General features: G+C 65.6%; 48 protein-coding genes and 2 pseudogenes (2 of these 50 running past the window's edge). 24 read left to right on the forward strand and 26 right to left on the reverse strand.

What is annotated here, in order from left to right; all coding sequences use genetic code 11:
• The 3 genes in view from bcsZ to WNM05_RS11120 are tightly spaced (at most 16 nt apart) and all read left to right on the forward strand, a layout consistent with a single transcriptional unit that may run on beyond the window.
• Positions 1–452: the 3' portion of a cellulose synthase complex periplasmic endoglucanase BcsZ gene (gene bcsZ / locus WNM05_RS11110; protein ID WP_434635050.1), read on the forward strand. 679 nt of this gene lie to the left of the window's left edge; 452 of the gene's 1,131 nt are visible here — the last part of the coding sequence; its start codon lies beyond the left edge, outside the window; the stop codon is at positions 450–452.
• Positions 434–4,267, forward strand: a complete 3,834-nt coding sequence (locus WNM05_RS11115; protein ID WP_434635051.1) for a cellulose synthase subunit BcsC-related outer membrane protein — start codon at positions 434–436, stop codon at positions 4,265–4,267. The genes bcsZ and WNM05_RS11115 overlap by 19 nt, the downstream gene beginning before the upstream one ends.
• 16 nt (positions 4,268–4,283) lie before the next feature.
• Positions 4,284–4,667, forward strand: a complete 384-nt coding sequence (locus WNM05_RS11120) for a hypothetical protein (protein ID WP_434635052.1) — start codon at positions 4,284–4,286, stop codon at positions 4,665–4,667.
• Between the two features lie 82 nt (positions 4,668–4,749).
• Here the strand turns inward: WNM05_RS11120 and bcsG are convergent, their stop codons facing one another.
• The 4 genes from bcsG to WNM05_RS11140 all read right to left on the reverse strand — a co-directional run bounded on the left by bcsG (position 4,750) and on the right by WNM05_RS11140 (position 9,353).
• The gene (bcsG, locus tag WNM05_RS11125) at positions 4,750–6,366 is read right to left on the reverse strand and encodes a cellulose biosynthesis protein BcsG (RefSeq protein ID WP_434635053.1); all 1,617 of its coding nucleotides are present in this window, start codon (positions 6,364–6,366) and stop codon (positions 4,750–4,752) included.
• Positions 6,363–6,587, reverse strand: coding sequence for a hypothetical protein (locus WNM05_RS11130; RefSeq protein WP_434635055.1), 225 nt, complete (start codon positions 6,585–6,587; stop codon positions 6,363–6,365). Before WNM05_RS11130 ends, bcsG begins: the two co-directional genes overlap by 4 nt.
• 9 nt (positions 6,588–6,596) lie before the next feature.
• The gene (gene bcsE / locus WNM05_RS11135; RefSeq protein WP_434635056.1) at positions 6,597–8,201 is read right to left on the reverse strand and encodes a cellulose biosynthesis protein BcsE; all 1,605 of its coding nucleotides are present in this window, start codon (positions 8,199–8,201) and stop codon (positions 6,597–6,599) included.
• Positions 8,202–8,333: 132 nt separating this feature from the next.
• On the reverse strand, positions 8,334–9,353 hold the full coding sequence (locus WNM05_RS11140; RefSeq protein ID WP_434635057.1) for a substrate-binding domain-containing protein: 1,020 nt from the start codon (positions 9,351–9,353) through the stop codon (positions 8,334–8,336).
• 231 nt (positions 9,354–9,584) lie between these two features.
• Between WNM05_RS11140 and WNM05_RS11145 the strand changes: the two genes are divergently transcribed.
• The 4 genes from WNM05_RS11145 to WNM05_RS11160 all read left to right on the forward strand — a co-directional run bounded on the left by WNM05_RS11145 (position 9,585) and on the right by WNM05_RS11160 (position 16,299).
• On the forward strand, positions 9,585–12,419 hold the full coding sequence (locus tag WNM05_RS11145; protein ID WP_434635058.1) for a valine--tRNA ligase: 2,835 nt from the start codon (positions 9,585–9,587) through the stop codon (positions 12,417–12,419).
• 65 nt (positions 12,420–12,484) lie between these two features.
• The gene (locus WNM05_RS11150; protein WP_434635059.1) at positions 12,485–14,182 is read left to right on the forward strand and encodes an AAA family ATPase; all 1,698 of its coding nucleotides are present in this window, start codon (positions 12,485–12,487) and stop codon (positions 14,180–14,182) included.
• A 701-nt stretch (positions 14,183–14,883) separates the two neighbouring features.
• Positions 14,884–15,558, forward strand: coding sequence for a BRO-N domain-containing protein (locus WNM05_RS11155; protein WP_434635060.1), 675 nt, complete (start codon positions 14,884–14,886; stop codon positions 15,556–15,558).
• A gap of 273 nt (positions 15,559–15,831) precedes the next feature.
• Positions 15,832–16,299 carry a GNAT family N-acetyltransferase gene (locus WNM05_RS11160; RefSeq protein WP_434635061.1) on the forward strand — a complete coding sequence of 156 codons (468 nt, stop codon included), beginning with the start codon at positions 15,832–15,834 and terminating at the stop codon, positions 16,297–16,299.
• Between the two features lie 190 nt (positions 16,300–16,489).
• On the opposite strand, the gene WNM05_RS11165 is transcribed toward WNM05_RS11160, so the two are convergent.
• Positions 16,490–17,323, reverse strand: coding sequence for a PhzF family phenazine biosynthesis protein (locus tag WNM05_RS11165; protein ID WP_434635062.1), 834 nt, complete (start codon positions 17,321–17,323; stop codon positions 16,490–16,492).
• Positions 17,324–17,887: 564 nt separating this feature from the next.
• On the opposite strand from WNM05_RS11165, the gene WNM05_RS11170 reads away from it, so the two are divergent.
• Positions 17,888–18,967 carry a calcium:proton antiporter gene (locus tag WNM05_RS11170; RefSeq protein ID WP_434635064.1) on the forward strand — a complete coding sequence of 360 codons (1,080 nt, stop codon included), beginning with the start codon at positions 17,888–17,890 and terminating at the stop codon, positions 18,965–18,967.
• 173 nt (positions 18,968–19,140) lie between these two features.
• Here the strand turns inward: WNM05_RS11170 and WNM05_RS11175 are convergent, their stop codons facing one another.
• From WNM05_RS11175 to WNM05_RS11185, 3 genes and pseudogenes are all read right to left on the reverse strand, one after another.
• The gene (locus WNM05_RS11175; RefSeq protein ID WP_434635065.1) at positions 19,141–19,320 is read right to left on the reverse strand and encodes a hypothetical protein; all 180 of its coding nucleotides are present in this window, start codon (positions 19,318–19,320) and stop codon (positions 19,141–19,143) included.
• A gap of 507 nt (positions 19,321–19,827) precedes the next feature.
• A pseudogene (locus tag WNM05_RS11180) lies at positions 19,828–19,995 on the reverse strand (methyl-accepting chemotaxis protein); the annotation flags it as partial.
• Positions 19,996–20,085: 90 nt separating this feature from the next.
• Positions 20,086–21,534 (reverse strand): annotated as a pseudogene (locus WNM05_RS11185) (PAS domain S-box protein); the annotation flags it as partial.
• A gap of 332 nt (positions 21,535–21,866) precedes the next feature.
• On the opposite strand from WNM05_RS11185, the gene WNM05_RS11190 reads away from it, so the two are divergent.
• The 7 genes from WNM05_RS11190 to WNM05_RS11220 all read left to right on the forward strand — a co-directional run bounded on the left by WNM05_RS11190 (position 21,867) and on the right by WNM05_RS11220 (position 27,517).
• Positions 21,867–22,103, forward strand: coding sequence for a hypothetical protein (locus WNM05_RS11190; RefSeq protein WP_434635067.1), 237 nt, complete (start codon positions 21,867–21,869; stop codon positions 22,101–22,103).
• Between the two features lie 93 nt (positions 22,104–22,196).
• On the forward strand, positions 22,197–22,592 hold the full coding sequence (locus WNM05_RS11195; protein ID WP_434635068.1) for a GFA family protein: 396 nt from the start codon (positions 22,197–22,199) through the stop codon (positions 22,590–22,592).
• Between the two features lie 101 nt (positions 22,593–22,693).
• Positions 22,694–23,392 carry an AraC family transcriptional regulator gene (locus WNM05_RS11200; RefSeq protein ID WP_434635069.1) on the forward strand — a complete coding sequence of 233 codons (699 nt, stop codon included), beginning with the start codon at positions 22,694–22,696 and terminating at the stop codon, positions 23,390–23,392.
• A gap of 75 nt (positions 23,393–23,467) precedes the next feature.
• Entirely contained in the window at positions 23,468–23,803 is a 336-nt protein-coding gene (locus WNM05_RS11205; RefSeq protein WP_434635070.1) for a tRNA-binding protein, read from the forward strand.
• 146 nt (positions 23,804–23,949) lie between these two features.
• On the forward strand, positions 23,950–24,390 hold the full coding sequence (locus tag WNM05_RS11210) for a PaaI family thioesterase (RefSeq protein ID WP_434635071.1): 441 nt from the start codon (positions 23,950–23,952) through the stop codon (positions 24,388–24,390).
• Positions 24,391–24,640: 250 nt separating this feature from the next.
• Complete coding sequence (locus WNM05_RS11215) at positions 24,641–24,991, forward strand: DOPA 4,5-dioxygenase family protein (RefSeq protein ID WP_434635073.1); 351 nt, start codon at positions 24,641–24,643, stop codon at positions 24,989–24,991.
• 120 nt (positions 24,992–25,111) lie between these two features.
• On the forward strand, positions 25,112–27,517 hold the full coding sequence (locus WNM05_RS11220; protein WP_434635074.1) for a hypothetical protein: 2,406 nt from the start codon (positions 25,112–25,114) through the stop codon (positions 27,515–27,517).
• Positions 27,518–27,584: 67 nt separating this feature from the next.
• Here the strand turns inward: WNM05_RS11220 and WNM05_RS11225 are convergent, their stop codons facing one another.
• The 5 genes from WNM05_RS11225 to WNM05_RS11245 form a co-directional block, all read right to left on the reverse strand.
• Positions 27,585–28,997 (reverse strand): hypothetical protein, encoded by a 1,413-nt coding sequence (locus WNM05_RS11225; protein ID WP_434635076.1) that lies wholly within the window; start codon positions 28,995–28,997, stop codon positions 27,585–27,587.
• Positions 28,998–29,198: 201 nt separating this feature from the next.
• Positions 29,199–30,062 (reverse strand): hypothetical protein, encoded by an 864-nt coding sequence (locus tag WNM05_RS11230; RefSeq protein WP_434635077.1) that lies wholly within the window; start codon positions 30,060–30,062, stop codon positions 29,199–29,201.
• 106 nt (positions 30,063–30,168) lie between these two features.
• A complete protein-coding gene (gene dsdC / locus WNM05_RS11235) occupies positions 30,169–31,086 on the reverse strand; it encodes a DNA-binding transcriptional regulator DsdC (protein ID WP_434635078.1) in 918 nt (305 codons plus the stop codon).
• 10 nt (positions 31,087–31,096) lie between these two features.
• Complete coding sequence (gene dsdA / locus WNM05_RS11240) at positions 31,097–32,443, reverse strand: D-serine ammonia-lyase (protein ID WP_434635079.1); 1,347 nt, start codon at positions 32,441–32,443, stop codon at positions 31,097–31,099.
• A gap of 111 nt (positions 32,444–32,554) precedes the next feature.
• Positions 32,555–32,932, reverse strand: coding sequence for a winged helix-turn-helix transcriptional regulator (locus WNM05_RS11245; protein ID WP_434635080.1), 378 nt, complete (start codon positions 32,930–32,932; stop codon positions 32,555–32,557).
• Positions 32,933–33,025: 93 nt separating this feature from the next.
• Here WNM05_RS11245 and WNM05_RS11250 point away from each other — a divergent pair, with 93 nt between their 5' ends.
• Both WNM05_RS11250 and WNM05_RS11255 read left to right on the forward strand, forming a co-directional pair.
• Entirely contained in the window at positions 33,026–33,778 is a 753-nt protein-coding gene (locus tag WNM05_RS11250) for an SDR family oxidoreductase (RefSeq protein ID WP_434635081.1), read from the forward strand.
• A gap of 76 nt (positions 33,779–33,854) precedes the next feature.
• Positions 33,855–35,057 (forward strand): MFS transporter, encoded by a 1,203-nt coding sequence (locus tag WNM05_RS11255; protein ID WP_434635082.1) that lies wholly within the window; start codon positions 33,855–33,857, stop codon positions 35,055–35,057.
• 47 nt (positions 35,058–35,104) lie between these two features.
• On the opposite strand, the gene trpE is transcribed toward WNM05_RS11255, so the two are convergent.
• The 4 genes from trpE to rpe all read right to left on the reverse strand — a co-directional run bounded on the left by trpE (position 35,105) and on the right by rpe (position 38,889).
• On the reverse strand, positions 35,105–36,571 hold the full coding sequence (trpE, locus tag WNM05_RS11260) for an anthranilate synthase component I (RefSeq protein ID WP_434635083.1): 1,467 nt from the start codon (positions 36,569–36,571) through the stop codon (positions 35,105–35,107).
• A gap of 129 nt (positions 36,572–36,700) precedes the next feature.
• The gene (locus WNM05_RS11265; RefSeq protein ID WP_434635084.1) at positions 36,701–37,369 is read right to left on the reverse strand and encodes a phosphoglycolate phosphatase; all 669 of its coding nucleotides are present in this window, start codon (positions 37,367–37,369) and stop codon (positions 36,701–36,703) included.
• A 58-nt stretch (positions 37,370–37,427) separates the two neighbouring features.
• On the reverse strand, positions 37,428–38,180 hold the full coding sequence (locus WNM05_RS11270) for an SDR family oxidoreductase (RefSeq protein ID WP_434635085.1): 753 nt from the start codon (positions 38,178–38,180) through the stop codon (positions 37,428–37,430).
• 25 nt (positions 38,181–38,205) lie between these two features.
• Entirely contained in the window at positions 38,206–38,889 is a 684-nt protein-coding gene (gene rpe, locus WNM05_RS11275; protein ID WP_434635086.1) for a ribulose-phosphate 3-epimerase, read from the reverse strand.
• 106 nt (positions 38,890–38,995) lie between these two features.
• On the opposite strand from rpe, the gene apaG reads away from it, so the two are divergent.
• Positions 38,996–39,376: a Co2+/Mg2+ efflux protein ApaG gene (gene apaG / locus WNM05_RS11280; protein ID WP_434635087.1), complete on the forward strand. Its 381-nt coding sequence runs from the start codon at positions 38,996–38,998 to the stop codon at positions 39,374–39,376.
• 174 nt (positions 39,377–39,550) lie between these two features.
• Positions 39,551–41,338: an ABCB family ABC transporter ATP-binding protein/permease gene (locus WNM05_RS11285; RefSeq protein ID WP_434635088.1), complete on the forward strand. Its 1,788-nt coding sequence runs from the start codon at positions 39,551–39,553 to the stop codon at positions 41,336–41,338.
• A gap of 43 nt (positions 41,339–41,381) precedes the next feature.
• On the opposite strand, the gene WNM05_RS11290 is transcribed toward WNM05_RS11285, so the two are convergent.
• The 8 genes from WNM05_RS11290 to rluD all read right to left on the reverse strand — a co-directional run bounded on the left by WNM05_RS11290 (position 41,382) and on the right by rluD (position 47,791).
• Complete coding sequence (locus WNM05_RS11290) at positions 41,382–42,143, reverse strand: class I SAM-dependent methyltransferase (protein ID WP_434635090.1); 762 nt, start codon at positions 42,141–42,143, stop codon at positions 41,382–41,384.
• Positions 42,144–42,534: 391 nt separating this feature from the next.
• Complete coding sequence (locus WNM05_RS11295; RefSeq protein ID WP_434635091.1) at positions 42,535–42,933, reverse strand: VOC family protein; 399 nt, start codon at positions 42,931–42,933, stop codon at positions 42,535–42,537.
• Positions 42,934–42,986: 53 nt separating this feature from the next.
• Positions 42,987–43,418, reverse strand: a complete 432-nt coding sequence (locus tag WNM05_RS11300; protein ID WP_434635092.1) for a hypothetical protein — start codon at positions 43,416–43,418, stop codon at positions 42,987–42,989.
• Positions 43,419–43,442: 24 nt separating this feature from the next.
• Positions 43,443–44,165: a metallophosphoesterase gene (locus WNM05_RS11305; RefSeq protein ID WP_434635093.1), complete on the reverse strand. Its 723-nt coding sequence runs from the start codon at positions 44,163–44,165 to the stop codon at positions 43,443–43,445.
• A 37-nt stretch (positions 44,166–44,202) separates the two neighbouring features.
• Positions 44,203–44,856, reverse strand: a complete 654-nt coding sequence (locus tag WNM05_RS11310; protein ID WP_434635094.1) for an HD domain-containing protein — start codon at positions 44,854–44,856, stop codon at positions 44,203–44,205.
• A 92-nt stretch (positions 44,857–44,948) separates the two neighbouring features.
• A complete protein-coding gene (locus WNM05_RS11315) occupies positions 44,949–45,821 on the reverse strand; it encodes a GNAT family N-acetyltransferase (protein WP_434635095.1) in 873 nt (290 codons plus the stop codon).
• A gap of 145 nt (positions 45,822–45,966) precedes the next feature.
• A complete protein-coding gene (gene pgeF, locus WNM05_RS11320) occupies positions 45,967–46,704 on the reverse strand; it encodes a peptidoglycan editing factor PgeF (RefSeq protein WP_434635097.1) in 738 nt (245 codons plus the stop codon).
• The gene (gene rluD / locus WNM05_RS11325; RefSeq protein WP_434635099.1) at positions 46,694–47,791 is read right to left on the reverse strand and encodes a 23S rRNA pseudouridine(1911/1915/1917) synthase RluD; all 1,098 of its coding nucleotides are present in this window, start codon (positions 47,789–47,791) and stop codon (positions 46,694–46,696) included. The genes pgeF and rluD overlap by 11 nt, the downstream gene beginning before the upstream one ends.
• Between rluD and WNM05_RS11330 the strand changes: the two genes are divergently transcribed.
• Entirely contained in the window at positions 47,790–48,584 is a 795-nt protein-coding gene (locus WNM05_RS11330; protein ID WP_434635101.1) for an outer membrane protein assembly factor BamD, read from the forward strand. The two genes, rluD and WNM05_RS11330, sit on opposite strands and share 2 nt — an antisense overlap.
• 64 nt (positions 48,585–48,648) lie before the next feature.
• Here the strand turns inward: WNM05_RS11330 and WNM05_RS11335 are convergent, their stop codons facing one another.
• Positions 48,649–48,987 carry a P-II family nitrogen regulator gene (locus WNM05_RS11335; protein ID WP_101708527.1) on the reverse strand — a complete coding sequence of 113 codons (339 nt, stop codon included), beginning with the start codon at positions 48,985–48,987 and terminating at the stop codon, positions 48,649–48,651.
• A gap of 146 nt (positions 48,988–49,133) precedes the next feature.
• On the opposite strand from WNM05_RS11335, the gene purL reads away from it, so the two are divergent.
• The 4 genes from purL to WNM05_RS11355 all read left to right on the forward strand — a co-directional run.
• A complete protein-coding gene (gene purL / locus WNM05_RS11340; RefSeq protein ID WP_434635103.1) occupies positions 49,134–53,093 on the forward strand; it encodes a phosphoribosylformylglycinamidine synthase in 3,960 nt (1,319 codons plus the stop codon).
• Positions 53,094–53,343: 250 nt separating this feature from the next.
• Entirely contained in the window at positions 53,344–54,330 is a 987-nt protein-coding gene (locus WNM05_RS11345; RefSeq protein WP_434635105.1) for a DUF2860 family protein, read from the forward strand.
• A gap of 275 nt (positions 54,331–54,605) precedes the next feature.
• Positions 54,606–55,886, forward strand: coding sequence for a diaminobutyrate--2-oxoglutarate transaminase (ectB, locus tag WNM05_RS11350; RefSeq protein ID WP_434635106.1), 1,281 nt, complete (start codon positions 54,606–54,608; stop codon positions 55,884–55,886).
• A gap of 104 nt (positions 55,887–55,990) precedes the next feature.
• Positions 55,991–57,141, forward strand: partial view of an amino acid adenylation domain-containing protein gene (locus WNM05_RS11355; RefSeq protein WP_434635108.1) — the start only. It continues 5,296 nt past the right edge of the window; 1,151 of the gene's 6,447 nt are visible here — the first part of the coding sequence; the start codon lies at positions 55,991–55,993; its stop codon lies off the right edge, out of view.

Below are 57,141 nucleotides of genomic sequence, written 5' to 3' on the forward strand. Positions count from 1 at the left end.
TCGCCTACCGCAACGGTTTCGTCGCCGACGAGGCCAGCCAGGCGTCCGGCAGCTACAACGCCATCCGCGTCTACCTGTGGGCCGGCATGCTGGCGCCGGAAGCGCCGGGACGCGCCGAGCTGCTGGGCAAGCTGAAGCCGATGGCGCAATGGGTCGCCAGGACCGGCCTGCCGCCGGAAACGGTGGACACCCGCAACGGCAAGGCCCAGGGGACGGGACCGATAGGCTTCTCGACGGCGCTGCTGCCCTTCCTGCAGGCCCAGGGCGACGGCGCGGCGCTGCAGACGCAGCTGCTGCGGGTCGAGGCGATGCCGCTGTCCGAGCGGCCCGACGCCTACTACGATCACGTGCTGACGCTGTTTGGCCAGGGCTGGCAGCAGGGCCGTTACCAGTTCAAGGCCGGCGGCGAAGTCCGTCCGGCCTGGGAGGGAGCATGCGCCGCCGCGTCCTGAGCGCCTTGCTGGCGCTGGGCCTGAGCGGAGCCTTGCACGCCGCGCCGGCGGCGGTGGACCCGGCACAGGCGCTGCTGGAGCAGGCCAGGCTGTGGCAATCGCTGGGCCGGCCGCTGGAGGCGCAGCAGGCGCTGGACAAATTGCAGCGCATCCACGCCGCGACGCCGCAGGACAGGGCGGAGGCGCTGACCTTGCAGGCGCTGGTGCAGGTGCAGCAGCGGCAGGACAGGGAAGTGCAGAAGACGCTGGCGCAATTGCGCAAGCTGTATCCGGGCTATGCCGGCATCGCCCGCGTCGAGCAATTGCGCCGCGTGATGGGGCCGGACCGCAACAAGCTGCTGACCGCGCGTTCGCTGTTCAACAGCGGCAAGTACGAGCAGGCCTACGCCGCCTTCAACGAACTCTATCAAGGGCCGCCGCCGTCGGGCGCGCTGGAGCTGGAATACTGGCAACTGGTGTCCAGGCTGCCCAACGGCGGCTGGGCGCGCAGTCAGGCCGAACTGAGAAAACTGATCCGGCAGAGCCCGTCCAATCACAGGAACCGGCTGGCCCTGGTCGGCGTGCAGCTGCAGCGTCCGCCGGCCTCGGCCCAGACGCTGGCCGAACTGCGGGCGCTGAGCCAGTTCGCCGACAGCCGCAACGAGGCGCTGAGCCTGTGGCGCAAGGCCTTGCAGCAGGCGGACCTGCCGGCGGACGCGTACCAGACCTATCTGCAGGCGGCGCCGGACGACGAGTTGATCCGCGCGCGGCTGGCCTCGCTGCAGGAGGGGCGGCGCAAGCAGCGCGAACTGCTGGCCGACCCGGCCTACCGCGCGTTGCTGGCGGCCGACAAGCAGTTGGACGCCAAGCAGCTGGCCGCGGCGGAGAAGAGCCTGCAACTGGCCGCCGGCCGCTACGGCAATCAGCCGCTGTATCTGAAGAGCCTGGGGCGGCTGCGCGAGAAGCAGGGCCGTTACGCCGACGCGGTGGCCAGCTACCGGCAGGCCGGGCAGGCCGGCGACGACGGCTGGAAACGCCGCGTCGCCGACGCGCAATTGGCCGACACGCTGGCGCAGGCGCGGACCGCGATGGACGCGGGGCAGTGGCAGGCGGCGCGGGCGCTGCTGGACAAGGCCGGCAAGCTGCAGCCGGCCGGCGTCGACGTGTTGCTGGCCGACGCCGAATGGCAGACGAGGCAAAACCGCGCCGAGCGGGCGCGCCAGCTGTACCGCCAGGCGCTGGACAGGAAGCCGGACAGCGGCCAGGCGCTGGCCGGCCTGCTGCGCGGCTATCTGGATGCCGGCCGCTACGCCGACGCGGACCGGATGCTGCAGGACCTGCCGCAGAAACAGCGGCGCGCGCTGGGGGCCTCCTACCTGTCCGCCCGCGCCGAAGTCGAGCGCGAGCTGGGCGACCGCCTGCTGGCCCAGGGCCTGACGCGGCAGGCCTTGCCGCATCTGCAGCGCGCGGTGGAGCTGCAGCCGCAGAATGTCTGGAACCGCTTCGCGCTGGCCAATGCCTGGCTGGCGGCGGGCGACGCCGGCAACGGCGGCGCCGTCTTGCGCCAGTTGGCCGATGCGCCGGCCGCCAGTCCGGAGAGCCTGTACGCCTACGCGCTGTTCCAGTCCAGGCTGGACAACGACGGCGCGGTGCTGGCCACGCTGCAGCGCGTCCCGGCGGCGGCGCGCAGCGACGGCATGACGGCCTTGCAGCGCCGTGTCTGGCTGCGCGAGACGATGCGCCTGGCCGACGCGCAGCTGGCCCTGGGACGGTTCGATGCGGCCCGGCAACGGCTGCGGAGCGCCGAGCGCCAGATGCGGGGCGACCCGGCGCGCTTGTCCGAGCTGGCGCGGGCCTGGTTGCGTGCCGGCGACGCCGACCATGCGCGCCAGCTGCTGCTGACGCAGTATCTGGAGCAGCCGTCCACCGACAACGAGCTGGCCTATGCCGACCTGCTGCTGGACCTGGACGACGCGACGGGAGCCGGGCCGCTGCTGGAGGCGGCGGCCAAGACGCGGCAGGACATGAACGACGAGCAGCAGCGTAAGCTGGCCGAGCTGCAGGCGACGCTGGCCGTGGTCCGGGCCGACGGCGCGCGGCAGGCCGGCGACGACGCCCGCGCCCAGGCCATCCTGGCCCAGGCCGCCAAGGACGCGCCGCAGGACGCGCGCCTGCAGCGCCGGCTGGCCGCTTACGATATGGACGCCGGACGGTGGGATGCCGCCCGCGCCCGGCTGCAGCGTGCATTGGACGCGCGGCCGGACGACGACGAAGCCCAGCTGCAACTGGTGGACCTGTACATCAAGACCGGCGACCGGACGCTGGCCGGCAACGGCATAGACCGGCTGCTGGAGGACAAGCCCGGACGCAGCCTGGACTTCCGGCTGCGGGCGATGAGCCGGCTGGGCGAGATCGGCGACACCGACAGGCTGGATCGCGAAATCGCCGCCCTGCTGGCCGGCGGCGTCAAAAGTCCCGGCCTGATGGGGCAGGCCGCCCGGCGCGCGCGGCAGATGCACAGGCCGGAGCAGGCGCTGGCATGGTATCGCGCCGGCTTCGCGCCGGCCTCGCCGGCGCCGGTCGACGCCGGCCTGCCGCCGGGCCGCCAGCCGTTGCGGCCGGTGCCGGCGGAGTCGGCGCAGCAGGAGAGCCTGCACGAGGACTACGCCGAATTGCTGGACGCGCGCAGCGTCAAGATCTGGCAGGGCGTGGACCTCAGCTACCGCAGCGCCGACAACGGCACGCCGGGCCAGTCGCAGTTGATGATGTGGCAGGCCCCGCTGCTGGTGGAGCTGCCGGCGCCGCGGGACGGGCGCTATTTCCTGCGCGCCGACGCCGTCAGCATCAAGGCCGGATCGCTGGACAACAATGCGGACAACGATTACGCGTTGCGGCGTTTCGGCTCCATCGCCGCCTGCGCCGCCGGCGCCGACGTGCAGAGCTGCGCCGGGCGCTACGGCGCGCAGACGGCGCAGGGCGCGGCGCTGGGCCTCGGCTACGAGAACGAGCAGTGGCGGGTCGACGTCGGCACCACGCCGCAAAGCTTCCCGGTGTCCAATGTGATAGGCGGCGTCCGCTATTCGGACAGCGTCGCGATGCTGAACTACAAGCTGGAAGCCTCGCGCCGCCCGGTGACCAGCTCGCTGCTCAGCTATGCCGGCGTGCGCGACCCCTACACCGGCCAGACCTGGGGCGGGGTGGTGGCCACCGGCGTCGGCGGCAGCCTGGGCTACGACAAGGGCGGGCGCTTCGGCGTCTGGTCCAACTTCGCCTACCAGCAGCTCAGCGGCGAGAACGTCGCCGACAACCGCAAGCTGACGGCGATGGGCGGCATCTACTGGAGACTGCTGAAGGCACCGACCCGGCAGCTGACGGTGGGCGTCAACAGCATCAACTTCTGGTACCGGAAGAATCTGGGCGAGTTCACCTTCGGCCAGGGCGGCTACTACAGCCCGCAACGCTACAACTCGCTGTCGGTGCCGCTCAGCTATGCGGCGCGCAACGAGCGCTGGAGCTGGCTGGCGCGGGTCTCGGCGTCGATTTCCAGCGCGCGCGAATCGGCGGCCCCGTTCTACCCGACCCGGCCTGACCTGCAGGCCCAGGCCGGCGATCCGTATACCAGCGCGAGCTCCGGCCCGGGCTGGGGGACCTCGCTGAGCGGGGCCTTCGAATACCAGCTGACGCCGCGGCTGGCGCTGGGCGGCCTGCTGGAATACCAGCACTCGCAGTATTACCAGCCGGGCCGGGCGCTGTTCTATCTGCGTTACCAGCCGGACGGCGCGTCGCTGACGCTGCCGTTCCCGGTCGAGCCGCTGCAGCCGTATTCGAGCTTCTGATGAGGAGGGTGTGGATATGAAGTCGATTTGCCTGGCCGCCGCGCTGGCGCTGCCGGCGGGCGTCGTCGCGGCGGCCCCGCTTCCGTCGGAGCTGGAGGCGGCGCGCGCCTGGTACTGGCAGCATCCTTACCAGCCGGAGGCGATCAACCGCCTGGCGCTGCAGCTGGTCCAGGCCGGCGACGCCGGCGGCGCCATCGTCTTGCTGGAGCGCGCGGCGCGCATCGCGCCGGACCGTCAGGATATCCGCGCCAATCTGCAGCGGCTGAAATCCGGCTCGCGCCGGGTGGCGGACGCCGGGGAACCGCAAGCCGAGCCGGTTGCCGGTCAGCCCGAGGCGTCGGCCGATGCTTCCCAGCCGGCCCTGCCGGCGCCGTGGCCCTTGCCCGCGGCCGGTCCATAGCGGACGCCCGCGCCGCCGCGGATGCGAAAAAGCCGGTCACGAATGATGTCGTGACCGGCTTTTTCATCGGGCGCCGGAGGCGCTACTGCACCGGATACTCGGTCCAGTCGCCGCCGTCCTGCTGCAGCAGGAAGCGCTTGCCGCTCTGCATCACGATGGAGCTGGCGCTTTCCGACACATACGGCGTGGACGGCAGCCCGCGGGCGAAGTCGGCCGGCTGGTAGTCGGCGCCGAACGGGCTCTTGCTCATCATCCGCGACAAGATGGTGGACACCGCCAGATAGCTGCTGGGCTGGTCTATCCGGACCTGGCTGGGGTGGCCCTGGCCGCCTATCACCTTGACCGCCGCCGGCACGATGGTGATGTGCGGCGTCGGGATTTCGCGCAGGCCGCTGAACTGCTGCTTGTCGCCGCGCAGCGCCGCGCCGTGCTCGGGCACCATCACCAGGATCAGCTTGCGGTGGCTCTTTTCCAGCTGGTCGATGAACTGGGACAGGTCGGCGAACAGACGGTTGGCGCGGTATTTGTAGCTGTCCGTCGTGTTCAGCCCCGGCGCCGACGGGATGCGGTTGCCGTCGTGCAGGCTGATGGTGTTGTAATAGGCCGCCACATGGGCGCTGCCGTCCTGCTGGCGCTGCTCCAGCCAGCGGTTCAGTACCGCGTAGTCGCTGTAGATCGGGCTGTTGTCGAAGGAGCGCAGGCCCACCGGCAGGCCCTGCTGCGACATCAGCGGCTGATTCAGCCTGCCGTCGGTGCGGATCTGCTTCAGGAAGTCGTCGAAGCTGCCGTCGTGGTTCATCGTCAGCTCGGTCTTGAAGCCCAGCGCCGCCAGGTCCTGGAACAGATAGCAGTTGTCCGGCGCGCTCCGGTACAGGTCGGCGTGCTTGGGCTGGCCGCAGCCGGCGCGCAGCACGCGCAGCGCGGCCGGACCGCTGTAAGGCGTCGCGGAATTGAAGTTGCTGAACAGGAAGTCGAAGCGCCCCAGCAACGGGTGCTTGTCCAGGCCTATCGTGCGCAGGTCGTCCCAGGACAGCGAGCAGATGTGCAAGAGCAGCACGTCGAAGCCGGGGTCGGCCAGCGGCCCCTGGAACTTCACCGAGCGCCGGCCCTCGCTGTCGAAGAAGGCGGCCAGCTGCTGGTCCGGCGTCTGCGCGGCGGCTTGCGCGCCGACGGTCGGCGCCGCGGCGCCGCTGTCGGCCACCGCCGCGACCGGCGCTTGCGGCCTGTCCTGCCATAGCTGGCGTCCACTCAGGCCCAGCAGCGAAATCACCACGATGGTGCCCAGCCGCAGATAGCGCGACAGCAGCCAGTAGCCGCACAGCAGGATGACGGCGCCGGTCAGCAGCGACAGCGACAGCAGCCGTCCGGCCAGGTCCAGCAGATAGTGCAGGCTGAAGCCCTTCAGCGTGGACAGCTGTTTCAGCGCGATCTCCGGCGACGGCAGCCAGCTGTCGTGGTAGAGCAGGGCGGCGCCGGCGATCAGCGCCAGCGCGGCGCGGATGCGCAGCCGCGGCTTGCCGGAGACCGGGATCAGCAGCAAGAGCGCGAAGGCGAGGTTGGGCAACGGGTGCAGGTTCAGCGTGCCCTGCCAGGACAGCAGCAGCTTGGCGATGAAGTAGACGCTCCAGGCGCCCAGGCCCAGCGACAGGGGGGCGGCCGGAGGCGGCGCTTCTTGGGTGGCGGTATGGCTGGATTTCATTTGTGGTCCGGCTCGGCGCGCCGGCGCTTGGCCAGCGGCGCGTCATCCTGCTGTTGCAGGCGTTGCAGATAGGGGTGGGGCTGGAAATGGCGCATGCGGCGCAGCAGCAGCCGGCGTATCCACGGCAGCAGCCGCGCGCGCACCTGATAGCCGGCGATGCCGGCCGCCAGCGCGGTCAGCAGCACCATGAATTGCAGCTCGCTCAATTCGGGATTGAACATGGTTTTCCTTCACTTGTCGCCGCGGCGGCGCAAGGGCGTGCGCTGCAGCGACGGGGCGGTGTGGGCCTGGCGGCGGTCGCGCGGGCGCGGCGCCTGCGACAACTGGACGCTCAGGTCCGGCAACTGATCGAAACCGGGCTGCCTGGCCAGCTGGGACAGCGCCAGCAGAATGCTGTCGCTGTCGGCGCTGCGCACCTCCATCTGCGCCACTTCGCCTATCGGCATGCGGAACAGATTGCCCAGCGCGGCGTCGGCGTCGTTTTCGCGACAGGCGAACAGGAATAGATAGGCATGGTCGCGGTCGGCGGTGCACAGGTCGCCGGCGCGCTGGAAGCGGCCCAGCGCCAGCAATTCGGCCGGAGTGGCGCCGATGGCGGGCTGCAGCTGGATCAGCATATTGCTGACGTCGATGGCGCGGCTGCGCTGTACGGCCGCGTCCACCATCTCGACGAAGCGCGCCGGCGGCAGGTAGCCGCGGTCGGCCTCCGGACGGCTGGCGGCGTGCAAGGCGTCGGCCTCGATCTCGCCGCTGCCGTGGTAGACGGCCTGGCGCAGCGCGTGGACGATGCCGGCCAGGCTGGTGAAGCGCAGCTCCGCCGGCAGCACGACATTGGCGCCTAGGCGCAGCAGCAATTGCTCCTCGTTCTGGCGCAGCCGGCGGTTGCCGACCTCGCGCACGATGATTTTCAGCCGCTTGCCGCTTTGCTTGCGCAATTGCGAGACGGCCTGGCCCAGCGCCTCCTTCGTGCTGCCGGCGGAATCCAGCAGCACGGTGGCGGCCACCGCGTCGTGCGCGGCTTCCAGCAATTGCGGCAGGTCGTCGAACAGCCGCCAGTGCGGCGTCGGCGGCGTATTGCCGCTGAGGGCGGCGACGGTGGCCAGCACCTGCAGGGTGTCGGTGGCGAGGCGGGCGGCGCTATTCGCCGCGTCGTCCGGCGCGTCGATGTCCAACTGGGCGCGCAGCACGTGGCGGGGGCTCAGCTCCAGCGTGCGCAGCCTGGCGGTTTCGCCGGGCGCGGCGCCCAACCAGTGCGCGGTCTGCCAGCCGTACAGCCCGTCGCCCAGCGGCTCGGCGTAAGCCATGCCGGCGCAGTCCCGGCCCAGCTGGCTCAAGGCCGCCAGCGCCTCGGCATCCAGCCGGGAGTGGTCCAGCAGCAGCAACAGCGCATGGCCGTGGCGGGCCGCCCAGTGGCTGCAGGCCTGCAATACCCGGCGCGCCAGCGCCGGCTGCTGCAAGGGCAGATAGTCCTCGGCATGATCCAGCACCACCGTCATGCCGCCGGCGGCCGGCTGCAGCGCGTCGCGGCAGCGGGCCAGCTCGTCCAGGCAGGCGGTGATCCGCTGGGCGGAGGGCTTGCTCGGCTGGCGCGGCGACCATAACTGAAGATTGCCGGCGTGGATGCGGCGATCGAGCCAGACGGTGTCCTGCTGCGGCGCCGGCTCCTGCCTGCTGGCGCAGACCAGCGGCTGGCTGCCGGCGGACGGCAGGTTGGAGAACAGCAGCGCCTGGGCCAGGCGCGCTCCGGGCGAAGCGATCAGATAGAGCGCACCGCCGTTCAGGGCGGAGGCCGATGGCGGGATGCCCTCTATGCCCAGGCTTTGGGATATGTCCATTGCGGTATTTTTGTTTTCAGATCATTTAAATAGTATCAGTCACATGATTTGCAATCAAACCACGGGCCTTGCATCCGGCCTGCTGGAGGGGCTGCGCGGCTCGGAAAAAGATCGTGGACAGGCTCTTAAAGATCAGGGCTTTTTGAACCAGATGTCGAGATAGGCCTGGCGATAGGCCTGGTCGTCGTCGATATCGCCGTCTCTTGAATGGGCCAGCAGCTTTTCCCGCGTCACCAGTATCGGCCGGCTGACGAAGCCGCTGGGCGGCTGGCGGGCGAAGCCGCGGTTCAACTCGTCCGCCAGCTGCCAGCCCTGCTGATTGCACGGCTCGGCCACCGTGGCCTTTTGCTGGGAAATGCCCTCCCGGATGCGGTTCATCGCCGAATTGGAACCGTCGCCGGCCGAGATGTTGACGATGTCGGACCGGCCCGCCTGATGCATCGGGAAATTGGTGTTGTCGAAGTACAGATCGTTGATGGCCAGCGTGTGGGTCCAACTGTGGCCGTAGCGGCGCGCCAGCGCCGGCACCAGGGCGGGGATCGCTTGCGCGGCCTTGCTCAGGTCCACATCTTCCACCGACAGCACCTTGCAACGTTTGCAGGCCAGTAGCGCGGCCTTCATCGCGGCGGACTTGCGCATGGCGATGGTGAAGTGCGAGTCGGTCAGGATCACCGCGCCGATGGCACCGGCGCTGCTGCTGATCGCGTAGTCCACCGCGGTCTGCGCGACGGCCAGCGGATCGGTGGTGACATTGGCGAACAGCTCCGCGTTCGGGCCGGGATTGCCGCCGGCGTGCCAGCCGACCGCGGTCTTGCCCATCTGCCGGAGCATCGTCAGTTCCAGATGGAAGCCGGCGCTGTCGGCGCCGATCAGCGCGACGCCGGCGACGTCCTTGTCGGTGGCCTGCAGCAGCAATTGCTCGCGCACCGCTTCGTTGCTGCTCCTGGCGTCGGCCACCTTCACCTGCCAGCGCAGGCGGCCGGCGGCGTTCAGGAAGCTGCGGGTGATCTTGGAGATGCCGCCGTTGCGCAGATCGTAGGCGATCAGCAGCACATGGCGGCCGCCCTGGGCCGGCGGTCCGGCCGCGGGGGCGGCGTAGCCGGTCGTCGACCCCGCGCGGGAGGCCACCGGGGCGGTGGTCAGAATCAGCATCAAAAACCGCAGGAGGATGCGACGTGTCGGCATATTGCTCATGGGCGCTCCGGCAGAGAGTGTGCGCGCAATCGGTTCTCCTGCTGCGGCGTTGATTCTTCTCCTCAAATATAGCAAGCGGCCTGTCCATGATCGGGACGATGCGCCGCCGAGGCGGAAGGGGTCGGTCTGACGGTTAAAACCGGGTATAATCGACCCATTTTTCCATCCAGAAAATCAAGATTCAGCACCATGGAACAACTTGCCAAGAGCTATGAACCGGGCGACCTCGAGCGCCGCTGGTACCAACACTGGGAACAGGCCGGCTACTTCAAGCCGAGCATGGACACCTCCAAGCCGTCCTTCGCCATCCAGCTGCCGCCGCCCAACGTCACCGGCACGTTGCACATGGGCCATGCCTTCAACCAGACCATCATGGATGGCCTGACCCGCTTCTACCGGATGAAGGGCCACAACACCGTATGGGTGCCGGGCACCGACCACGCCGGCATCGCCACCCAGATCGTCGTCGAGCGCCAACTGGCCGACCAGGGCCTGAACCGCCACGACATGGGCCGCGAAGCGTTCACCGGCAAGATCTGGGAGTGGAAGGAAAAGTCCGGCGGCACCATCACCAGCCAGATGCGCCGCGTCGGCTGCTCGGTCGATTGGGACCGCGAATACTTCACGATGGACGACGTCCGCGCCGAAGTGGTGACCGAAGTCTTCGTCCGCCTGTACGAACAAGGCCTGATCTACCGCGGCAAGCGCCTGTCCAACTGGGACGCCAAGCTGGGCACCGCCATCTCCGACCTCGAAGTGGTCTCCGAGGAAGAAGACGGCCACATGTGGCACATCAAGTACCCGGTAGTGGGCCCAGAAGGCAATAGAACAGACGAGTTCGTCACCGTCGCCACCACCCGTCCGGAAACGCTGCTGGGCGACGTGGCCGTGGCCATCGCCCCGGACGACGAGCGCTACCTGCACCTGGTCGGCAAGCAGCTTGAGCTGCCGCTGACCGGCCGCACCATCCCGGTGATCGCCGACAGCTACGTCGACAAGGAATTCGGCACCGGCTTCGTCAAGATCACCCCGGCGCACGACTTCAACGACTACGAAGTGGGCAAGCGCCACAACACCCAGCTGATCAATGTGATGAGCCTGGAAGCCAAGATCCTGGCCAAGGCGCAGATCTTCGGCTTCGACGGCGCCGCCCAGGGCACCATCGAGCTGCCGGCCGCCTACGCCGGCCTCACCGCCCAGGAGGCCCGCAAGGCCATGCTGGCCGATCTGCAAGCCCAGGGCCTGCTGCTGGAAACCAAGCCGCACAAGCTGATGGTGCCGCGCGGCGACCGCACCGGCACCGTGATCGAGCCGCTGCTGACCGACCAATGGTTCGTCGCGATGAACAAGGTGGGCGAAGGCGACCCCACCGGCCAATCGATCGCCGCCAAGGCCATCGAGGCGGTGGAATCCGGCGAAGTGCGCTTCGTGCCGGAAAACTGGGTCAATACCTACAACCAGTGGATGAAGAACATCCAGGACTGGTGCATCTCGCGCCAGCTGTGGTGGGGCCACCAGATCCCGGCCTGGTACGACGAAGACGGCAACATCTACGTCGGCCGCACCGAAGCGGAAGCCCAGGCCAAGGCGCCGGGCAAGACGCTGCGCCGCGAGCAGGACGTGCTGGACACCTGGTTCTCGTCCGCCCTGGTGCCGTTCTCGACGCTGGGCTGGCCGGAAGAAACGCCTGAGCTGAAGGCCTTCCTGACCTCCAACGTGCTGGTGACCGGCTACGAAATCATCTTCTTCTGGGTCGCCCGGATGATCATGATGACCAAGCACTTCACCGGCAAGGTCCCGTTCAAGGACGTCTACATCCACGGCATGGTGCGCGACCACGAAGGCAAGAAGATGTCGAAGTCCGAGGGCAACGTCATCGACCCGGTGGACCTGATCGACGGCATCGCGCTGGAGCCTCTGGTGGAAAAACGCACCACCGGCCTGCGCCGCCCGGAAAAGGCCCCGCAGATCGCCAAGGCCACCGAGAAGCTGTTCCCGGAAGGCATCCCGGCCTACGGCACCGATGCGCTGCGTTTCACCATGGCCAGCTACGCCACGCTGGGCCGCTCGGTCAACTTCGACTTCAAGCGCGCCGAAGGCTACCGCAACTTCTGCAACAAGCTGTGGAACGCCACCCGCTTCGTGATGATGAACGTGGACGGCAAGGACTGCGGCCAGGACGAAAGCCTGCCGCTGGAATACAGCTTCGTCGACCAATGGATCATCGGCCGCCTGCAACAGGCGGAGATCGACGTCACCAACGCGCTGGAAACCTACCGCTTCGACATCGCCGCCCAGGTGATCTACGAATTCATCTGGAACGAGTACTGCGACTGGTACGTGGAACTGGCCAAGGTGCAGATCCAGGGCGGCAACGAAGCCCAGCAGCGCGCCACCCGTCGCACCCTGGTGCGCGTGCTGGAAGTGGCGCTGCGCCTGAACCACCCGCTGATGCCCTTCATCACCGAAGAGCTGTGGCAGACCGTGGCCCCGCTGGCCAACGCGAAGAAGACCGAATCGCTGATGCTGGCCCCGTGGCCGGTGGCGGACGAATCCAAGATCAGCGCCGAAGCCAACGCCCGCATGGACGCGTTCAAGGACATGGTCAACGCGGTGCGCAATCTGCGCGGCGAAATGGGCATAGGCCCGGCCGTCAAGGCGCCGCTGTTCATCGAAACCGCCGACGCTTCGATCGCCGACTTCGTGCCCTACCTGAAGCTGCTGGCCCGTCTGACCGAAGGCACGCTGGTGGCCAAGCTGCCGGAAGACGACGCCCCGGTGGCCATCTCCGGCGAAGCGCGCCTGATGCTGAAGGTGGAAGTGGACAAAGCCGCCGAAACCGCGCGCCTGACCAAGGAGCAGGGCAAGGTGGAAGCCGAGCTGGCCAAGCTGACGGCCAAGCTGGAGAAGCCGGGCTATGTCGACAAGGCGCCGGCGCATTTGGTTGAGCGCGACAAGGCTCAGTTGGCTGAGCTGAATGATAAGTTGGAGAAGATTAGGGCGCAGCTTGTTAAGCTAGCCTGATTTATCTAATCTAAAAGCACGCTTCGGCGTGCTTTTTTATTGTCTACTATTTAGAGGGCGTTTGTATGCTGGAGCGCGTGGTAATAGAAAGATTTAAAAGTATTGAGCGGTTGGACTTGACTCTTGGTAAGGTGAATATTGTTATTGGGTCAAATAATGCCGGTAAAAGTAGCATTCAGCAGGCTATTCAGTTCGCTATTTCAATTGCGCAAACGTCGTCAACCCAAAATGCTTATTGGAACGGAGGGGGGCGGTTCTCGACATCTTTATCGTCGCAAGCACTAATTTACACCCCTATGCGGGATGTTGAGGCTCTTGCCCCTGGTGGAATTCTTCGTGAGGATATTGATAGTGCAATCAAAGTTGAGTTTTACCGTGAAGGTGGGGATTGTTGTGTTGTTTCTATAAGAAAAGGGAGGAATAAAAATATTGCTACCCTGTTGGATGGGCGTGAGTTTGGAGAGGTCTTGCAGGATATATATCACCCTTATTCTATCATAGTTCCTGGCTTGGCTGGAATTCCTGCTTTTGAAGAGTATAAGCCACCTTCTGTGGTTAGAAAAGCTGCAGCTAAAGGTGATTCTAATAATGTGTTTAGAAATATTTTACTTTTGTTGTCTGAAGACGCGGATGCATGGGTGGATTTTCAAGGAATGCTGGGGGAGATATTCCCTGATGTTGAAGTGAATGTGAGCTTTGATCCAGATGTGGATGAACATATTGATGTTAAGATTCAGGTTGCAGACGCCTTGTTGCCTATAGATTCTTGCGGTACAGGTATATTGCAGGTAATTCAAATAATTTCTTACTATTGCTTGTACAAGCCTAGTCTTTTGATATTGGATGAGCCTGATTCGCACCTGCATCCTAATAATCAGAGAGTTTTGGCCAAGTTATTGATGGAGTTGGCTTATTTTGATGATTGTCAGATAATAATATCGACACATTCTAGGCATTTGTTTGATGCATTGAAAGACCATTCTGAGGTTTTTTGGATCAGGAATTCTGAACTTGTCGAAAGTCGTGGTGAAGTGGCAAGAGATGTTTTGTTGGAGCTTGGGGCGCTTGATCGAGGAGAATTGCTCGGAGCTGGACAAATTGATTGTATTGTTCTTACAGAGGATGCAGATGTAAAATACCTTGAAGCTCTTCTTGCTTCTAGTGGGTTTAATATGGATAGGACGCAGGTATGGTCTTATAGTGGTTGTTCAAAAGTTGACTCTGCACTGGCGCTCAATGTATTTATTACTAGACATGCACCGGCTACGCGAGTGATCTTGCATAGGGATCGAGATTTTTTGGATGAGGAACAGGTAAATGATTTTCTGAGAAGGATAGGTGATGGATTGGGAGTTTTTATTACTCGCGGGAATGATATTGAAGCGTACTTTGTAAACTCATCTCATATAAATTCATTGTATCCAGATGTTCCGGTTGCGCGCATAGATGAATTAATTGATGAAGTTTTGCGAGAGCAGGGCGAGAAAATCAAAGAGAAGTTGGTAAATATCAGGTATGATAAAGCGCTTTTAGCTGGGGGAAGGGGAGTGAGGCCTAACCCAGGTTCAATTTCTCGAGATGTTAATCAAGAGTACCGTCACAATCCGAGGCAGTTTTTATTCGGAAAGATTGTTGAGAGAAATCTGCGCAATAAGATTCAGCAAGAAAATGGAGGGGCGGTAGATTTTTGTAGGGCATCTAATTTTTTAGAAGTTCAAGAGCTTTTGGAATTCTCTAGAACTATATGGCCAGCAGCGATGTAGGGAGTGTGCCGCTTATGCTAGGTCCGTAGGTCGGGCTGAATGAAATGAAGCCCAACGTTTACCTAGTTGGTTGGTTAGAATTTTTGTACCCGCTCTGCGGGCGGATGTTTGGGTGCCGGTTCCGCCCGGCTTGACGGGTCCATTTCTTTTGCTCCGCCAAAAGAAATAGACGAAAGAAAAGGCGGCCCAGCAGCACTGCGAAACCCCGTCTTCAAAGCCATTTTCAAGGAGTCGCCGGAACTAGCGGCGCGCTACCGTCGCGCCGCGTCGAACAGCCGGCGACTTAAAACCTTGAAAATGGCTTCGAAGCCGGCTTACGCTGATGGGAGTGGGGCGCGATGGTTCGGTCTTATGCTCTCGAATTTGGTCAGTTTCCCTGTAACCGTTACATTCGTTTTCTACCCTTCTTGTCAGTCTTCCCGTTGTAATTTACTCTTGACCCTTTTTCGTTTGGGTTTTAATCTGGCCAAGTCGTGTTCAATAGCACGGCTGGGTTTGGCGACCCAGACTACACGGCAGGCATGGCATTACCGCATGCTTGCTGTCCTCGTGCGCGCTCATGCACTCCATGGCGGGCCGGGTGGGGAGACCTCCGGGTCTGCCGGGTCCGTGTAGCCGGTTCGCCAACCCCGCTTTGGCCTGCCGCCCCCGTTTGGCGATGTGGGTGGTGGAGTTGGTGAAACTGCACGGAGGTTCACTTCATGGAACATTCCATTTCATCACCCGCGTCCCTGTCTCTGCGGGAATTCACTTTTCTCGATAGTCCCTTTCGTCTTCTCCGCCGCCACAACGGCCTGTGGTTCTTTGCCGACGACGTCGCGGCGGCTATCCAGTGCCGGAGCACCGCCGCACTGCTCGGCAAGCTGAACGAGGAAGAGGTCCGCGCCTTGCTGGTGGGTGAGCAGGAAGTGGTTTGTCTGTCCGAAACCGGCGTTGCCACGGCGATACGGCGCTATCGCAAGCCGGCGGCGCGGCGCTTTCGACGCTGGCTGGAGGACGATTTGCTGCCAGCCTTGCGCGGGGAGGGCGAGGCGATGTTGGCGGCGGACCAACTGGAATGGGCGCTGGCGCTGGCGGCGGAGGCGGCGCGCCAGGTCAGCCGAGCGGTGCTGGATGCGGTATTGGAGAACGGCGAGGCCTGCTGGCAGCATAGCCGCTGGCTGGTGACGCTTGACTATGAGCGGCACAACCGTCAGAAGCATCCGCTGGGACGGATGACAGGCCTGAACAGCGCTGTCTCGACGCTGGACGGCCTGGCCGAGCTGATCGCCGTGCCGGACGGCATGCCGGCCAGCGATACCGAATTGGTGAAATTGGCTGCGGCCTGCCATTTGCGCCTGGCCGAGCGGATGAGCCAACGGGTGGCCGATGAGTGACTCGTAGGGTGCGTCACCCCCAAAGGGGCGACGCACCGTTTGTTTTCCATCTTCTTCAATACGGATCCGGCGAGATGGGTCGGCGGTGCCTTGCTCCTATTTCTCTCCTGAAAAATGCAGTCGGCGCCACTGGCAAAAATTGGCAGAACAAATTCGAAGCAAGCCTTGTCAGATGGGAATAACTTGTGGCGTTGTTCAAATCTGTGCGTGCCATTTTATTAACAGCGAGAATAGCTTGATATCGGTGGTCTTATGTCCTGTCGCTTGGATTGTTTGAATAAGTTTGACCATGCTTCTCTTGTACGGCTCTATACCGATCCGCAAATCCGTGCCTGCCTTGGTGGTCCGGTTGAGATTGGCATTGCAGAAGAGCGCGCTGGCGCTCTTTACCTGAATCAACGTGAGTTACCCGCCTGGGCTATCCGTCGATCAGATATGTCGGACTCTCGTTTGCTTGGCATGATATCGCTTGACCCACACCATGATGGTTTGGATATCGAGGTGTCTTATGAGCTTTTGCCAGAATATTGGGGGCAAGGTTATGCCGATGCCGCCTTGAAAATGGTATTGCGCCATGCACGTGAGACCCTCCATATGCGCCGGCTGGTTGCTGAAACGCAAGCTCGGAATCATGCATCCATCCGTTTGCTAAGACGTAATGGTTTCCGCTTGGAAAAGACTTTGATGCGATTTGATGCTATTCAATATTTTTATTCGATTGAGCTGAGCGCTCATGGATAGTTTCGCAAGGTAGGTCAATTTTATGAATTCATTGCACGGAGAGTAGGGGGCGTCACCCCCTTCTTGGCGGCGCGACGCACCCTAGCTGGCGGAACAAGGAGGAGGTCCGCGCCATGCCGCTGGGCAGTGGGGAGGTGGTGTGCCGGCTGGAAACCGGCGTGGCCACTCAAACCATTACGAACTTGGGTGGTTATAGCGTCAGACGGCCTTCAATGCAGCTTACGGCATTGCCGCCTATCCACACATCGTCGCCCACCTGTTCTACCTCGATGCGCCCGGCGCGCCCCATGCTCAAGCCCTGGCTGACGCGATAGCGCGCTGGCGTCATTCCGGTCCCCAGCAACCACTGGGCAATGCCGGCGTTCAGGCTGCCCGTGGCTGGGTCCTCGGGCATGCCATCGCCGGCGATAAAGGCCCTCACCTCGAACTGCGCATCGCTATCGTCATGCTGCGGATCGCAAGGCGCAATCACCCCCACCGCCAGCCCGCTCAACGCCGGATAGTCGGGTTTGAGGTCCAGTACCTGCTGACGTTTGGCGAGCATCACGGCCAGCCAACCGGCGCCGTTGTCGACCCACTGGGCATCAACAATCTCCCCAGGCGCCAAGCGCAGTCCCAGGCGAACCCGCTCCAGAAGCTCGGCAGCCACTGGCCCGGAGCGCAGCAAGGGCGGCGCAAGAAACGCCAGCTGCCCCTTCTGGCGGCGAATCCGAACCAGTCCCACCTCGCATTCCTGGATGACATCCTCGCCCTGCGGTATCCCGCCGGACTCCAACCAGGCGTGGCAGCTGCCCAGGGTCGGATGGCCAGCGAACGGCAGTTCCTCCAGCGTTGTGAAGATCCTCAGGCGGTAGTCGGCGCGCGGGTCCCTGGGCTGGAGGATGAAGGTGGTTTCGCTGAGATTGGTCCAGTTGGCAAAGAGCGCCATCTGCCGGTCATCGAGCCCATCAGCATCGAACACTACGGCCACCGGGTTGCCCTTAAGAGGGGTTGAACTGAAGACATCGACCTGCTTGAAGTTCATGGAGTGTTCTGTTCGTGCACGGGTAGGAGCGCTAGTCTACGCGCAATTTCCGATGTGCCGCTGTAAATGGAAATCATATTTGTCTTCGATTTCCCATTTCAGAAAGATTTCTTGCCAGCCAGTCTCGCGATTTGACCTGTTAGCCCATGCTCGCGATCTTTTTTGCCGGACTTTTCGTCAACCTTAACCTGGTTCCAGGGGATGTCTGATCTTCTTCTGTTCAACGGACTCACAGTTTGCCTATGCGCCGATGGACTCTGACCAACCCGCGCTACATGGCAGGCCGTGGCTTGCCAGCTGCGATTGGCGGAGTGGGTGACCTTGCGGGGCGGGAGTAAGTGAGAGCGGGGTGCGTCACCCCAATGGCGCGATGCACCGTTTGTTTACAAAGCCCGAACCCATTGGCGGTGTCGTGGTCTATTTACTTAATGCTGCTATGCTGTGGCTAAAGCAGCCTCCATGCTGGTTTCTCGATCGCTCTCCCAGAACGGTTGTCCGCCTTGTCCCGGCCAAGCCTTTGCCCGGCGAGGCAGGCGGCTGTTCTTCAACAATAAGGAAAATCCATTGATTCACAACACGATTCCGCGCTGGACCATTGTCACCCCTGTCCTGGCCTGGGCCGCCATCGCCGCGTCTTCGGCGGCGGGCGGGCACGCACTCTATCTGACGCTGCTGGCGGTGTTGCTGGCGGGAACGGTATTCGCCGCCGTGCACCACGCCGAGGTGGTGGCGCATAAGGTGGGCGAGCCCTTCGGCACGCTGATCCTGGCGCTGGCGGTGACGGTGATCGAGGTGGCGCTGATCATCTCCTTCATGCTGGGCGGCGGCGAGGAGAAGCTGGCGCTGGCGCGGGACACCATTTTTTCCGCCATCATGATCACCTGCAACGGCATTCTGGGCATCTGCCTGCTGTTGGGCGGCCTGCGCCATCGCGAGCAGAATTTCCAGCTCAGCGGCGCCAAGGCGGCCCTGACCGTGCTAGCGGCGATTTCGGTGCTGGCGCTGGTGCTCCCCAATTACGGCACCAGCCAGCCGGGCCCTTTACTGTCGTCGTCGCAGCTGGCGTTCACCGGCGTGGTGTCGCTGGTGCTGTACGGCGCTTTCGTGTTTGTGCAAACCATACGCCACCGCGATTATTTCCTGGTGGAAGGCAGCCATGACGAGGACGAGCACGCGCCGCCGCCGTCCAACGGGGTGGCCTTGCTCAGCGTGGCGATACTGCTGGTTTGCCTGGTCGCGGTGGTGACGCTGGCCAAGCTGCTGTCGCCGTCGATCGAGAGTTTCGTGGCGGCCGCCGGCGCGCCGGCGGCGGTCGTGGGCATCATCATCGCGTCCCTGGTGCTGCTGCCGGAGGGGCTGGCCGCCGCCAACGCGGCGCGAGCGGACCGGGTGCAGACCAGCCTGAATCTGGCCCTGGGTTCGGCGCTGGCTTCCATAGGCCTGACCATTCCGACGGTGGCGCTGATTTTCGTGTTCATGGGCGATCCGTTGATCCTCGGTCTGGAGATCAAGGAAACCATCTTCCTGCTGCTGACGCTGGTGGCATGCTCATTGTCGCTGTCGGTAGGACGCACGACGATTCTGCAGGGCATCGTTCACCTGGTGATCTTCGCGTCTTTCGTGTTCTTCGCGATCAGCCCCTGAGCGGGTCTTTCCGAGACAAGGCAAAAGCCGCCGGCATCTGTGCCGGCGGCTTTTCTGTTTATCGGCGGTGTTCTTGACGATGGAGTGTTGTTGGCGGCGCATCGCCAACGGTGCGTCGCCCAGCAGTGCGTCGCCCCTTGGGGCGGCGCACCACCGGTGGGCGGCGTATTCGCTCAGACCGAGGTGAGCAGGGCGTCGGCCTGGTAGCTGGCGGTCTCGACGCCGGAGGCCGAGCTGAACGTCACCTGGAAGCGGCGGCCTATCTGTTTGATGGCCAAGACTTTGAACGAGACGATCAGATTGTCGATTTGCTGGGTGATCAGGTCACCCTGTTTCAGTTCCTGAATTTTCATGGTTTATATTCCGATGGCCATGCCTTCGGCATGGCGTGCGATTGTTAAAGCGCGTCCGTTCGGCAAGGACGGCTTGCGATATTTTCATGAGTTCTGCCCGGATGTCTGTAGGCTGCGAGACAAGGAATGCAATCGGTCGCCGTATTCGGCGCGTTCGCGCTCGGCGGCTTGCAATGGCTGCTGGCTAGGCTTGTGACAACTACCTTCGGGGGCCAACGACTGATGATTTGAGGAAGACTTGGCTTGGGAAGAGGAGCTTGACGGCTCTTTGAGCTGGACAACATGAAGCGATTTCTGAGGATTCTGCCGTTAATTTTCTGATTTGTCAATATTTTTCAAATGTCAATGGCGCCGCCTCGATAAAGTGCGGCCGGAGGAGGGGGAGGGCCGGGCGCGTCGCTTCGGCGGCGCTGGACGACGTTCGCGCCGCCGCGGCCATCACTTGGCGTTGGTTTTCAGATTGTTCAGCGAGGCTTCCAGCGTCTTGATCCGGCCTATCGATTCGTCGACCAGATCGGCGATTTCCTTCGACGACTTCGTCGATTCGACCGACAGCTTTCTGACCTCGTCGGCCACCACCGCGAAGCCGCGGCCCATCTCGCCGGCGCGCGCGGCCTCGATGGCGGCGTTCAGCGCCAGCAGATTGGTCTGAGCGGCGATGTCGTTGATGGTACCGATGATGGACGAGATTTTCTCGCTGGACGAAATGACCTGGCGCATTTCCTGATCGGTCACGCGTTCCGCCTCCATCTTGGCGGTGACGTCTACGCCGTAGGTGACGATATTCTTGACCACGCCCTGCTGGGAGGTCAGCGGGCAGACGGTGACGTTCATCAGCACCATTGATCCGTCCTTCTTCCGCATCTTGAACTCTTCGGTCAGCATCTCGCCGTTCAGCGCGCGGCTGAAATTCTCCGACCCTATGATTTCCGACAGCGGGCGGGCGTGTTGCTGCAGTTCCTCATTGTCCTTCAGTTCGAGATGGGAAACCATGTAGTCATTGGCTTGCAGCACCTTGCCCTCGGTGTTCCACTCGCAGATGGCGTTGGACATGCCTATCGCGGCGAATTTCTTGCTGTATTCCTCTTCCCGCTCCTTGGTTTCGGTGATGTCGGCCTGGATGGAGATGTAGTTCGCCAGATGCCCGGTCTCGTCGAACACCGGGTTGATGGCCAGCGAAACCCAATACGGTTTGCCGGCCTTGGTGTAGTTGAGGATTTCGCCGTGGAACGGGCGTTGCTCGCGCAGGCAGGCGCCGATTCTCTTGACGGTGTCCGGATGGGTTTCCTCGCCTTGCAGGACATGGCCCGGTTTCTTGCCTATGATCTCGTCCGCCGCGTAGCCGCTCATTTTCGTGAACCCGTCGTTGGCGAAGATGATCACGCCGTTCCGGTCCGCCACCAGCGCCGCATTGTCGGTCTGGTTGATGATCAGCGACATCAGCTTGCTGGAGTTTCTCGCCTTGACGGCCTCGGTGACGTCGGTCGCGTATTTGACGATTTTGATGACTTTGCCGTCGGGGTCGAAGATGGGGTTGTAGGTCGCCTGGATCCAGACCTTGCGGCCGTGCTTCGCCACGCGGCAGAACTCGCCCTCGTGGAACGCGCCGCTTCTCAGGCTGCTCCAGAATGCCTGGTATGCCTCGCCTTGGCTTTCCTCCGCTAGCACGAACATTCTGTGGTGCTTGCCTATGATTTCCTGCTCGTCGTAATCCAGCGCGCGGCAGAAATTCTGGTTGGCGCGCAGTACGAAGCCGTCGGTGCTGAATTCGATCACCGCCTGCGAACGGTTGATGGCCTCGATCTGGCCCTTGCGGTCGGCGGCGATCATCACCTCGCCGGTGATGTCGGTGGCGAACTTGATGACGCTGACGACTCTGCCGCCTTTGCGGATCGGGATGTAGGAGGCCTGTATCCACACGTCCTGCCGGTTCTTGGCCACGCGCCGGAATTGCGCCGTCTGGGGTTTGCCATGGCGCAGATCGGTCCAGAACTGCTGATAGGCGGGATTGTTCCTGTCGCCATCCGACAAGAACATGCTGTGATGCCTGCCGACCACCTCGTCCAGCGAATAGCCCAGCAAGTCGAGGAAGATGGCGTTGGCACCGATGATGGTGCCGTCGGGCTTGAACTGTATGACCGCCTGCGCGTTGTCGATCGCTTGGACGATGTCCCGATAACTGCCGGTTCTTGAGAAATATTTGGAGAGTTCCATTTTTCTTTTCCCGTATCTTGGCTGGCGAGCGTTGGCGCCGTCTGTCGACAAGCCGTTGGCATGTCCTGCTCACCCTATCGTTCTAGATCAGCCGCTTTTTATTTTCTTGGCATTTTTCAGGCGTAATGATGGTATTTGAATGGTTTGTCGTGCCGGTCATGCTTGGCTTTCGTCCCGGCCTGGCCGCTTGCCGCGGACTATGATGAAGACACGCGGGGCTTCCTGCGCGACGAGTCCGGCAGCAAGCCACCGTACGGCGATGCCCGATGAAGCGATCACGCGACACCGACCTTGGATACGGGACTTCGTGCCGAAGCCATGGGTGAATGATCATGAAGAAAGCGATGATGGTTTCCCTGCTGGCCCTCTCCGGCGTGTGCCATGCCGGAGGCGGGGGCGGGTATGGCGGCGTGCCGTCCTTGGCGGAGCCGTTCATGCATGTGAACGAGTGCCTGGACAAGCATGGCAGGGAGATCGGCGGCACGGTGGAGCAGAAGAAGGCGGGGCGGTGCGAGATCGTCGGGGTCGAGGCGATCGACAAGAAGAATGCCGAATTCGTCAAACGATGACGGCATGATGGGGATGGCGCCGCTGTCGGCCGCTTCCGTCCCCGTCGTTCATTGCGCCGGCATCGGGCCGGCCATTCGCGTCGGAGGCTTGCAATGCTGAGGGGAAGCTGCTTGTGCGGCAGCGTGCGCTACGCGGTGCCGGACGCGTTTCTGTACGCGCTCAACTGCCATTGCGGCGATTGCCGCCGGGCCACCGGCGCCGCCTGCAAGCCTTTTGCCGGCATAGAGCGGAGCAAGCTCGACCTGCTGCAGGGGCGGGATGAGGCCTTGGTCTACGGCGACGACAAGGCGCACGACGTCCGTTGCCGGCGCTGCGGCTCGCTGCTGTATTCGGTGGTGCGCGACGGCGAATTCGTCCACGTCGCCCTCGGCACCTTGCTGGACGCGCCCGGCATAAGGCCGTCCGCGCACATCTTCGTGGCCTCCAAGGCCCCTTGGCACACGATCACCGACGATTTGCCGCAGTACCCGGAATTTCCTCCGGATTGAGCGGCCCGTCCGTGACGATGACGGCAGCCGGAGCCGGCTGCGCTTGCTTGTCGCGGCCGCTCTGCTTATCGTGTCGGTTTTGCTCGGTCTGCGTCCACGCCATGTCCCGTCCTCAAGTCGAATTGCTGCATTACGGCAGCGACAGCGTCCGCCATGCCCATGACGATCACCAGCAATGGGTGATAGGCCTGGAGGGGGCGCTGGAGCTGGAGTTGGACGGCGTGTCCTACCGCAACGCCGCCGGCGAGGCGGTGTGCATTCCGGCCGGTGTGGCCCATTGCTATGCCGGCGCCGCCGGCAATCGGCAGCTGGTGTTGAATCTGCCCGCTTGCGGCGGCGCGGCGCGCCAGCTGACGCTGCCGCCGGCCGCGCGGGAGCTGGCGCAATGGGCGGCGCGGCATCCGCCGGCCGAGGCCGGCCAGTCGGCGCTGGCCGGATTGTTGCTGGGCTGGCTGGCGCCGTCCGAACCGACCGCCTTTCTGCTGGCGCCGCGGCTGGACCGTTTCCTGGCAAGCCGGCTGGCGCGGCCGCTGACGGTGGCGGACATGGCGGCGGCCTGCCACCTCTCGGCCAGCCACTTGCATGCGCGGCTGAAGGCGGAGACCGGACTGACGCCGATGGCCTACCTGTGCCGGATGCGGATGGAGCGGGCGCGCCGCCTGCTGCGGACCGGGTCCGGCAGCGTGCTGGATGTGGCGCTGCAGGTCGGCTATCAGTCGGCGTCGGCGTTCGGCGCCGCCTACCGGCTGCATTTCGGTGAGCCGCCCAGCGCCGGGCGCGGCAGAGTCCGGCGCGTCTAGAGCGTAGTCCGGCGAGCGCGCCGCGGGCCGCGTCTTGCCATACTCTCCGGCTGTTTCAAGGCAAGGAGAGGCGAAATGAACGAGATAGGCTGGGACGATTTTCTGAAGGTGGATCTGAGGGTGGGCACCATTGTCGGCGCCGCGCCCAATGTCCGGGCCCGCAAGCCGGCCTATGTGCTGACGGTGGATCTGGGCGAACTGGGCGTCAAGACCTCCAGCGCGCAGATCACCCATCACTATTCGCCGGACAGCCTGATAGGCCGGCGGGTGCTGTGCGTCTGCAATTTCCCGCCCAAGCGCGTAGCCGGCGTGTGTTCCGAGGTGCTGGTCACCGGCGCCTACGACGAAGCCGGCAATGTGGTGCTGGCGGAGTTCGCGCTGCCGGCGCCGAACGGCGGCCGACTGGTTTGACGCGGGGCCATCGCCGATGGCGGCCGCCCGTTTTCCGGCGCGCCCGGTCCGACGGGCGGCCGGGATCCGTTTTGCGGTAAGGCGCTTGTCATGAAATTTGGGCGCATATACGCTATGCGCTGGACAACGCAGGCCCGGAGGACGCGATGGAGAAGCCGCCGTTATTGCTGGAGACCGTTGAGCAGGCAGAGGGGATTCTGTCGAACGCCCCGTTCGCGGCCATCTGGAACTACCAGGTAAGGCATGTGCAGACCGGGAAAGTGGAGCTGGCTCTGCCGGCGCAGCCGCAGTTCTACCGCCCCGGCGGCATCGTGCAGGGAGGCTGCCTGATGTCGTTGGCGGACACCGCCTTCTGGCTGGCCGCGATGACCGAGCTGGGCATCGATGCGCCCATCGTCACGCTGGAAATGAAAACCCATTTCCTGCGCGGGGCGCGCGGCGACGTCTACTGTCGCGCCGAGGTGATGAAAAGCGGCAGGCGCGTCACTTACGGGACCGCCACCATCAGCGACGGCGAGGGCCGGACGCTGTCGCACCATACCTTGACCTATATCGGCGCCGAGGCCGTCGCCGCACTGCCGATCTGAGCCGGCTCATGGCCGGGGCGCGCCGTGCGGCGTCCGATTCCCGTTCCCGCTTGCTGACGCTTTTCCCTCTTGCCGGCGCTATCCTGTCGCGCGGCATTCGCATGTCTCTTGCATAGCCTGGATTTATATCTTAAGATATGTTTTAAGATATATTTGCCGCGCCATGCTGCGCCCGCAGGGCGCCGGTGCGGCGGACGGCGTGTCCGAGCCGGCGATGGTCGCTGATGGCCGGACGCGCGGGAGAGAGGAAATGACAGGATCAGATACGAAAATCGAGGCGTTTCACGCCCATGTGTATTTCGAGGCCGAGCAGCAGCCGCAGGCTCGGCGCCTGCGCGAGCTGATACCGTCGCGTTTCGACGTCAACTTGGGCCGATGGCGCGAGACCGCCTACGGTCCGCACCCGACCGGGGCCTACCAGGTGGAGTTTGCCGGCGAGTTGTTCGGCGAATTGGTGCCCTGGCTGATGCTGCACCGGGAAGGGCTGGACATCCTGGTGCATCCGCTGACCGGCGACGATGTGGTGGACCACACCGAGTACGCGATGTGGCTGGGCAAGCCGCTGGCGCTGAACATCGATTTCCTGCGCCGGGACGCTTAGCGGCGCGCAAGGCCCCGCCGGTCTGGGACAGTTCCGAATAAGCGCCGCCGGCGGCCCTTGGGCGCGCGGCCCCGCTAATATCGCCCCATCCGATCGACATGCCACGGCATGGGAGGCGATATGGTTTTCCGGGATTTGTTCCCGGCCTCATCCTCGCAGGCTCCGGCAAGCCTGGAGCGGCAGCGCGAGGGGATAAGGCTGGGGTTCGACGCGCAGGCGCTGCTGCAGGCGTTCGAGCAGGCCCGCGACGGCACGGAGGCCGGCGGCCTCGGGCTGACGTTGTTTCCCGGCGTCGGCGGCGCCTGCCTCAGCCACCGGACGGCGTCGCCCCGGCCCGGCCTCCATTTCTGGCACGGCCTGGGCGTCGGCGGCCGGGACCTGTCGGCCAGCCTGGCCTTTTCCGTGCGGCAGGAGCAGGGCACGGCGACGGTGACGCTGGCCGGCCATGTCGCCGTCGACGGCCGGCGCTACCTGATCCATCCGGCCGGCGACGGGCAGGTCCGGGTGGCCTTGTCGCCGCCGGCGGGGCCGCTTGCCTGCGCTGCCGTCGCGCATCGTTCCGGCAGGCCCGGGGCGGCAAGCGCGCCGACCGCCGGCGAGGTCTACGCGGCGGAAGCGCCGGCGCTGATCTCGGTGTGCGCGTTCTATCCGGCGGCCGCGGCGAAAGCGCACTTGAAGATGGGCCGCGCGGAGATCGAGCTGGCGATGCTGCTGGTGCAGGAGGATACCAACAGCGTCTTCGCCAACAGCCGGATTCCGGCGCGCGTCCGCATCGAGGCGCGGCCGTTGGCCGGCGAGCCGAAACATATCGATACCCTGGGTCTGTTGGACGAGGCGCTGGACGACAAGCAGGGGCGTCTGCATGCCGAACTGCTTGCCCATCTGGCCGAAGGCAAGACCGATATCGTCGCGCTGCTGGCGGTGCATGGCACGCTGTCGTCCAGCGGTCTGGGCGTGGTGGTCGGCAAGGCCGGCGACATCCCCGCGCCGCCGGACGCCGCCCATGTCGAGTTTCCGCAGCGCGTGCTGGCGCTGGCCTTGCAGACAACGCTTCCCAGCGGCAAACCATGGAACATGCTGTCGCCGGACCATGCGTTCGCCCACGAGCTGGGGCATCTGCTGGGCGCCAGACATTCCGAACACGAGAACATGGAGTCCGGCGATGTCAGCGACGAGCCCTACGGCTATGCGCGAGGCTATATTCCGCCCGACCGGTCTTTCTTCACCGTCATGGCCTATTCCAGCGACGCTGGAGACGGGGCCAGGGCATTACCGATGTATTCGGATCACGAACAGACCTGGCAGGGACAGCCGACCGGCATCGCCCCCGGCCTGCCGAACGCCGCCAGCGCGGCGCCTTTTCTGCGATGGAGCGCCCAGGAGCTCAGCCGTTACAAGACGGGCGGCCTGAAGTCTTCATCCGGCGAGGTGGCGACGCTGAAGGTCGTCGTCTGGGGCATCGTCGATCAGGACGGCACCGTGGCGGAGTTGATCGGAGAGGACGAGGCGGAGACCGCCGTCGTGATCCCGCGCGGTCTGAGCCATCTGCCGAGGCATGGTACGATCACCGTGATCGTCGCGCCGCGGGAGGGCATACGGTTGGACCACTGGAAGGTCGACGGCGTGGTCGCGGCCGGCGTGCAGCGGCATACGGCGGAATGGCCCATCCAGCTGCACATGGATGAATCGCATACCCTGGACATCTATTTCGATGTGCGGGCCAATATCGTGCCGGCACCGCAATGCCGGCCGGCGGCGTCCATCCATATGTTTCCCCGGCCCGGCGGCGGATTGCGGGGCGGGTATCTGGTGGCCGCGGGCCGCGCAAGAGCGATGGTGGCGTCGCTGTCGCAGTCTGTGGCGGAGAGCCAGGTGGCGGAGTGGCGGGAGGATGGCGTGGCCAGGGCCTGGGACGGCGCCATTTATCACTTCGAGCTGACGTCCGCCGGGCCGCGCGAGCTGGAAGTCTTGTTGAAGCCGAGGCAGTACAGGCTGACGATAGAGCGGGTGCCCATGGACTGCAAAAGCCTGTCGTATTTCGACGACGAGTCCAGCAATATGCTGCCCCATGGCGCGGCCCAAGGGCAGCAGGTCACGTTGGAGTATCCGGATTTCTTCAGGCTCTTCGACCATTGGGAGATCAACGGCCACGGAGCGGCTGGGCGTCAGATACCGCACAAGCCTTTTCGCTACCTCGATTTCTCGATGGAGCGCGATACCGTCGTACGGCTTTGCCTGAGCGGCTGGCGGGACGCGGTCCCGGTGACTTTCGAGCTTGTGCCGCCGTTGCCGGGCCTGGTTTCCCTGCGCTGCATCGGCGAGCAGAATCCGGATTTTCCCATCCGTCTGACCGGTTCCGGCGATGTCTACCACTTCAACAAGGGGGCGCGCGTCCGCCTGAGCCAGGAGTCCGTCAAGCGCTACGGCATCACGCACTGGTCGGTCGACGACGGCGCCAGGGTGGACATCGCCGACGCGCTGACGATGGCGGGCCGCCAGCGGGTGCGATTGTTCCGCAATGAGTGAGCGGGCCGCCGCGGGGCGCGGCGGACTTGCGTCATCGCGACGCGCCCCCGGTCCGCCGGCAAGCGGTTTACTGCTTGTTCAGCCTCAAGATGATGCGCTCGATGACACAGGCCGCGGCATTGTATGAGTCGGCGCTGGGATGCGACGCAAGCCACTGTCTTTGTACGAACAGCTTCATCAGCTGATCCAGCGTCATGTCTTGGCCTTCGAAAAGAACCCTGGTGCCTTTCTCGGATTCGAACAGCGCCTCCAGCGTTTCGACGCGCGCCTTGTTCCAGTAGGCGTTTGGCTGGTCCGCCGGTCCTTTCAGCTCTTTCTTGACGATCCTGTCTTCGAGTATCGCCGTGTTGCCGCCCTTGTCGGCGAGGCCCAGCTGCAGCCCCATCAGCATGTCTTCGCCGCCCGCCACCATATAGGCCGGGTAGATGCCGTCGCCGCTACGTTCCCGGAACGGCGCCTGGATCGACACAAACTGCTGCGCGGGGGAGTTGAAGTCCTGCGGTTCCGGCTTGGCGGTGGCGGCGAATGGTTTGGGAACGTCCTGCCGGGTCGGGTAGCCGACGCCATAGCCTATGATGGGCTTGCCGCTTGAGCCGTGCTTGTCGAGCACGGCTTGCCGGACGTCGGGCCGGCTATGCCGGGTGCCTTCGGTTTGCACCACATCCTGATCCATCATCAGGATTCGTTCCGGCCGGTATGGCAGGGAGTCGGCCAGGGTGATGGCCGCGGCTCTGGCCGCGCCGAAACCGGTCAGCTGGCCACCGTCCCAGGCGACAAGGTGCAGGTTGGGGTATTGCTCGAGCGCGTCTTTCAGCGCGGAGGCGTAAGTCTGGTAATCCATCTTGTGGACCAGCAGATAAACGGGTTCGCCGCGCATATTCATCGGATGCCAGGCGAGGCTGAAGTCTTTGCCCAGATCCGCGGCGATCTTGTTGGCGCTGCCTCCGCTGATGACGATGGCGGGGACGTTGTCGGGGCCGAAGCGCAGGTCGCGGGACGGATCATGCCTGATGAAGGAAATCCAGCCGCACCGATCCGAAGGCCGATCAGCGGTGGCCAGTCGCCGGCATGTCGCGATGCGACTCTCCTCCACCGCGCGCATGCTTTTCATCGCCTCCGCGTCCTGGCCTTTGCCGATGATGACGGGAGCGTACTTGCATGCCGGCCGTGTCCGCTTGTCGGTCCACTGCGGATTGATCTTGATCTCGATCGGGTGGTTGTGCGGCGCCTGACTGGCGGAAGCGGTCGCCGCGATGCCGGCGGTGCCGTTGGCGGGGACGCGCCCGGCATTGAAAATGCCTGTCTGAATCGCGGGGCGATGGCTGGTTTTCCCGTTGCCGCCCATGTCGGCGGGCTGTGCCGGACTCTGGGCGACGCGCTCCAGTGATCGAGCCAGATTGGAGGCATTGGACCGATGCTGGGGGGTGTCGTGTTGCTGGCGCGTGGCGATGCGCGGAAGGGATGGGCTCCTGATAAGCATGATGCATTCCGATGTTGTAGGACAATTATCAATTTATCATGCTTGATTTTTAGATACTTTAAGAAAATGATTATTTAGCGATGGCATTCGCCGCCGAGCGAGGCGAATCCTGGCCGGCGTCGACGCCAAGCGGCTGGAGCCGCTTTTGGGCCAGGACGTTTCCAATGTCTTCCGTCCCGCAGGCGGGACGGAAGACGCGGTTTAGCTCAGGCGTCTGATGATGTTGGTATTGCCGCCGCCGCGCACCACCACCCAGCCGGCCGGGACCGGCGAACCCAGCATCACCTGGATCTCGGTGCCGATCGGCGCGCCCTTCGTGTAATAGATGTCGTTGCTGGTGCCGTTGGCGCGCACCTCCACCCAATCCGCCGGGATAGGCGAGCCCAGCATCACGGTGAGCCGGCGGCCGTAGCTGGAACCGGTGACGTAGTGCAGCACATTGCTGTTGCCGTTGGCGCGGACGATGACCCAGCCGTCGGGGATGGGCGAGCCGAGCATCGCGGTGTACTCGGTGTCCAGCGAGGCGCCCTTGACGTAGAGGATGTCGTTGGAGTTGCCGTTGGCGCGGACGACGATCCAGTCGGGCGGAATCGGCGAACCCAGCATCGCCGTCATCCGTCGGCCGTAGCTGGAGCCGGTGACATAGTGCAGCACATTGCTGTTGCCGTTGGCGCGGACGACGATCCAGCCATCGGGGATGGGCGAACCGAGCATCGCGGTGTACTCGGTGTCCAGCGAGGCGCCCTTGACGTAGAGGATGTCGTTGGAGTTGCCGTTGGCGCGTACGATGATCCAGTTTTGCGGAATCGGCGAGCCCAACATCGCGGTGATGCGCTGGCCGTAGCCGGCGCCGCGCACGTCGGTGATCTCGTTCATCGTGCCGGTGCTGCGGGTGATGACCCAGCCGTCTGGAACCGGCGAGCCGAGCATGATCCATTGCGTCTGGCCATAAGCCATCGGCGCCGGGGAGGCGGCGCGCGCCGGAGGCTTGGCGCCGGCGGCCATGGCGGCGTGGCCGGCGCCGCCGAGAATGGCGGCGGCCAGGATCAGGATGGGGGTTTTCATTGCGGATGCTCCTGTTGTGAAATCGGAGCGCAGGCGGGGAGTGGCCGGCGCTTGGCCGGCCATATTATGCTTTTGGTATTTTTCGGGCAATCGTTGCCGATGCGGCTCAGTCGGCGGGGGCCTGCAGCAGCAGCCAGTCGACGAAGGCGCGCAGCCGCGCCGGCTGCGGGCCGGGAGGATGGACCAGGTAGTAGCCGTAATGGCCGACCGACAGAAAATCGCCCAGCGGCAGCACCAGCTTTCCTTCGTCTATCAGCTGCTGCGCCAGATGGCGGCGGCCGATGGCGACGCCGGCGCCGCTGACCGCGGCGCTCAGGCACAGGTCGGAGCGGTCGAAGGACAGGCTGCGCGAGGGCAGGTCCACTTCGCAGCCCTGGTGGCGGGCCCATTGCGTCCATTCGGCGTTGTGGGCGGCGTGGTACCAGGCGCGCGAATCGTGCAGCAGCGAGCAATTGCGCAGCTGCGCCGGTCCGTCGTGCAGCCGGTGGCGCTCGGCGTAGGCCGGGCTGCATACCGGAGCCATCTCCTCGCTCATCAGCTTGTGGCTGCTCAGGCCGGGGAAATTGCCGTCGGCGTAATACAGCGCCAGATCGGCCCGGCCGCTGCGGAAATTGGCGTCGCCGTTGCCGGCGCGGATGTCCAGCTCCACCTGCGGACAAAGTTCGGCGAAACCGGCCAGCCGGGGGATCAGCCAGCATTGGAGTATCGACGGGTGGACGTGCAGGGCCAGGCGGCCGGCGGGCCGCTCGTCCGCATCGGGTTGCAAGGCCGTTTCCAGCTCGACCATGCCGCGCGCCAGCGCGGCGAAGAGCCGCTCGCCGTCGCCGGTCAGGCGGACCTGCCGCGTCATCCGCAGGAACAGCCGCAGGCCCAGCGAACGCTCCAGCCTGGCGATGCGGTGGCTGACCGCGCTGGGGGTCAGGCACAGTTCGTCGGCGGCGCGGGAGAAGCTGAGGTAGCGGGCCGCGGTGAAGAAGGTGTGCAGATTGATGAACTGGCCGCCATCCAGTTTAGACCGACTCATGATGCCGCCCTCAGGCCAGCAGCGCGCGGCCGCGCGCCAGATAGCAGTCCATCTCGGTTTCCGGCACCATGCCGCCGCCGGTGAGCCAGACCAGGTGGTTGGCGCGCGCCATCCGCTGCGGCGTCAGCTCCAGCCGGGCGCGGTAGCCCTGTTCCTCGGTCATCAGCCTGGCGATGCCGGGCAGGCCGGCCAGCGCCGACGGTTCCAGCCGCAAGCCCTCGGTCCGCTCCGTCAGCGCCAGCAGGCGGAACAGTTCGTCGTCGTCGACGGTGTAATAGCCGTCGATCAGCCGTTGCATCGCGCGGCCGACGAAGCCGGACGGCCGCCCCACCGCCAGTCCGTCGGCGGCGGTGCGGTTGTCTATGCCGAAATCCTGCACCGACACCCGCTGATGCAGGCCGGTATAGACGCCCAGCAGCATGCACGGCGAGTGGGTCGGCTCGGCGAACAGGCAATGCACGGCGTCGCCGAAGGCCAGTTTCAGTCCGAAGGCCACGCCGCCGGGGCCGCCGCCGACGCCGCAGGGCAGGTGGACGAACAGCGGGTGCTCGGCGTCCACCGCCACGCCTGCGGCGGAGAGCTGGGCCCGCAGCCGGATCGCCGCCGTCGCGTAGCCGAGGAAGAGGTTGACCGAGTTCTCGTCGTCGATGAAGTGGCAGCTCGGGTCGGACTCGGCCTGCGCGCGTCCCTGCGCCACCGCCGCGCTGTAGTCCGCGGCGTATTCGATCACCGTCACGCCGTGTTCGCGCAGCTTGTCCTTTTTCCATTTCCTGGCGTCGGCCGACATGTGCACCGTGGTGCGGAAACCCAGCCGGGCGCCGACGACGCCTATCGACAGCCCCAGGTTGCCGGTGGAGCCGACGGCGATCTGGTGGCGGCCGAACAACGCGCGCGCCTCGGGGCTGTCCAGCCAGGCATAGTCGTCGCCGGGACGCAGCAGGCCGTCGGCCAGCGCCAGCGTCTCGGCGTGCTTCAGGACTTCGTAGATGCCGCCGCGCGCCTTGACCGAGCCGGAGACCGGCAGCAGGTTGTCGGCCTTCAGCCACATGCGGCCGAGCAGCCCGATGCCGTAATGGCGGGCCAGGGCCGGCTGCAGCGCCGGTGCCGGCAGCAGCGGCGATTCGATGATGCCGCCGGCGGCGGCGGTGTCGGGAAAGGCGAGGCGCAGATAGTTGGCGAAGCGCCGCAGCCTGGCGTCGGCGTCGGCCACGTCTCCGGCGGACAGGCCGACGTCGTTCAGCGCTTCCGCGGCGGGCGCGATGGCCGGATTGAACCAGCTGCACTCGCGCAGCGCCGTCAGTTCGGCTAGAAGGGGGTGAGAAATCTGCCAGTCGGCCAATGACTTGCCATTAATCATGCGTCGGCTCCTTGCCGGATAACGCGGCGAGCCGGCATGACGCCAACGGCCGCAGGATGCAGTATGGGGCCATTAAACCGGCCGCAAGCGGACTTGGCAAAGGATGAATATTCAACTGACGGCTGATTTCGTATCAGGCATTGGCGCGGCCAGCTGGTCGCCGTAGCGCGCCATCCAGTCGGCCAGCTGCTGCAGCGGATATTGCAGCGTGCGGCCCAGCTCGGTGATCCGGTATTCGACGCGCGGCGGCACTTCGGCGTACACGGTGCGCCGCACCAGGCCGCGCTGCTCGAAGGCGCGCAACTGGCGGGTGAGTTCTTTCTGGGTGATGGTGCCGACCGCGCGTTGCAGCTCGCCGAAACGCACCGGGCGGTCCATCACGATCAGCCGGTACAGGATGGGAATCGCCCATTTGCCTGCGATCAGGTCGATGAATTGCAGCATCGGGCAGGGATCGGCGGTGGTTTCCTGCGGGTTCTTCACGGACATGGCGGCTCTATAGTATCAATTTGACACCTACTATACATTACATACCAATGGTCATAAAGTAGCCGTTTCGATGACAAAGGCAAGGAGCGTGCAATGCAGCGGCTTGAAGGCAAATACGCGTTGATCACCGGCGGCAGCAGCGGCATAGGGCTGGAAACCGCCAGGCAGTTCCTGGCCGAGGGCGCGCGGGTGGCGATCACCGGCCGCAGCGAATCCGGTCTCGCCGAGGCGGGCGAGGCGCTGGGCGGCGGGGTCCTGCTGCTCCGCTGCGACGCCGGCCGGCTCGACGAGCAGCGCGCGCTGCCGGCGCGCCTGCGCGAGCACGGCTGGAGCCGGCTGGACGCGGTCTACCTGAACGCCGGCGATGTGACCCATCTGCCGCTGGAGGCCTGGACCGAGGCCGATTACGACCGGGTGATGGCCACCAATCTGAAGGGGCCGTTCTTCCTGCTGCAGGCCTTGCTGCCGCTGTTGGCCAATCCGTCGTCGGTGATCCTGTGCGGCTCGGTCGGCGCCAGGATAGGGGTGCCGGCCAGCAGCGTCTACGCCGCCAGCAAGGCCGGCCTGCTGTCCTTGGTGCGCACGCTGTCGGCCGAGTGGCTGGGTCGCGGCATCCGCGTCAACGGCTTGTCGCCGGGGCCGACGCAGACGCCGGCCTTCGGCAAGCTGGGCATGCCGCAGAGCGAGGCGCCGGCGCTGTTGGAGCAGATCCGCAAGCTGGTGCCGCTGGGCCGCCTGGGCCGGCCTGAGGAGTTGGCCAAGGCCGCGGTGTTCCTGGCGTCCGACGAGTCCAGCTTCATGCTGGGCAGCGAGCTGCTGGTCGATGGCGGCGTCGGCAATCTGTGAGCGTCGCGTCCATCGTTTATGACATCCGTGTTTCGGGGCGCTAGAATGGTCGGCATCGAAACGGAAGCGCCAAGCGATGAATGATCCGAAAGCCGGCTTTGCCGGCGCCGAGACGCTAGGAGGCGGCGCGTCGCGCCGCCGCGCCTTGCTGGCCGCCTGCGGCGCCCACGCGGTCCACGACGGCCTGACCGATCTGGTCTACGTGCTGTTGCCGGTGTGGCAGGCGCAGTTCGCGATAGGCTACGCGACGGTGGGCCTGCTGCGCGGCGCCTATTCCGGCGCGATGGCCGGCTTCCAGTTGCTGGCCAGCCGCCTGGCCGGGCGCTGGGGGCGCAAGCGCATGCTGGTCGGCGGCACCGCGCTGGCCGGCGCGGCCTATCTGCTGGCCGGGCAGGCGGGCGGCCTGGCGGTCTTGTTGCTGGCGTTGACGCTGGGCGGCCTGGGCGCCAGTGTCCAGCATCCGCTGGCGTCGTCGCTGGTGGCGGACAGCCACCAGGCCGGCGACGCCTCCCGCCAGGCGCTGGCGCAATACAATTTCGCCGGCGACATCGGCAAGACGCTGATCCCGGCGCTGACCGGCCTCTTGCTGACGGTGGCGGGCTGGCGGCTCGGCGTCAGCCTGATGGGCCTGCTGGGACTGGCGGCGGCGGCATGTCTGTGGCGGCTGGTGCCGGACGGCCCGCCGGCCGTCACCGGCAAGCCGGCGGCGGCGCGAGCGACGGGCCGCGGCACGCGCGGCGGCTTGCGGGCGCTGCTGGCGACCGGCGCGATAGACAGCGCGGCCAGGATGGGCTTTCTGACCTTTTTGCCCTTCTTGCTGAGGAGCAAGGGCGCGGGCGCGGCGGGCATAGGCCTGGCCTTGTCGCTGCTGTTCGTCGGCGGCGCGTTCGGCAAGCTGTTCTGCGGTTATCTGGGCGCGCGCATCGGCATGGTGAGGACGGTCTGGCTGACCGAGGGCGCCACCGCCTTGCTGATCGCGGCCAGCCTGGCGCTGCCGCTGGTCGGCGCGATGGCGATGCTGCCCTTGCTGGGGCTGGCGTTGAACGGCACCTCGTCGGTGCTGTACGGCACGGTGGCCGAGCTGGCCGAACCCGCCGGGCGCGATCACGCGTTCGCGCTGTTCTATACCGGCACGATAGGCGGCGGGGCCTTGTCGCCGGTCTTGTTCGGCAGGCTGGGGGACGCCGCAGGCGTGCCGACGGCGATGCTGGCGCTGGCGGTTTTCCTGTTGTTGACGCTGCCGTTGTCGTCGCGGGTGGGCAGGGATCTGGGCCAATAAAAAAACGCCGACATCTGCCGGCGTTTCATCTGTCATGTGACAAGAGTTCAGGCATCGAGCCCGTCGCGCACCATTTGCGCGGCGCGCAGCACCGCGCGGGCCTTGTTCTGGGTTTCCAGCCATTCCGATTCCGGCACCGAGTCGGCGACGATGCCGGCGCCGGACTGCACGTAGAGCATGCCGTTCTTCAGCACCGCGGTGCGGATGGCGATGGCGAGGTCCATGTCGCCGTTGAAGCCCAGATAACCGACGGCGCCACCGTAGACGCCGCGCTTGGTCGGCTCGAATTCGTCTATGATCTGCATCGCCCTGACCTTGGGCGCGCCGGACAGCGTGCCGGCGGGGAAGGTGGCCTTGATCACGTCGATATTGCCGACTTCGCGGCCGACCCGGCCCTCGACGTTGGACACGATGTGCATCACGTGGGAATAGCGCTCGATCGCCATATTGTCGGTGATCTTGACGCTGCCGACGTCGGCGACGCGGCCGATGTCGTTGCGGCCCAGATCCATCAGCATCACGTGCTCGGCGATTTCCTTCGGATCGGCCAGCAATTCCTCGGCCAGCGCCTCGTCCTGCTCGCGGGTCTGGCCGCGCGGGCGGGTGCCGGCGATCGGGCGCACGGTCGCGATTTCGCCGTCGCGGCGCACCAGGATCTCCGGCGACGCGCCGACCACGTGGAAGTCGTCGAAGTGGTAGAAGAACATGTACGGCGACGGATTGAGGTTGCGCAGCGCGCGGTACAGCGCGATCGGCGAGCCGTGATAGGGCTGCTGCATCCGCTGGGCCAGCACCACCTGCATGATGTCGCCGTCGTGGATGTAGCGCTGACAGGCCGACACGGCCTCCTTGAACGCTTCCTCGCCGTATTCCGACACCGCCTCGCCGTCGTGCGGCAGCGGCAGCGACAGCGGGATGGTCAGCGGTTCGCGCAGCTTGGCGCGCAGCTGGGCCAGCCGCGCCTCGGCCTTCTGCAGCGCGTTGGGCACTTCCGGGTCGGCGTAGACCACCAGGTGGAGCTTGCCGGACAGATTGTCCACCACGGCGATCTCCTCGGACAGCATCAGCAGGATGTCCGGCGTGCCCACCGGGTCCGGTTTGCGGGTGTCGGCCAGGCGGCGCTCGATATAGCGTATGGTGTCGTAGCCGAAATAGCCGACCAGGCCGCCGGAGTAACGCGGGAGGCCGGGCAGCTCGGGGATGCGGAAGCGCTGTTGGAACGCCTCGATGAAGGCCAGCGGGTCGCCGTCGTGGCGCTCTATCACCTTGTCGCCGCATTCGACCTGCACCCGCTGGCCGCTGACGCGCAGCCGGGTGTCGGCCGGCAGGCCGATGATGGAGTAGCGGCCGTGGCGTTCGCCGCCGACCACCGATTCCAGCAGATAGCTGTACGGCTGATTGGCCAGCTTCAGATAGATGGACAGCGGGCTGTCCAGATCGGCCAGCAGCTGCTGGGTGACGGGGATGCGGTTGTAGCCGGCGGCGGCCAGGCGGTCAAATTCTTGCGCTTGCATGCGTTTCTTCCTGTGTCGTGTCAGTTCGGGCGGGGTCGTGCGGGGCGTGCTCCGGGCGACGCCATCGCCAGCTGGCGGGGCAGGGAAGAAAAGCCATGGGCGGTCGAATTCCTTGTTGCTTACCGAGTGTCAGCCATTCTTCATCAAATCGTACAGCTCGGCAAGACTGGCCACCGTCAGGTCCGCGCCCAGCGTGGACGCGTCGGCGTAGCCGTAGGCCACGGCGACGGCCGCGCTGCCGGCGGCGCGGGCGGCTGCCACGTCGTTGGCGGAGTCGCCGACCATCGCCAGCTCCTGTGGCTGGATGCCCAGCACCTGGCAGCAATGCAAGAGCGGCAGCGCCGACGGCTTCTTCTCCGGCAGCGTGTCGCCGCCGACGATCAGGCTGAAGTGGTCGCGCAAGCCCAGCTGCTCGGCCAGCGGCACGGCCAGCCGTTCGGATTTGTTGGTGATCATCACCAGCGGCAGCTGGAGGGCGCGCAGCAGGGAGAGGCCGTCGCGGACGCCGGGGTAGACGGCGGTATGGTCGGTCAGGTGCTCGCGGTAATGCTGGATGAAGAAGCGGTAGCCGCGCTCCCACAGCGGGCCGTCGGCCTCGGCGTGGCGCTCGTCGGTGATCGCGCGGTGGACCAGGCTGGCGATGCCGTCGCCGACGTGGCTCTTGATTCGTTCGGGATCCAGCGGCGGCAGGCCCAGGTGGGCGCGCATCGCGTTGGCGGCGCCGGCGAGATCGGGGATGGAGTCGACAAGGGTGCCGTCCAGGTCGAAGGCGACGGCTTTGATATGCTTGAGATTCATGTGTCTGCTTTGTCTGCCGCGGCCGGCGGGCCGCGGCGGAGTAGGGGATGCGGGAAGCCTATAGCTCGCGGATGTCGACGACGGACTGCCGGCCGAAGTCGGGCGATACCAGATGGTCGACGATCTTGCGCGCGGCGTCGGCCGGGCTGCTCAGCGCGCCGTCGGCCTTCAGCGCGTCGAAGCGGGCCTTCTGCGGGAACTGGACTTCGTCGCTGCCGCGGATGCTGCTCTGCATGTCGGTGTCGACGACGCCCGGGTACAGCGCGACGACGCGCGCCGGATTGGCCGCGCCCTCCTGTTCGACGGCCGCGCTGCGGCTGAAATGATCGAGCGCGGCCTTGGTCGCGCAGTAGACGCTCCAGCCCGGATAGGCCTTGGCGGCGGCGCCGGACGAGATGTTCAGCACGCGGCGGCGCGCCGGCAGGCCTCCGGTGGCGGACAGCAGCGCGTCGGTGGCCAGCAGCGGCGCGGTGACGTTGATGGCGACGGCCTTGACCACCTCGTCGGCCGGGTAATGGCCGGCCTGGGCGATGGGCGTGACCACGCCGGCGTTGTTGATCAGCGTGATCGTCGCGCATTCCGGCAGCGGCAGTTGCTGCAGCGCGGTGCGGACCGAGGCGGCGGCCTGTCCGGCGTCGGACAGGTCGGCGTTGACGGCCAGCAGCCGCTCGGGATGGCGGGCGGCCAGGCCTTCGAGCGCCGGGCCGGCGTTGCGGGCGATGCCGACGACGAAATAGCCGTCGTCGAGCAGCGTCTGGCAGAGGGCGTAACCGAGGCCGCGCGAGGCGCCGGTGACGATGAATGCATGCATGGCCTTACCCCTTTGTTTGATGCGCTCAGGACGGGACGCGGGCCAGCTCGGCGCGCATCGCGTCTATCACGGCCTTGTAGTCCTTCTGCCCGTAGATGGCGGAACCGGCGACAAAGGTGTCGGCGCCGGCGGCGGCCACCTGGGCGATATTGTCGACCTTGACGCCGCCGTCCACTTCCAGCCAGATCTCGCCGCCGTGCCTGGCGGTGTGCTCGTCGATGCGGCGTCGGACTTGCCTGATCTTCTCCAGCGCGTGCGGAATGAACGATTGTCCGCCGAAGCCGGGGTTCACCGACATGATCAATATCATGTCCAGCTTATCCATCACATGGTCCAGGTAGGAGAGCGGCGTGGCCGGGTTGAACACCAGGCCGGCCTTGCAGCCGGCGTCCTTGATCAGACCCAGCGTGCGGTCTATGTGTTCCGAACCTTCCGGGTGGAAGGTGATGATGTCGGCGCCGGCCTTGGCGAAGGCGGCGGCCAGCGCGTCCACCGGCTTGACCATCAGGTGCACGTCTATCGGCGCGCTGCTGTGGGGCCGGATCGCCTCGCAGAACATCGGACCCATGGTCAGGTTGGGGACGTAGTGGTTGTCCATCACGTCGAAGTGGATGATGTCGGCGCCGGCGGCGACGACATCGCTGACTTCCTGGCCCAGGCGGGCGAAATCGGCGGACAGAATGCTGGGGGCGATACGGAAAGTGCGCATGGCGATTGCTCTGACATCGATAAACGAGGAATGCCGGGCATTCTACCGCGCCAAAAACGGTTTGGCCGGATAAAATGAAAGCCAGACCTATCCAGAAGGAGCCGCAATGGCCGACAAGACCTATCAGATGGCGGTGGAGGCCGAGCCGCAATACATCGCCGAACAGTCCAGCGTGGCCAACGACATCTACGTGTTCGGCTACCGTGTCCGCATCACCAATACCGGCAGCGAGCCGGCGCAGCTGGTCAGCCGCCACTGGATCATCACCGACGCCAACCAGCAGGTGCAGGAGGTGCGCGGCATGGGCGTCGTCGGCGAACAGCCGCACCTGGCACCGGGCCAGGCCTTCGAGTATTCCAGCGCCACCCATCTGAAAACGCCGTACGGCAGCATGAAGGGCTGCTATCAGCTGGTGGCCGACGACGGCAGGCGCTTCGAGGCCGAAATCCCCGAGATGACGCTGGTGGCGCCGAGGGTGCTGCACTAATCGCGTTTACAGGATGGGTCCTTGTCGTCGCGCGGCCAGGTCCACCAGACGATGAAGGTGGCGAGCGCGCCGGCGCCCAGCGCTTCCAGCAACAGAATCCACATGATGTCCGTCCCTTGGCGAGTGAAGCTCTCTTCACTGTGGGACAGACCCGAGTCACAGGCAAACCTTTTTATGCGCATCACCCATAGCGGCCCGGCTCCGGCCGGCCGGCACGACTGGCAAACGATCAAGACATTGCTGCCCTATCTGTGGGCGTTCAAATGGCGGGTCATCCTGGCGCTGGCCTGCATGGTGTTGGCCAAGGTGGCGGCGGTCACCGTGCCGCTGTATCTGAAGGACATCGTCGATCAATTGTCGGTGCCGGCCACGCTGCTGGCGGTGCCGGTGCTGGCCCTGACCGGCTACGGCGTCGCCCGGCTGCTGTCCGGCGTGCTGGGCGAGCTGCGCGACGCGGTGTTCGCCCGCGTGATCCAGGGGGCGGTGCGCAGCGTGGCGCGCAATGTGTTCCGGCATCTGTTCCGCCTGTCGCTGCGCTTCCATCTAGAGCGGCACACCGGCGGCATGAGCCGCGACATCGAGCGCGGCACCAAGGGCATAGGCTTTCTGCTGAACTTCACCGTGTTCAACATCCTGCCGACGCTGCTGGAGATCGGCATGGTGACGGCGATACTGCTGCACCGCTATTCCTGGCAGTTCGCGCTGGTGACGCTGGGCACGATAGGCCTGTACATCGCGTTCACGCTGCTGGTGACCGAATGGCGCACCGTCTACCGCCGCACGATGAACGATCTGGACTCCAAGGCCAATTCCAAGGCGATAGACGCCTTGCTGAACTACGAGACGGTCAAATACTTCAACAACGAGGAGTACGAGTCCAGGCGCTACGATCGCAATCTGGAGGCCTGGGAGGCGTCGGCGATCAAGAACCAGGTCTCGCTGTCGCTGTTGAACGCCGGACAGGCCGCCATCATCGCCATCGGCGTCACCGTGGTGATGGTGCTGGCGGCGCGCGACGTGGTGGCGCACCGGATGACGGTCGGCGACGTCGTGCTGGTCGCCACCTTCATCACCCAGCTGTACGCGCCGCTGAACTTCCTCGGTTTCGTCTATCGCGAGATCAAGCATTCGCTGGCCGACATCGAGCGCATGTTCAAGCTGCTGGCCGTCGATCTGGAAGTGGCGGACGCGCCGGACGCCAAGGCGCTGGCCACCCGCGACGCGGAGATACGCTTCGAGCGCGTCGGCTTCTGCTACGAGGCCAAGCGGCAGATACTGCACGACGTCGATTTCACGATACCGGCCGGCCAGACGCTGGCGGTGGTCGGCGCCAGCGGCGCCGGCAAGTCCACGCTGTCGCGGCTCCTGTTCCGCTTCTACGACGTCGGCGCCGGCGCCGTGACGATCAACGGCGAGGACATACGCTCGCTGACGCAGGACTCGCTGCGCGCCCACATCGGCATCGTGCCGCAGGACACGGTGCTGTTCAACGACACCGTCTACTACAACATCGCCTACGGCAAGCCGGGCGCGACGCGCGAGGAGGTGATCGAGGCGGCGCGCTCGGCCCACATCCACGATTTCGTCAGCAGCCTGCCGGACGGCTACGACACCATGGTCGGCGAGCGCGGCCTGAAGCTGTCCGGCGGCGAGAAGCAGCGGGTGGCGATCGCCCGCACCATCCTGAAGAATCCGCCTATCCTGATCTTCGACGAGGCGACCAGCGCGCTGGATTCGCGCACCGAGAAGGCGATACAGCGCGAGCTGGCCGCGATCTCCGCCAACCGCACGACGCTGATCGTCGCCCACCGGCTGTCCACCATCGTCGACGCCGACCGCATCCTGGTGCTGGACGCCGGCCGGGTGGTGGAGCAGGGCCGCCACCGCGAGCTCCTGGACCTGGACGGCCGCTACGCCGAGATGTGGCGGCTGCAGCAGCAGAGCGAGGCGATGGCCGGCTAGGGGCCGCGGCTAGCCGAAAACGCCCGGCGACGCCGGGCGTTTCTCATCGCGCCGCCTTCTGCGCGGAGACCAGCACCAGCATCGGCCGTTCCGCTTCCTCGGCCAGTTCGGGCCGCGCGGCGATCAGCTCCGGGCCGGGACCCCATTCGTCGACATGGCGCAGCGCGAAGCCGGCGGCGATCAGCGCGTTCAGCGTCGTCCCCAGCGTGCGGTGGTATTTGACCACGCCGTCGGCCAGCCAGTTGCTGAGGCGCCGGCCCTCCGCCTGGTAGCCGTTGACGGCCCAGGATCGCCGGCCGTCGTCGTCGGCCACCCATTGCTGCCGGCTCGGGCAGGTGTGTATCGGGTGCTCGGTCGAGAAGACCAGCCAGCCGCCCGGCTTCAGCGCGCGGTGGACGGTGGCCAGCAGCGGGCCGAGCTCGGGCAGGTAGTGCAAGGTCAGGGAGCTGTAGACCAGGTCCAGGCTCTGCTCGGGCAGCGACAGTCGTTCGAGATCGCCCTGCAGGTAGCGTATGCCGGCGTCGGCGGTCAGCTCGCGGGCGCGGGCCAGCATCTTTTCCGACAGCTCTATGCCGAGCACCTCGGCCGCGCCGGCCTCGCGGGCGTAGCGGCAGAACCAGCCGTAACCGCAGCCGAGGTCGGCGACGGCGGCGCCGGCGAGATCGGGCAGCATGGCTCTGAGCGCCGGCCATTCCGGCGCGCCGTCCAGGCCCAGTTGCGAGCGAGGCAGCCGGGCGTAGCCGTCGAAAAACTTCGGATCGTCGTAGATGTTCTGGGACATGGTGTCGTCTTTCTTTCGATACATTCAAGGTAGCTCCGCGGGCGCGGAAATGAAAAAAGCGAGCGGGGCGGACCCGGCTCGCTTGGAAGGCCGTCGGCGGACGGCATAAACGACGGGGCCGCCGATGAATCATCATCGGCGGCCCCGTCTTGTCAGTCGCCACGGCCGCCGTCGCGCCTCCCGTGTGCGGGATGCGTCCAGTCTGCGTGGCGATGAATGGGTGGGAAGCTCAGGCTCCCGCGTCGGGCTCCGGGCAATGCTTCATCGCAAGCTGTTGCGCGGAGCGCGCTCGGGTCACTCGCTGATCCGAGGCGTAAAGGGGCGTCATGGTCGGAACCATCTATCGGGGGAAAGGGGGCGATTGTCGGCGATGCGTCGACGGTTTGTCAACACGCTGCCCTTTCGGCTCAATAGCTTACAGCGGGGTCTTGGCGTTCTGCAGCACGGTGCGGTAGCCGTCGGGATCGACGAAGGTGGCGCCGTGCGCGTTCCAGTACGGATTGGCGGCCGGCTGCTGTGCGAAGCCGGCGGCGCGCATGCAGGCGCAGGCGGCCTCCCACTCGGCGTGGTCCGGCAGATAGAGCACCAGCAGGTCTTCCGCCGTCGGAGAGGGCGATACCGGATGGCGGTGGCTGACGACGAACTCCAGGTGATAGCCGGCGCCGGGCAGGCCCAGCATCACGCCGTCGAAGCCGTCGTGGTCGCGGAAGCTGCCCAGCACCTGCAGGTTCAGTCCCTCGCAATACATGGCCTTGCTGAGATTCAGATTGCTGACCGGTCGGGCTATGCGCAGATGCGGTATGTGCTTGTACATGGCGATGGGACCTCGGTTTCGCGATGCCTGCATCATGCCATGCGGATCGGCTCTCAGCCAGCCTTGCCGGCCTTGATCCGCTTCATTTCGGCGATCACCAGCGCGCCCAGGCGCAGGGCCTCGCCCAGCGCGTCTGCCTGGGGCAGGCCGGAGAAGGCCAGCGCCGGGTCCAGCGCGGCCAGCGCGCGGTGGGCACAGGCGCAGACTTCCGCGGCGGCGGTGAAGTCGGCGGGCCCCATCACCTTGCCGTTGCGGATGCGGCGGTAATAGGCGCGGGTGGAGTTCAGGTATTGGGCGGCGGTTTCCTTGCCGTCCAGCCGGCCCTCGGCGGCCAGCGCGTCCAGCAGGCTCATCAACTGGCGGCAGGCCTGTTCGGCCTGGGCGTAGCGCTGCTCGTCTGCGCGGCGCTGCTGTTGTCCGGGCTTGGTGGCGGTTTTCTTGTTGCGCTCGGCCATCGTGGCGTCCTTGGTCTGCGGAGCGCGCATTCTAACGGCGGCGGCGGCCGCCGTCTAATGCAGCTGGAACTGGGCCAGTTGTTCGAAGCTGGCCGGCAGCGAGACTTCGACGAGGTCGTTCAGGCAGAACATCGTCAGCTTGCCGCCGTAGACGGCGCCGGTGTCCAGATGCATCACGTTGTCGTACAGCACGGCGCGCTCCTGCGGCGTGTGTCCGGTCAGCAGCAGGTCGACGCCGGCGACATGGCCGCCGCCGCCGTTGAGCACGCGCTCGCGCGACCACAGCAGCACTTCGAGGTCGCGTTCGCTGGCGGCGCCGGCTTCCAGCCGCGCCGCCAGCGCGTCCCAGTCGTTGTCGGGGCAGTCGGCGTGCACGATGCCCATCCTGCCGCCTTCCACCTCGACTTCCAGGGCCAGCGGCAAGCGCTCCAGCGCGTCGACGCAGGCGGCGCGCTCGGATACGGTCAGCTCGTCCAGCCAGCGTCCGCCGTTGCGCAGATGGCGCTCGCGGTCCTGAAGCGGATTGTGCACGGCGTCGAGCGCCATCTGCTCGTGATTGCCGCGCACGGCGTGGAACCACGGCTGGGCCAGCCACTCCGTCGCCAGCGCGCTGTCGGGGCCGCGGTCCACCAGGTCGCCGACCGACAGCAGCCGGTCGCGGGCCGGATTGAAGGCGATGATGTTCAGCAGGCGGCGCAGCTGGGCGAAGCAGCCGTGTAGGTCGCCGACGGCCCAGTCCCGGCCTTCGATGTTGCGCGGCAGTTTGCGTATCATCATCTCGGGCCGTCCAGTGCTTATGGCCGGGGCGGGGCGCTCAGCGCGCCAGCCAGTCCCGGCAGAATTCGTCGCGGAAATGGAGCAGCCATTGCAGCTTCCGCTCCGCCATCGCCCGGCCGGCCTCGGTCTGCATCATGCCGGGCAGCCGGGCCAGCTTGACGTCGATATGGTCTATCGCCCAGGCCTGGTCGTCCAGGCCGCGCTGTTCGCCCAGCGGATCCAGCGGATGGGCCAGCGCGCGTCCCATGCGGCCGGAAACGTAGAACATCCTGGCCAGGCCCACCGGGCCCAGCGCGTCCATCCGGTCGGCGTCCTGCACGATCTTGGCCTCCAGCGTGCGCGGCGTGATCGCCGCCGAGTAGCTGTGAGCCTCGATCGCGTGGGCCAGATTGTCCAGCTGCTCGCCGGTGAGGCCGCTGCCGGCCAGCAGCTGGCGCGCGCGTTCGGCCGACCAGCGCGAGGCCTGATGGCGTTGCGGATGGTTTTTCGGCAGGTTGACCAGGTCGTGCAGATAGCTGCCGGCCATCACCACCAGCGGATCGGCTTCCGGGTGGCTTTCCAGCAGCTGGCGCGCCACCGCCCACACCCGGTGCAGGTGGCTGAGATCGTGCGCGCCGTCGTCGTCCGGCGGTTGTTGTTCCAGCAAGGCGATCAGCCTTTGCTGCCATTCGTTCTGTTGCTGTCGATGCATGGGGGCTGTGACCGGTTTTTGCGCCGCGCGGGGCGGCTGGTTGATGCGTGTTCGATGCCGGCGGAGCGCGCGCCGGCTACCCTTTCATTTTATCACCGGTCGGGCCGAATGCCGTCTTCGGCGGCGGCGTCCTTCAACATCTCCCACTGCGACAGCCGGTAGCCGGCCCGGTGCTTCAGCAGCAGGCGCAGCAGCGCCAGGTCGCGGTTGTCCACATTGTTGAAGCTGAGCCGCCCGCCGCTGGCCAGCATCTGGCCGGCGTGCAGCAGCCGGCTGGCGATGCCGCGGCGGCGGCAGTCCGGCCTGACCGTCAGCTCGGCGACTTCCCCGTCCGGCGACATCAGCAGCGAGCCGAGCAGGTCGCCGTCGCGGCGCACGGTGAGCCAGCGGGGCGGCGGATCGGCCCGCAGCAGCGACTCGCGGCGGTTGGGCACGGCCGGCGGATAGGCGAGGCCGGCGTCCGGCGGCCAGTCCTGCGGCCGGTAGCCGGCGTGCACCGTGACCGGCCAGTCGCCGCCGGCGGCTATCGGCGTCTGGATCTGGTAGCAGTCCAGCTGGCGCAACGGCGCGAAGCCCAGTGCGGCGTAGGCCTGTTGCGCGCGCAGATTGCCGTCTATCACCTCCAGCCGCTGGCGGCGTATGCCGCGTGCGGACAGCAGGCTTTCGACCCGCGCGGCCATCGCGGTCAGCGCCCCACGCCGGCGCGCGGGCGGGGCGACGCCGGCGGCGATGCAATATCCCTCGGCCTCGCCGTCGATGTCCGGCGCCGCGCACAGCCAGAAGCCGACCAGCCGCTTGTCCAGCCAGACGCCGGCGCTGAGCCCCGGCTCCCAGCCGCGGCGGCGCAGCATGAAGGCCAGCTGGCCGAGGCTGGGCTGGGCCGGCACCACGTAATCGCTGAACGCTTCGAGAAAGCAGCCATGCAGATCGGCGGGGGTCAGGCAATCCAGCGTGCTGATGTCCATTGCGACGGCGAAAGGTGAGGGTGGATCGGATGATGATGTCCGCGCCGCCGGCCGAGGTCAATGCGGCGCGCGCAAAATGCCGGCCGGAGCGGTCCGGGCGTAGGCGAAAACAAACACCCCGCCGGGCGGCGGGGCGGGGATGAGCTCAGTCTTCCAGCCAGATCAGCGAGGCCATGCGGCCGGTGACGCGGTCGCGGCGGTAGGAGAAGAAGCGGTCGCGGTCGATCACGGTGCAGAAATCGCCGCCGTAGACGCGGTCGACGCCGAGTCCGGCCAGGCGCAGCCGCGCCAGCGCGTAGAGGTCGGCCAGGTATTTGCCGCCGTCTATGTCGACGAAGGCGGCCGCGGCGGCGGCGTCGCGCTCGACGAAGGCCTGGCGCACCTCGGCGCCGACTTCGAAGGCGTCCGGGCCGATGGCCGGGCCCAGCCAGGCCATCAGCGTCGCCGGCGGCGCGCCGGCGGCGGCGACGGCGGCCTCGATGACGCCGTCGCAGAGCCCGCGCCAGCCGGCGTGGACGGCGGCCACCATGGAGCCGGCGTCGTCGCACAGCAGCAGCGGCAGGCAGTCGGCCGTCATCACCGCGCACACCGCGCCGGGCGCGCGGGCGAAGCTGGCGTCGGCGTCGGGCGCGGAGGCGCCGACGGCCGCCGCGTCGACGACGGCGGTGCCGTGCACCTGATTGAGCCAGGCCGGCTCGGCCGGCAGCTCGTCGCGCAGCCGCGCGCGGTTGGCCGCGACATGGCCGGGCTCGTCGCCGACATGGGCGCCGAGGTTCAGGCTGGCGTACGGCGGCAGGCTGACGCCGCCCGAACGGGTGGTGATCAGCGTCTTCACCGTGGCCGGGGCCGGCCAGTCGGCGGCGATCCAGTCCTCAGCGGGCATAGATCACCTCGATGTCGCCATCGTCCTCATCGTCGTCGTCCCAGTCCTCGTCGTCCTCGCCGTCGGCGTGGGCGAAGGCCTGTTCGTCGGCCACCGCGCCGTCGCCGCGCAGCAGGTCCAGCAGCCGGCGGAAATCGTCGGGCAGCGGCGCCCGCCAGCTGCGCTGCTCGCCGGAGGCCGGATGCACCAGCGCCAGCGCGTAGGCGTGCAGCGCCTGCCGGCCCAGCGTCTTGACCGCGGCGGCGGCGTCCTCGTCCATCTTGTGGCGCACATTGCCGTACACCGGATCACCGGCCAGCGGATGGCCGGCCTCGCGCATGTGGACGCGGATCTGGTGGGTGCGGCCGGTTTCCAGCTTGCACTCGACGTAGGAGTGGCTGGCGTAGCGTTCCAGCACCCGCAGGTGGGTGATGGCCGGCTTGCCGCCGAACTTCAGCACCGCCATTTTCAGGCGGTTGTTCGGATCGCGGCCGATATTGGCGTCTATCGTGCCGTCGAACGGCACGACGCCGTCGGCGATCGCGCGATAGACGCGCTTGACGCTGCGCGCCTGCAGCTGGCGCACCAGCTCGGTCTGCGCCGGCAGGGTCTTGGCCACCACCATCAGGCCCGAGGTGTCCTTGTCCAGCCGGTGCACGATGCCGGCACGCGGCACCTGGGCCAGCGACGGGCAGTGGTGCAGCAGGCCGTTCAGCAGCGTGCCGCTCCAGTTGCCGGCCGCCGGATGCACGACCAGGCCGGCCGGCTTGTTGATGACGATGATGTGCTCGTCCTCGAAAACGATGGGCAGATCCATCGCCTCCGGCTGGAAAGCCATTTCCTCGTTCGTCTGTTGCAGCAGGACTTCCAGCTTCTCGCCGCCGAGCATTTTGGTCTTGGGCGCAAGCACCTGGCCGTCCACCGTGACCTGGCCGTCCTTGATCCATTGCGTCAGCCTGCTGCGGGAGTAATCCGGCAGCAATTTGGCCAGCACCGCGTCGAGTCGCTCACCGCACAGCGAGAGCGGCACTTCGAGATGTTGCGTGGCGGATACCTCGTTTTCCGAGATGTCGCTATAATCGTCCGGGTCAATGTAAGGATCAGTCATGAAAAGATACGTTGTTGCAGCAATGTTGGTGATGGTGGGGCTTGCCGGATGTGCCTCCACGGAGCCCTACGACGAAACGCGCGGCTGGCCGGTGGAAAAACTGTACGCGGAAGCTCACGACGAGTTGAACAGCGGCAATTATACCCGCGCTGTCAAGCTCTATGAAACGCTGGAGTCCCGTTTCCCTTACGGCCGCTACGCCCAGCAGGCCCAGATGGACCTGGCCTACACCCATTACAAGGACGGCGAGCCGGAGCAGGCCATCGCCGCGGCCGACCGCTTCATCAAGCTGCACCCGACGCACCCGAACCTCGACTACATCTATTATCTGAAGGGGCTGGTGTATTTCAACGACGATTCCGGCCTGCTGGCCAAATGGGCCGGCCAGGACATGAGCGAGCGGGACCCGCGCGCCGCGCGCGAGGCGTTCGCCGCCTTCCGCGAACTGACCAGCCGTTTCCCGAACAGCACCTACGCGCCGGACGCGCGCGCCAAGATGAGCAAGCTGGTCGACGCGCTGGGCGGCAACGAGATGCATGTGGCGCGCTACTACATGAAGCGCGGCGCCTATCTGGCGGCGGCCAACCGCGCCCAGGGCGTGGTCAAGGACTTCTCCAACACGAAGTACCAGGAAGAGGCGCTGGCCATCCTGGTGGCGGCCTACGACAAGCTGCAGATGCCGCAGCTGCGCGACGACGCCCGCCGCGTGCTGGCGCTGAACTATCCGAAGAGCCAGTATCTGGCCAAGCCGTGGCAGCCCGGCGAAATGCCGTGGTGGAAGCTGTGGAAGTAGGCGCGGCCTGACGCGCGCGAGCAAGCCGCCCCACCGGGCGGCTTTTCATTTGGCCGGCAGGCTCTCAGATCGCCTGTTCGTTGGTCTCGCCGGTGCGGATGCGCACCACTTGTTCGACCGGGATGACGAAGATCTTGCCGTCGCCTATCTTGCCGGTGCGGGCGGCGGCGACGATGGTGTCGATCGCGCGGTCGACCAGATCGTCCGGCAGGATCACCTCTATCTTCACCTTGGGCAGGAAATCGACGACGTATTCCGCGCCGCGGTACAGCTCGGTATGGCCTTTCTGACGGCCGAAGCCCTTGACCTCGGACACGGTAAGGCCGTTGATGCCGATCTCGGACAGCGCCTCGCGCACCTCGTCCAGCTTGAACGGCTTGATGACGGCTTCCACCTTTTTCATTGCGCAATGCTCCCGGTTGGATCTGATGATGTTCGGATAAAATGCGAAAATTGCCGCATTACGAGCGGAATGTCCTGTTCCGCCTTAAATGCGGCGATGTTTTGCTGTATTATGACGCCCTTTCCTGGTACTTGTCGCGGGTGTCTATGTCTTACATTACCAAGCTGCGCGGTGGCGTCGCCCTGTCGCCGTTCCGTCTCGAAAAACTGCAGGCGGCAGCGGCCGAAGCCGGGCTGAAGGATCTCGTGCTGACCGCCGAACACTGGCATTTCGCCGAGAGCGACCGCGAGCTGACGCTGGAGGAAGTCGGCGTGCTGGGCCAGCTGCTCAGCTACGGAGAGGCGCCGCTGAGCGCGGAGCCGCACGGCGAATTGTTCCTGGTGACGCCGCGTCTGGGCACCTTGTCGCCATGGGCGTCGAAGGCCACCGACATCGCAAGGCATTGCGGATTGCCGAATATCCGACGAATCGAACGCGGCACGGCTTTCCGAATCAAGTCCGCCGATAAATCTTTAAGTAAAGAGGCTCGCCACATTCTGGCGGGCCTCTTGCACGATAGGATGACGGAAACGGTGCTGTCCTCGCTGGACGACGCCGACAAGCTCTTCGTCCACGTCGAGCCGCAGCCTATGACCAGCGTCGACGTGCTGGGCGGCGGCAGGGCCGCGCTGGAGGCCGCCAACGCCTCGCTGGGCCTGGCGCTGTCAGACGACGAGGTCGAGTATCTGGTCGAGAACTTCACCCGGATGGCGCGCAATCCCAGCGACGTCGAACTGATGATGTTCGCCCAGGCCAACTCCGAGCACTGCCGCCACAAGATCTTCAACGCCCAGTTCATCATCGACGGCGTGGAGCAGGGCAAGTCGCTGTTCCGGATGATACGCGACACCCACGAGGCCAATCCGCAGGGCACGCTGGTGGCGTACAAGGACAACGCCTCGGTGATCGAGGGCGCCTTCATCGAGCGCTTCTACCCGCAGCCGGACGGCCATCGCTACGGCTATCAAAGCGAGCCCACCGACATCCTGATGAAGGTGGAGACGCACAATCACCCGACGGCGATCGCGCCGTTCCCCGGCGCCTCCACCGGCAACGGCGGCGAAATCCGCGACGAGGGCGCCACCGGGCGCGGCTCGCGGCCCAAGGCCGGCCTGACCGGCTTCACCGTGTCCAATCTGAACATCCCCGGCTTCAAGCAGCCGTGGGAGGTGCATAGCGAAGAGCAGGCGGAGTACGGCAAGCCGGGCCGCATCGCCTCGGCGCTGCAGATCATGCTGGAAGGGCCGATAGGCGGCGCGGCGTTCAACAACGAGTTCGGCCGCCCGAATCTGGCCGGTTATTTCCGCACCTTCGAGCAGTCGTTCGGCGGCGAGATGCGCGGCTACCACAAGCCCATCATGCTGGCCGGCGGCCTCGGCAACATCCAGCAGCAGCAGATCCACAAGAACGAGATTCCGGAAGGCGCGCTGCTGATCCAGCTGGGCGGTCCGGGCCTGCTGATCGGCCTGGGCGGCGGCGCCGCCTCGTCGATGGACACCGGCGCCAACAGCGAAAACCTGGACTTCGACTCGGTGCAGCGCGGCAATCCGGAAATCGAGCGCCGCTGCCAGGAAGTGATAGACCGCTGCTGGCAGCTGGGCGAAGCCAATCCCATCGTCTCCATCCACGACGTCGGCGCCGGCGGCCTGTCCAACGCCTTCCCGGAGCTGGTCAACGACGCCGGCCGCGGCGCGATCTTCGAGCTGCGCAAGGTCCACCTGGAAGAGAAGGGCATGACGCCGATGCAGATCTGGTCCAACGAGGCGCAGGAGCGCTACGTGATGGCCATCCTGCCCCAGGACCTGGACCGCTTCGCGGCCCTCTGCGAGCGCGAGCGCTGCCCGTTCGCGGTGATGGGCGTGGCCACCGACGACGGCCGCTTGCAGGTGCGCGACGATCATTTCGGCAACAGCCCGGTGGACATGCCGCTGGACGTGCTGCTGGGCAAGCCGCCGCGGATGACCCGCGACGCCAAGTCCATCGTGCCGGAATTGAAGGTGTTCGACGCATCCAGGTATCCGCTGCGCGAGACCGCCTACCGCGTGCTGCGCCATCCGACCGTCGCCGACAAGTCCTTCCTGATCACCATAGGCGACCGCAGCGTCGGCGGCATGACGGCGCGCGACCAGATGGTCGGCCGCTGGCAGGTGCCGGTGGCCGACGTGGCGGTCACCACGATGGGCTTCAACACCTACCGCGGCGAGGCGATGGCGATGGGCGAGCGCACGCCGTCGGCGCTGTTCGACGGCCCGGCCTCCGGCCGCATGGCGATAGGCGAGGCGCTGACCAACATCTCCGCGGCCTTCGTCGGCCATCTGGGCAACGTCAAGCTGTCGGCCAACTGGATGGCGCCGGCCGGCCATCCGGGCGAGGACGCCAATCTGTACCGCACCGTGCAGGCGGTGTCCGAGCTGAGCCAGAGCCTCGGCGTCAGCATCCCGGTCGGCAAGGACTCGCTGTCGATGAAGACGGTGTGGCAGGAGAACGGCGAGCAGAAGGCCGTCACCGCGCCGCTGTCTCTGGTGATATCGGCGTTCTCCCCGGTCGAGGACGTGCGCAAGACCGTGACGCCGGAACTGAAGGACGTCAAGGACAGCGACCTGATCCTGATCGACCTCGGCTATGGCCGCTGCCGCCTCGGCGGCTCGATCTACGGCCAGGTGTGGAAGGACATGAGCGGCCGCGCGCCGGACGTGGAAAGCCCGCTGCAGCTGGCGGCCTTCTTCAACACCATGCAGTCGCTGCTGCGCGACGACATGCTGCTGGCCTATCACGACCGTTCCGACGGCGGCCTGTTCGCCACCTTGGCTGAAATGATGTTCGCCGGCCATGTCGGCGTCAGCGTCGACCTGCAGGAACTGGTGATAGAGCGCCAGAACACCCAGCGCATCATCGACGATTACGTGCAGCCTACGCTGGAGGCCGCCACCCACGGCCGCATCATGCGCGTGCTGTTCAACGAGGAACTGGGCGCGGTGCTGCAGGTGAAGAAGGCGGACACGCCGGAGGTCATCTCGCGCTTCATGAAGGCCGGCATCGGCCGCGAACTGTTCGTGCTCGGCCGCACCAACGGCTACGACCGCCTGGTGATCCGCCACAAGGGCAAGGACCTGTTCAGCGAGAGCCGCAGCGAGCTGTTCTGCGCCTGGTCGGAAACCAGCGCCCGTATGCAGCGGCTGCGCGACAATCCGGCCTGCGCCGACAGCGAGCAGCTGCTGCGCAGCCACGCCAAGCCGCGCGGCCTGTTCGCCCAGCTGTCCTTCGACGTCAATGGCGATCCGGCGGCGCCCTTCATCGCCACCGGCGCCCGGCCGCGGATCGCCGTGCTGCGCGAGCAGGGCGTCAACGGCCAGCTGGAGATGGCGGCGGCGTTCGACCGCGCCGGCTTCGAGGCGGTGGACGTGCACATGAGCGACATCATCGCCGGCCGCGCGCGGCTCGCCGACTTCAAGGGCCTGGCTGCCTGCGGCGGCTTCAGCTACGGCGACGTGCTGGGCGCCGGCGAGGGCTGGGCCAAGAGCATATTGTTCAACGCGCAGGCGCGCGGCGAGTTCGAGGCTTTCTTCCGCCGCGGCGACACCTTCGCGCTGGGCGTGTGCAACGGCTGCCAGATGATGTCCAATCTGTCGTCCATCATCCCGGGCGCAGAGCACTGGCCGAAGTTCCGCCGCAACGCCTCGGAGCAGTTCGAGGCGCGCTTCAGCATGGTCGAGGTCGCCGCCTCGCCGTCTATCTTCCTGTCCGACATGGTCGGCAGCCGGCTGCCGGTGGTGGTCAGCCACGGCGAGGGTCGGGCGCTGTTCGCGCCGGGCGCGCAGGACGCGGCGCTGGTGGCCTTGCGCTACATCGATTTCGACGGCCGCGCCACCGAGACCTATCCGCTGAATCCGAACGGCTCCCCGGCGGGCATCACCGGCGTCACCACGCCGGACGGACGCTTCACCATCATGATGCCGCATCCGGAGCGGGTATTCCGCACGGTGCAGAACAGCTGGCATCCGGCGGACTGGGGCGAGAACGGAGGCTGGTACCGCATGTTCGCCACCGCGCGGCGCTGGATAGGCTGATCAGCGGAGTCGACGGGATAAACGGGAGCCCAGGCTCCCGTTTTTCATTGCCCGCGCGCGTGGTTTCGGAGGCGGGCGGGATTTGTTGCAATCCATAATATGCTAAAGAAATTTAAATTTGATAATTTTATGCTTAAGGCAATATTATGGCGTTTTCTTATCCGTTGACGGAACTGGGCGAACTGCCGCCCCTTCCCGTCGGTCGGAGAGACTGATCATTTCCGTGCAGAAACAACAAGGAAGTCCATTGATGAAAAAGTTGGCGAGTACTTTGATGCTGGTCGCGCCGGGCCTGGTCTGGGCGGCGGACGCGGCGCAGCCGGACGGATGGTCCGGATCGATCGGGCTGGGGCTGGGCTACTACCAGGTCTCCTCTAACTTCGTGAAGTCGCAAAACGACAACCGCAAGACGATCACCACGCTGAATCAGCAGCCGGCGTCCGACGACTATGCCACCGCGCTGCCGCGTGGCAGCCTGTTCTACTCGATTCCCGGCAGCCAGACCCAGCTGTTCTTCGGCCTGGCGCCGGTGGAGAAGCTGGGGCTGGGCAGCGCGCTGCAGCTCGGCGCCCGCCACCGTTTCGACGACCAGGGGCTGCTGACCGCGGGCTTCACCTACGACCAGCAGGAGGTGTGGACGGATCCGTACGCGCTGAACGTCGTGCGTTCCGACACCAAGCTGAAGACGTCCGGCTTCGGCGTCAACTGGGACGGCATCCTGGGCACCGGCGTGACCGCGAGCCTCGCATACAACCGCATCACGCTGGGCCAGGAAAGCAGCGGCCAGGCGGCTGGCCTGTCCGCGGCCGACCAGAACCGGCTCAGGAGAAGCGGCTCCAGCGTCGACGCGCAGCTGGGCTACGCCTTCAAGCTGGACGGCAGCCAGACGCTGACGCCGGCGCTGATCTACGGCAAGAACAACGCCGATGGCGACGCGATGCGCTTCAAGCGGGCCGGCGTCAAGCTGGACTATGAATGGAAGGCCGGCGCCAATGTGCTGCAGGCTTCGCTGGCGGCGACCAAGACGCGCTACGACGCGGGCAACCCGCTGTTCGCCGGCGCCAAGGCCGACAGTTCCGACCTGCTGGCCAGCGCGACCTATATCCGCAACGGGATATGGGGGTACAAGCCGGTTTCCGCCTATGCCACGCTGCTGTACGGCAAGTCCGACTCCGACATCGCCTTCTTCTACGGCAAGGTCGGCGCGGTCAATGTCGGAGTGTCGTACAATTTCTAATCCGGGCCCAGGTCCGATCCGGTATTTCCAACACCGCTGATTTTCCCGCATGCCGGCGCGAAACCCGCGCCGGTCCTTTGTTTTTCCTGTTTTTCTCCCCGTCTGAACGTCGCGATTTCCAGTGAATCGATTGGAAATGTCTTGGCATGAAATATATTCATTATATTTGTTTCGCATAATTTGTGCTTTGTTAGTCAATCATTGTCATGTAATAATCTTAATGTAATTTGTTCTATTCGAATAATATGACAAATGTGTAACAGGAGCTGAGTGCGATGGTGGCAACGATCTTCAGTGAGACGGAGTCGGAAGTGCGCAGTTACTGCCGTGCCTTCCCCGCGGTGTTCTCCCAGGCCAAGGGGGCGATCCTGCGCGATGTGGACGGCAAACGGTACCTGGATTTCTTCGCGGGCGCGGGCTCGCTCAATTACGGCCATAACGACGAGGACATGGTGGAGGCCGCCGTCGCGTATATGCGCGGCGACGGCATCCTGAACGGACTGGACCTGAACACCGAGGCCAAGGCCGAGTTCATCGAAACCTTCCGCGATCTGATCCTCCGTCCCAGGGGACTGGATTACAAGCTGCAGTTCACCGGGCCGACCGGCGCCAACGCGGTGGAGGCGGCGCTGAAACTGGCGCGTAAGGCGACCCAGCGGCCGGATGTCGCCTGCTTCTCCGGCGGTTACCACGGCATGTCGCTGGGCGCGCTGTCGGTGACGGCCAACGCCGTCAAGCGGGCCTCGCTGGTCGTCCAGGTGCCGGGCGTGGTGCGCCTGCCGTTCGAGGGCGCGATACAGGGCGATGTCGACAGCCAGCTGGGCGTGTTGCGCGACATGCTGTGCCGTCCGGGTTTCGGCATCGACGCGCCGGCGGCCTTCGTGCTGGAGTGCGTGCAGGGCGAGGGCGGGCTGAACTGCGCCTCGGCGAAATGGCTGCAGGGCGTGGCCGCGCTGGCCAAGCAGCTGGGCGCGCTGCTGATCGTCGACGAGATCCAGACCGGTTGCGGCCGCACCGGACGCTTCTTCAGCTTCGAGCATGCCGGCATCGAGCCGGACATCGTCTGCCTGTCCAAGTCGCTGAGCGGCGCCGGGCTGCCGTTCTCGCTGAATCTGATCAAGCCGGAAATCGATATCTGGAAGCCCGGCGAGCACAACGGCACCTTCCGCGGCAACAACCTGGCGATGGTGATGGCCACGGCGGCGCTGAAGAAGTACTGGAGCACGCCCGACTTCGCCCTGGAAGTGGAAAGCAAGGGCGAGGAGCTGGCCGAGACCCTGCGCCGCGCGACGGCCGCCGCGGCCGGCGACGTCGACGTGATAGGCAGGGGCCTGATGTTGGGCCTGCGTTTCCGCCAGCCCGAGCATGCGCGCGCCGCCGCTCGCCGCCTGTTCGACGACGGCCTGCTGATCGAGGTGTGCGGTCCCCGCAACGAGGTGCTGAAGCTGATGCCGGTGCTGACGATGGAGCGCCGGACGCTGCTGTCCGCCGCGCAGCGCATCGCCGATTGCGCGCTCGAGCTGCTGGGGCTGGCGGTGGAAACCACCGCGGCCTGATCGACCGTCCCCGGCGCCGCGGTCCGCCATCCGGTCCGTCCGCGCCGGGACGCCTCCATGGCTCCGTGCCCATTTCTCAATCTTCCTGACTCATGAGTAGGAATATGTCTGCCGCTGCCCAATCCCAGAGCTACCCCCTTTCCGAGACCCAGAAAAGCCGTTGGATCCAGTATTTGCTGAACCCGGCCGGACAGGGCCAAAGCAATAGTCCATTCTGCGCCCGCGTCAGCGGCGATCTGAACCCGCGGCGGCTGGCCGCGGCCTTGTCGTCGCTGGTGGACCGCCACCCGATGCTGAGGGCGGCTTTTGAAATGACGGACGGCGAACTGGCCTACCGCATCGTCGAGGACGCCGCCGTCGATGTCATCGAGGTGGATGTCGGCGACGAAAGCGACGACGCGCTTTACGGCCGGATCAAGCGGGATTGCGCGCTGCCGTTCGACATCGCCAGGCCGCCGATGATACGGGCCCACTGGTATTGGCGCACCGGCTCGGACGCGGTGATGCTGCTGAGTTTCGAGCACATCGTCACCGACGGCTGGAGCTACTGGGCATTGCTGGAGGAACTGGGCACGATGCTGGACGGGGGCGAGCCGCCTCCCGTTTCCGGGCGCAGCTATGCCGATTACGTGGAGTGGCAGCGGCAATGGCTGCAGACGCCGGCCGCCGAAGCCCAGCGCCGCTTCTGGCTGGACTCGCTGGCCGGCGAGCTGCCGGTGTTGCAATGGCCGCAGCGGCGCGGCGGGCCGGCCTCCGGCAAGGTCACGCTGGATCCCCTGGTGCCGGATGCGCTGGCCAAGCGCCTGCAGGACATGGCGGCCCGCTACGACGGCAGCCTGTACCCGATCATGCTGGGCGCCTACCAGTTGCTGCTGCACCGCTACAGCGGCTTGGACGACATCATCGTCGGATCGACGATGCCGGGCCGCAGCAAGGCCAAGTGGGGCGGTGTGGCCGGCGATTTCATCAATATGGCGCCGCTCAGGGTCCGGATCGACGGCGCGCTCTCGGTGAGGGAGCATGTGCTGCGGGCGCAACGGCTGATCCGGCAGGGCATAGAAAACCAGAAATATCCGTTCTCCAAGCTGCTGGAGGATCTGGACCTGGTGCGGGACCCGGCCGTGCCCCCGGTGTTCCAGACGGTGATGACCTTCCAGAAGAGCCGGCTGAGCGGCGGGCTGGACGCCTTGTGGATGGCCGACGATTCGACGCCGCCGGTGCGCTGGGGCGGGGTGGCGCTCAGCCGTTTCCCTTA

Origin of the sequence: Chromobacterium sp. CV08, assembly GCF_051129845.1 — a bacterium.
GTDB lineage: Bacteria > Pseudomonadota > Gammaproteobacteria > Burkholderiales > Chromobacteriaceae > Chromobacterium.

Bases quoted from the DNA above. Each gene is read 5' to 3' on its own strand.
- WNM05_RS11115 (WP_434635051.1), top strand. From the start codon at position 434: ATGCGCCGCCGCGTCCTGAGCGCCTTGCTGGCGCTGGGCCTGAGCGGA.
- WNM05_RS11120 (WP_434635052.1), top strand. From the start codon at position 4,284: ATGAAGTCGATTTGCCTGGCCGCCGCGCTGGCGCTGCCGGCGGGCGTC.
- bcsG (WP_434635053.1), bottom strand. From the start codon at position 6,366: ATGAAATCCAGCCATACCGCCACCCAAGAAGCGCCGCCTCCGGCCGCC.
- WNM05_RS11130 (WP_434635055.1), bottom strand. From the start codon at position 6,587: ATGTTCAATCCCGAATTGAGCGAGCTGCAATTCATGGTGCTGCTGACC.
- bcsE (WP_434635056.1), bottom strand. From the start codon at position 8,201: ATGGACATATCCCAAAGCCTGGGCATAGAGGGCATCCCGCCATCGGCC.
- WNM05_RS11140 (WP_434635057.1), bottom strand. From the start codon at position 9,353: ATGCTGATTCTGACCACCGCCCCGGTGGCCTCCCGCGCGGGGTCGACG.
- WNM05_RS11145 (WP_434635058.1), top strand. From the start codon at position 9,585: ATGGAACAACTTGCCAAGAGCTATGAACCGGGCGACCTCGAGCGCCGC.
- WNM05_RS11150 (WP_434635059.1), top strand. From the start codon at position 12,485: ATGCTGGAGCGCGTGGTAATAGAAAGATTTAAAAGTATTGAGCGGTTG.
- WNM05_RS11155 (WP_434635060.1), top strand. From the start codon at position 14,884: ATGGAACATTCCATTTCATCACCCGCGTCCCTGTCTCTGCGGGAATTC.
- WNM05_RS11165 (WP_434635062.1), bottom strand. From the start codon at position 17,323: ATGAACTTCAAGCAGGTCGATGTCTTCAGTTCAACCCCTCTTAAGGGC.
- WNM05_RS11175 (WP_434635065.1), bottom strand. From the start codon at position 19,320: ATGAAAATTCAGGAACTGAAACAGGGTGACCTGATCACCCAGCAAATC.
- WNM05_RS11190 (WP_434635067.1), top strand. From the start codon at position 21,867: ATGAAGAAAGCGATGATGGTTTCCCTGCTGGCCCTCTCCGGCGTGTGC.
- WNM05_RS11195 (WP_434635068.1), top strand. From the start codon at position 22,197: ATGCTGAGGGGAAGCTGCTTGTGCGGCAGCGTGCGCTACGCGGTGCCG.
- WNM05_RS11200 (WP_434635069.1), top strand. From the start codon at position 22,694: ATGTCCCGTCCTCAAGTCGAATTGCTGCATTACGGCAGCGACAGCGTC.
- WNM05_RS11205 (WP_434635070.1), top strand. From the start codon at position 23,468: ATGAACGAGATAGGCTGGGACGATTTTCTGAAGGTGGATCTGAGGGTG.
- WNM05_RS11210 (WP_434635071.1), top strand. From the start codon at position 23,950: ATGGAGAAGCCGCCGTTATTGCTGGAGACCGTTGAGCAGGCAGAGGGG.
- WNM05_RS11215 (WP_434635073.1), top strand. From the start codon at position 24,641: ATGACAGGATCAGATACGAAAATCGAGGCGTTTCACGCCCATGTGTAT.
- WNM05_RS11220 (WP_434635074.1), top strand. From the start codon at position 25,112: ATGGTTTTCCGGGATTTGTTCCCGGCCTCATCCTCGCAGGCTCCGGCA.
- WNM05_RS11225 (WP_434635076.1), bottom strand. From the start codon at position 28,997: ATGCTTATCAGGAGCCCATCCCTTCCGCGCATCGCCACGCGCCAGCAA.
- WNM05_RS11230 (WP_434635077.1), bottom strand. From the start codon at position 30,062: ATGAAAACCCCCATCCTGATCCTGGCCGCCGCCATTCTCGGCGGCGCC.
- dsdC (WP_434635078.1), bottom strand. From the start codon at position 31,086: ATGAGTCGGTCTAAACTGGATGGCGGCCAGTTCATCAATCTGCACACC.
- dsdA (WP_434635079.1), bottom strand. From the start codon at position 32,443: ATGATTAATGGCAAGTCATTGGCCGACTGGCAGATTTCTCACCCCCTT.
- WNM05_RS11245 (WP_434635080.1), bottom strand. From the start codon at position 32,932: ATGTCCGTGAAGAACCCGCAGGAAACCACCGCCGATCCCTGCCCGATG.
- WNM05_RS11250 (WP_434635081.1), top strand. From the start codon at position 33,026: ATGCAGCGGCTTGAAGGCAAATACGCGTTGATCACCGGCGGCAGCAGC.
- WNM05_RS11255 (WP_434635082.1), top strand. From the start codon at position 33,855: ATGAATGATCCGAAAGCCGGCTTTGCCGGCGCCGAGACGCTAGGAGGC.
- trpE (WP_434635083.1), bottom strand. From the start codon at position 36,571: ATGCAAGCGCAAGAATTTGACCGCCTGGCCGCCGCCGGCTACAACCGC.
- WNM05_RS11265 (WP_434635084.1), bottom strand. From the start codon at position 37,369: ATGAATCTCAAGCATATCAAAGCCGTCGCCTTCGACCTGGACGGCACC.
- WNM05_RS11270 (WP_434635085.1), bottom strand. From the start codon at position 38,180: ATGCATGCATTCATCGTCACCGGCGCCTCGCGCGGCCTCGGTTACGCC.
- rpe (WP_434635086.1), bottom strand. From the start codon at position 38,889: ATGCGCACTTTCCGTATCGCCCCCAGCATTCTGTCCGCCGATTTCGCC.
- apaG (WP_434635087.1), top strand. From the start codon at position 38,996: ATGGCCGACAAGACCTATCAGATGGCGGTGGAGGCCGAGCCGCAATAC.
- WNM05_RS11285 (WP_434635088.1), top strand. From the start codon at position 39,551: ATGCGCATCACCCATAGCGGCCCGGCTCCGGCCGGCCGGCACGACTGG.
- WNM05_RS11290 (WP_434635090.1), bottom strand. From the start codon at position 42,143: ATGTATCGAAAGAAAGACGACACCATGTCCCAGAACATCTACGACGAT.
- WNM05_RS11295 (WP_434635091.1), bottom strand. From the start codon at position 42,933: ATGTACAAGCACATACCGCATCTGCGCATAGCCCGACCGGTCAGCAAT.
- WNM05_RS11300 (WP_434635092.1), bottom strand. From the start codon at position 43,418: ATGCGCGCTCCGCAGACCAAGGACGCCACGATGGCCGAGCGCAACAAG.
- WNM05_RS11305 (WP_434635093.1), bottom strand. From the start codon at position 44,165: ATGATGATACGCAAACTGCCGCGCAACATCGAAGGCCGGGACTGGGCC.
- WNM05_RS11310 (WP_434635094.1), bottom strand. From the start codon at position 44,856: ATGCATCGACAGCAACAGAACGAATGGCAGCAAAGGCTGATCGCCTTG.
- WNM05_RS11315 (WP_434635095.1), bottom strand. From the start codon at position 45,821: ATGGACATCAGCACGCTGGATTGCCTGACCCCCGCCGATCTGCATGGC.
- pgeF (WP_434635097.1), bottom strand. From the start codon at position 46,704: ATGCCCGCTGAGGACTGGATCGCCGCCGACTGGCCGGCCCCGGCCACG.
- WNM05_RS11330 (WP_434635101.1), top strand. From the start codon at position 47,790: ATGAAAAGATACGTTGTTGCAGCAATGTTGGTGATGGTGGGGCTTGCC.
- rluD (WP_434635099.1), bottom strand. From the start codon at position 47,791: ATGACTGATCCTTACATTGACCCGGACGATTATAGCGACATCTCGGAA.
- WNM05_RS11335 (WP_101708527.1), bottom strand. From the start codon at position 48,987: ATGAAAAAGGTGGAAGCCGTCATCAAGCCGTTCAAGCTGGACGAGGTG.
- purL (WP_434635103.1), top strand. From the start codon at position 49,134: ATGTCTTACATTACCAAGCTGCGCGGTGGCGTCGCCCTGTCGCCGTTC.
- WNM05_RS11345 (WP_434635105.1), top strand. From the start codon at position 53,344: ATGAAAAAGTTGGCGAGTACTTTGATGCTGGTCGCGCCGGGCCTGGTC.
- ectB (WP_434635106.1), top strand. From the start codon at position 54,606: ATGGTGGCAACGATCTTCAGTGAGACGGAGTCGGAAGTGCGCAGTTAC.